Source organism: Nocardia sp. NPDC055029, assembly GCF_053608525.1.
In genome coordinates, this window is the sequence record NZ_JBSGVQ010000039.1 from 1 (window position 1) to 57377 (window position 57377).

The following is a 57377-nucleotide window of genomic DNA, read 5'->3' on the forward strand; positions in this document are numbered from 1 at the left end:
GCTGGGGCTGAGGGGCCCAGCCCGGCGGGTTCTTGCGCTTCGGAGAGCCGAGACGAAGAAGCGCAAGATCTCGAACCCGTTCGAAGCCATTGCCAACCGATGAGTTGGAACCAAATGCGTGGCCGGCGAGTTGAAGATGCCGGCACCGAAACGGTGACCGGCACCCCTCAGATCTCTGCTGGCAAGCAGTTGCGCCGAGTTACCGGCCCGCGCGCTCGAGCCGGGCGGCGGTATCCTCCGGCATACCGAAGATCAGATCACGCTCGCCTCGGAGGGCCTCTTCTCTGCTCGACTGCCGGTAGCGGGCGTACAGGGCCTTGTAAATCACATTCGATCCGGCCGAGTTGTCGAGCATCTCGCGTACGAGCGTGTCGACTTCGTCATCGAGCGCGTCATCGGACACGCATCGGTCGACAAGGCCGATCGATGCCGCAGTTGTGCCATTGATGATTCGGCTGCTGAAGCTGAGTTGCTTTGCGCGGGCCAAGCCGACTCGCTCCGGTAGTCGCACGGACATCCCCCACACCGGAACGAGCCCCCACCGGCTGTGCGTGTCGCCGAGTTGTGCGGATTCCGCTGCGACGAGGAAGTCGCAGCCCAGTGCCAGCTCCAGTCCTCCAGTGAGGCAATGGCCGTGGATCTTCGCGATTGTCGGGTGGGGGAAGTTCTCCAGTGCGTCGACGGTTTCAGCCTCCTGGTAGCGACTGTCGGCGGCGCTGCCGTCAGAGATGACCGAAAGGTCGTGTCCCGCACAAAATGATCTGCCGGCACCAGTGAGGACTAGACATCGAACTGCCGGATCGGCTGCCAGACGGTCCAGGTGGCGGCGTAGTTCAGTAAACACCTCGGCAGTGAGAGCATTGAGTTTGTCGGGTCGGTTCAGAGTAAGGGTCGCCACGCCATTGGAAAACTCTTCCCGTACAAGGGAATCGGTCAATGTATTGCCTTTCTGTTCGCTCGAGCGCCGATAGGCGGTGAGCGGACGGATATTGCGCAGTCAACAGCCGAGCGATCAGCTACTGCCGATGAGTTGCAAGCAGGCGGGCCGAATACGATCGGCGAAACTGGCAGCCGAGCTACAACTCGCCAGCTGCGATATCTGGGAGCTGGGCCGGAGCCTCAGATGCTCGATCGTATGGCCGCTGATAGAGCGAAGTTACCGTCGTCTAGTCAGTAGGGTCAAGAGGTGCGACCAGTGGACTATGAGGTGATGCCACTCTGGTAGCCGATGGGTTGTCGTCGGGTTATGGGGGTCGATTCAGCGCTGCGGGCTCGTTTGCCTGGGCGTACTCCACGGTTGCGCACTTCGAGATGATGCTCGTGCCGACCACTCGGTCGGCAGTTGCACCAGCAGGGTGATGTCGACGAGCCGGTCGAATCTTGCATTACTGTCACTTGGTCAGTACCGTGTGAGCAAGTTCACGGCGCTTCCGAAGGGGATCGTGCGTGAAGCTGGCTCGCAAGGAGGCAAGTTAGGAATGGCAGTTCGTACGGGCAAACAGGGGGCCGACGCGGCTCGCGAGGTTCGGTCCGAGGATGTACTGGACGCACAGGAGACCCGGTGGCCGGACGAGGTTGAAGCCCTCGTTGTCGGTGCAGGTATGTCGGGTATCGCTTTGACTCGCGCGCTCAAACAGCAGGGCTTGCACGAGATCATGGTTCTGGAACGGAGTGATCAGCTGGGAGGAACCTGGCATCACAATCGGTACCCTGGCGTCGCGTGCGATGTTCCTTCGGCTGCCTACAGTTTCTCGTGGGCGCCGAACGACTGGAGTCGCTTGTTCGCGCCGGGCGACGAGATCCGCGAGTACCTACAGCGGGTTGCGGCCGAGCACGACATTGTTCGGCACGTTCGCTTCAAGACCGAATTGCTCGAGGCCGCGTGGGATGCGGCGGCAAACCGCTGGATAATCGAGACCACCCGAGGACGTGTTCGCGCACAGTTCTTCGTGATCGCCACAGGTCAGCTGCATGATGCGATCATTCCCGACATTCGCGGCCAGGAGAAGTTCGCTGGTACGGCGTTCCACTCCATGCAGTGGCCGGAGGGCTTCGACCCGACCGGAAAACGGATCGCGGTGGTGGGTACGGGTGCGTCCGCGATGCAATTCGTTCCACGGATCCAGCCGGACGCCGAGCGGTTGGTCGTGCTGCAGCGGACCCCGCCGTGGATCGTGCAGAAGTACGACATGGTTCACAAGAAGGTCGACACGCAGCGCGCGATGCGCAGGCAGCGAAGGGTCCGTACCCTCGTACTGAGCATCCTCGAGATGTTCCTCGGAGTGACCTCCGATGCTCGACGAGCGTTTCTGATCGAGTGGATGGCGCGCAAGCACTTGCGTGACACAGTGGGCGATCCGGAGTTGCGTGCGGCGCTCACACCCGATTACAAGATCAATTGCAAGCGGATTCTGCAGTCGAACGAGTGGTACCCCGCGATTCAGCAGCCGAACGTAGACTACGTGGCTTCCGGGTTGTCGGAGGTTCGCGAGGGTTCTGTGGTCACTACCGATGGCCGTGAATTCGAAGTGGACACGATCATCTACGGGACTGGGTTCAAACTGCTTCAGGACCACATGCTCAGACGCATCCGGGGTCGTGACGGCCGTGTCATGTCCGACGTGTTCAACGGGAAGCAGCGCGCGCACAAGGCGACCACGATGGTCGGATGTCCGAATCTGTTTGTGATCCTCGGCCCGAACGGGGGAGCGGCCTCCATCCCGGTTGCCATCGAGGCGCAGGCGCGCTACGTCTCGTCGGCGGCCGAAACGATGCGCCGGCAGGGCCTGGAAGCCGTGGAGGTGAAGCAGGAGGCTGAGGACTCGTGGAATCGCAGCAAGGACACCAAACTGGAGAACTCGGTCTGGAACGCAGGGGGATGCGCGAGCTACTACGTCACCGATGGCGTCAACAACGTTGTGTGGCCGGGTTCGATGGGCCACATGAAGAAGACTCTGCAAACGTTCGATGTTGAAAACTACCTGGTCACGAAGAAGTCGGGGGTTCCGACTGGCCAGGCGGAGTCGGCGTAGACACGCCCGACCATAGGAGGAATGTAAAGTGATCCGATCCGACCGCCCGCTGGGAATCGCTCCGGCGACCGTCTCCGATTACCGCGAGCTGGCCCGCCGCACGCTGCCCCGCCAGTTGTTCGACTACATCGACGGTGGCGCAAACGACGAATCGACGATGCACGCCAACATCGACGACCTGAAGCGCGTGCTGCTGCGTCAGATCGTTCTGCGTGATGTCTCTCGGAGGGAGCAGCAGACGAAGGTTCTCGGGCAATCGCTGTCGATGCCCGTCATCCTCGCACCGGTGGGGTTGGGGGGAATGTACGCACGTCGAGCCGAAGTGCAGGCGGCGCGTGCAGCCGAGTCGGCCGGCGTGCCATTCGTGGAATCGACGGTTTCGATCTGCGGGATCGAGGAAGTCGCGAACTCGGTCAGCGCGCCACCGTGGTTCCAGCTGTACATGATGCGCGATCGCAGTTACGCCGAGGATCTGATGAGTCGGGCGGCCGCGGTCAACTCGCCGGTTCTGGTGCTGACGGTCGACACGCCGGTTGTCGGCGCTCGGCACCGTGACACCCGCAACGGGCTGGTGGGCCCGCAGAAGGCATGGGCCACGATGCGCCGCGGCGCAGACTTTGCATCGCATCCGAAGTGGGCGGTCGGCGTCGGGCTCCGGGGTAAGCCGCACACCTTCGGCAACCTGGAGAAGGCGGTCCCTGGCGCCCAGAGCCCCGAGGCATTCGGCGAATGGGTCGCGTCCAACTGGGACCCTTCTGTCACGTGGGACGATATTGCTTGGGTGCGTGAACACTGGTCGGGCCGCCTTGTTCTCAAGGGAATTCTGGATACCGAGGATGCCAGGCGCGCTGCCGACGCCGGCGTCGACGGCATTATCGTGTCGAACCACGGTGGCAGGCAGTTGGATGCGGTGCCGTCGGCGGTCAGAGCGCTTCCGAACGTCGTCGATGCCGTCGGCGATCAACTGGAGGTGCTGGCTGACGGTGGCGTTCGCACCGGGCTCGACGTGGTCAAATTTCTCTCGCTCGGAGCGAGGGCTGTACTCGTCGGTCGCCCTTGGGCGTGGGCTGTCGCAGCCCGCGGCGAAGCCGGCGTCCGACACGTGCTCGATGGTTTCCGAGCCGATATCGACACGGCGTTGGGTTTGACGGGCCGCGCCAGCGTCGATGACCTGGACCGCACAGCACTCGTCCTGCCAGAGGTTCTCTGAACCCCTCGCGGCTCGTTGACTACCCGGCTCGACTGGCCGTTGGGGAACCCTGACTTTGTCGGGTTGCGCTTCCTGCCGACGGGATTGGCGTTGCATCGGACCTCGTTCGCCGATGTTCCTGGGCCCCAAGCCATCCCGACGCCTGTGAGGCGCGACTCAGTGGTGAGTGAATTTTTGCACTGAGTGCGAATATTGAATACGCTGGTGTCATGCTCGACCACGACGAGGTGAGAATGAGCGGACACAAAGCAGAGCGCTCGGGGCCAGGTCGGCCCCGAGCGTCCTCGCGTGAGGACATCGAGCGTGTCGCGATCGAACTGTTTCTCGAACGCGGGTACAGCGCCGTCAAGGTCGATGAAATCGCCCAGGAATGTGGGATCAGCAGGCGCACCTTCTTCGGATACTTTCCGTCGAAGGGTCGACTCGTGTGGAGCGAGTTCGAGGATGCCCTCCGCATCCTGAAGTCCGAGCTGAACCGGGCCAGCGCGGTGTCTGTGCTCGACGCTGTGCTGGAGGCTGTGGCAGTCGTCGCCGAACAGACGCTTGGAGCCCGTGCGGATCGTGCAACGATCGCCCGGCGTTTTCAGCTGTTCGAGTCGAGCGATGTGCTGCGGGGAGAAGCCGCGCGGCAGTCCGCAGAACTGTCCGCTTTGATCGCACGGTTCGTCGCTTCCCGGAGCGGACTGGAAGCGACCTCACCTGCGCCCGAGACGATCGCTGCTGCCGTCATGGGCTGCTATACCTCCACCCTGCGGCAATGGTCGGACCCAGAAAACGAATTGCGCCCAGTCGGTGAGGTGGTGCGGGAGTCGCTCACTGCGGTGTGTGCCGCGCTGACTCCGTATCTGGACGCTCAAGTCGCGCGGACAGCATAGCCCGCATCAATGACGAAGCGAGGAGAGCAATGAGCAAGGTGACGGCACGGATCCAATCCTTCGATGACGCTTTGTATTTCGCGAAGAAGCGCGTTCCGAAGGGCATCATGCAACAGTTCGTCGGTGGAAGTGGTGCGAACCATACGGTGCGTCGCAACAGGGACGCCTTCGATGCGATCGAGTTTCTGCCACGGTCGGCGATCGTTCACCCGACGCGTGACCTATCGACCACCGTTCTGGGTCACAAGATCTCAACACCCATCTACCTGTCCGCGGTGGGTGCGCTACGTGCCGGGCATGTCGAAGGGGAACTCGCGGTTACCAGGGCGGCGGGTGCAGCGGGGACGATCCAGTTCGTGAGTGGTGTCTCCTCTACGTCAATCGAGGAGATCACAGCTCAGGCGACCGGGCCGATCTTCCAGCAGCTCTATTTCTTCGATGGCCCGAGCGACATGACGGCGTCGGTTATCGAGCGAGCCAAAGCCGCCGGAGTCACGGCCCTAGTTCTCATTGGTGACAGCGCTACACACAGCCCTGGCGCGCACTTTCCAGTCGGTGAGCGTGCCTACGCGCCACTGGGACTGAATCTGATGGACGCCATCAAATTTCTTCCACAGGTGCTGGCCAAGCCGGCCTGGGCATGGGACTTCCTCCGCAACGGGATGAAGGAACCGAAGCCGGTTATGGCTCGCCGCGCCGATGGATCTGCGATGAGCATGAAAGAAGGGGCTGCCGCCAGCTTCATTCGAACGCCCAGCTGGGAGGATCTCCCGTGGATCCGGCAATACTGGGACGGGCCGCTCGTGATGAAGGGAATCATCTCGGTCGAGTCTGCCAAGCGTGCCGTGGACGAAGGCATCGATGCGATCGTCGTATCGAACCACGGAGGCAATATGCTCGATGGCACCATTGCCTCGATCGAGGCTTTGCCTGCGATCTCCGATGCCGTGGGTGGCGATCTTGACATCCTCCTCGACAGCGGTGTCACCAAGGGGACAGACGTGGTGAAGGCGCTGTCGCTCGGTGCAAAGGCGGTCGGACTCGGTAGGGGATACCTATACCCGTTGCTCGCCGCCGGCGAGGAGGGCGTTGGCCACATGCTCGGCCTCCTGAACGGACAGGTTGACCAGGCCCTCGCATGGCTTGGCGTCAGTTCCGTTCGAGAGCTCGACCGGACGTTCCTTCGGATGCCGGGGCAGGCCATCTGCTAAGGGAGGGCAGCGCCTGCGCGGATCTGCGACCACGTCCGAACTCGCGTGTTCTCCGCCATGAAAGGTGTGTTGCGGCTTGAACCATGAAGGCCCCCGGGATAACCCGGGGGCCTTCATGGTTCAAAGCCTACTCGGCGTTCAAGAGTCCCTCCGCCGCATCGGCAAGTGCCGTACTGCGGGCAAGCAGCTCGTCAGCAGAGAGGTTCTGCATCGGATGATCCAGGACGATCACCGGGACATCCCGATCGGTTTCGTAGTACGAGGCAACGCGATCCACCTGAGAGGCGAAGGGCTCAGTCAGAATCGCGATTCCGGCTGCACCTCGCTGCTGGAGCAGGATGGAATCCCTGGCGCTGCTGGCCGAGCAGCTTCCGCAGTCCGAGACACCGACCAGGATCAGGCCCCCTTCGGCGGCGATCTCATCCAGTTCCGCCGCGGAGAATGGGGCGCTTGGATTGAGCTTCACACGGATCTCGTCGCGAACTGGAATCCCGCGCTCGCGAAGGATCGCCTGCGCACCGCGCAAGATCGCCATCGAATTGGGCTTGTGGTTGTCCATCAGCACGACCTCGCGTTTGGCTGGCTTCGTGTTGACGGTGATCGCGGGAGGCTTGGGCCGCGGAATGGGGTCGACGAGAAATTCGCAGGTGATGTCGCCGCAGCTGACGATGCGTGCGTCGGGCACTTGGAGATCGGTGGTCATAGCGATGCCTTACTTCGTTTCGTTGACGGTCTTGGAGACGCCGTGAACATCCGCTACCCAGCGCGGAATCATGGCCGAAAACTTCCCGCCCTCCTTTCCGCTCTCCAGGAACAGCAGCTGGTTCTCGGAGGCCATCGGTGACCGCATCGTGCCCGGTACGACATTCCATTCCGGTGCGGGGTCGTGCGGGATTCGGCCGAGGCGAATGAGCTCGTCTGTCGGCCTGACCGCGTGCTCATAGATGAATCGGCGTGCTTCGTCACGAGAGAACGTCGACCCGATGAGATCCATGTGATCAGGGGCAATCACAACGACGTAGCCGCTGGCTCGGTAGTAGAAGTTTGTCGAACCGTAGTGCGCGATCGAGTCGGCGATCGTCAGCAGGATTTGCTCGGCTGTCTCTGCGTAGTGGTTGTTGATGCTGACCGGCCCCTCGGTGGCCATGACCGTCGCGGCGGACGACTCGGCGGCCACCCCCATCTGAGTATGGAAGGACGGCCATGTCGTCGTGGGGTGTTCGGCAATGCAGAAAGACAGGCGCCCCGGGTGGCCAATCGTTCCGTGTGCTTGCAGCACGCCGCCCATCCGGCCGCAGAACAGCCGCACCAGCTGCGCGAACCGACCGATGGTCGCGTTCGCTCGGTTGTTGGCGCCGAGTGCGTTGGCCTCGTGCTCGAAGCCCAGCTTTCCGACCACCGGGCCGCTGGCGATGACGGTGGCCGATACGCCTCCCGTGGTGACCTCGCAGCCTGAGATATTGATGCGAGGATCGACCAAAGCCTCGCCGACCGCCTTCACAAACGGGCCGTACTCGGGTTTGCAGCCAGCCATGACTGCTGCAGCCGCCAAATGCTCGCCGCGGATCTCGATGTGTTGATCTTTGATCGTACCGACGACCTCGGTAGCGGACCACTCACATGCCTCGAGCATCGCGTCGACCAGAGAGCCATAAGGGGGGATGACTGGTAGACCATCCGTCCAGCCACCCTCGAAACAGCGCTCAATGTCCTCATAGACTTCCATGCCAGCCATAGCAGAGACCCTACTGGCGGATAGTCAGTAGGGTCAAGGGTTAATATGCTGTGAAGCCGGAAATATCGGCAGAAGTTTCGGACTGTGGTCTCCAACCACATCCGGCAGCCCTCGGAATCTGCGGCTGTCTTCGAGGGAGCTGGCATCGCCGCGTTCTTTGCGCGTTGAGGCGACTCGATCCAGCGGAAAGTCCTATGTGTGACGTTGAAGTCGACGTGCCTGAGTAATCCGCTCGAGATGAGGTGCCTGACGAGCGCGGCATGCATGCCGCCGGAGCTCAGTCAGCCCTGGCGCCCTGCAGCGCCCGGAGTGTTTCGCGCAGATTCACAGGCGTTGTGAGGGGTACAGGCACTGGCTGCCCCGCCGTTGCCTCACCTTACCGTCGGCACCTTACCGTCGGCCTGGCCCCTGCGGATCGGCGTCCCAGGGATTGCGCATGGGTAGGCGCCTCATGCGGTTTGGGCCAGCTCAGGCGCGACGTGCCCTATCCCATGTGGCACTGTTCCTTGGCCAGCGTCGGGCGATCTCAGCCGCGGTATGGCGCAGGGCAGGATAGCGACTCTCCATAGACCGGGGCATGGCATCTGCACTGCGTGCTCGGGTTGCAACAATCACCGCCATCGGTGCAAGGACGGCCCGCGAGCCGGTGGCGGTTCGCGGGCCGATCCCTCGTCACCCCTGTTCATGTGATTCGCCCCATTTGTGCGAACAGGAGTTCCCGAGTACTTACTGGTTTGGTTGGGACCGCGGTGCGGCGGTCCCAACAATGTTACGGACGCTCAGCCTGACTCTTCGGATCGATGAGGATCTTTGCGTGTACCTTGGGTCGTTCGCTGAGCGCGGTGAAGGCGTTTTCGACTCCGGCCAGACCGACCACTCCGGTAACGAACGGGGTTGCGTCGATCTTCCCATCGGCGAGCATCTGGAGGCAGTCCCAGAACTCGAGCGGGGTGAAGCCCCGCACGAAGCGCAGGTCGATTGTCTTGAACACACCCATTGCGGGGCGGAAGTGGTCTTCGCTCATGCAGAGGCCGGCTACGACTACCCGGGAGAACAGCGGCGCGTTGGCGATGATCTGCTCGATTGCCCCCGGCACCCCTACGCACTCGAAGATCACTGGGCCCTTCGGCTTGGTGTCTCCAGCGGCCTCCGCCGCACGAGCGATCTCGTGCCATGGGGTGGGCATCGATCGGAGCTGCTCCATGGCGCCCACGACGCGGTGAAATGCGGGGGGTGCCGTTTCCAGGAACCCGTACTCCTGGGCACCGGCGTACGGGGAGCCCTGCGCGGGATCCACAACGACGTCGGCTCCGCACTGCTTGGCGAGCAACCTCCGACCGAGGTTGTTGTCGCTGGCGACCACAGTGCGGACACCGTTAGCCTTGAGAAGGGCGATGATGCCCAATCCAACGGGGCCGCAGCCGATCACAATTGCGACGTTGTCTTCCTGCACCTCACCGCAGCGGACGGCATGCCAGGCGATCGCGAGGGGTTCGGTGAGTGCGGCGATGTCCGGTCCGATGCCATTCGGCACCTCGAACATGAGTGCCTCCTCGACCAGCATCCGCTCTGCGTATGCCCCGGGGGCGGCGACAGAACTTCCGATCGGGTGAACCCCGCCGTCGCGGCGAAGATAGGGGAGCGCCACCACAGGTCGGCCTGCAAGGATCGACTTGCGGCAATCGGGTCCGTACTCGAGTACTGTTCCGGTGAACTCGTGCCCGAAGATGACCTGTTGGTCTGAACGCCCCACCCCGTCATAGCCGACTTCTACGGAGACATCGGCGAGTTCGTCGCCGTGATGCACGTGGTGCAGATCGGTTCCGCAGATCCCGGCGCGGGTGACCTCGATGAGGACCTGGCCCTTTCCGGGCTTGGGGTCCGGGATGTCGGTGACTGCAAGTTCGGACTTATGACAGACGACGGCTTTCATCGGGCTGCCCCTTTCCTTTGATTGAAACTGTTTTCCTCAGCCGGCTTCACCTGTGGCGACGTCGAGCTCGAGTGCTGGCGACGGCTCACTTCTGTTCCGACTTGACGAATTCGAAGAAGGCGTAGATTTCCGGAGTGAACTTGGCGAACTCAACACAGGAAGAGTTGCTGGCCGAGGATCCCACATAGGCGTATTCGACCGCTCCTGGTACCACGCCTTGCTGGAGCGCTTCGAGCCCGCGGGCGGTGGCGGACTTGACCGCCTCCTCTACATTATCGACCTCGAAGCATACGTGGTGGATGCCTGGACCCGAGGTGCGGAGGAACTCCTCATACAGGTTGTCGTCGCCTGAAATCGGTGCGACGATCTCGAGCTGCATGTCGCCGATGTAGCTCAGCGAGGCGTCGACCAAGAAGCCGATAGGGTTCCCACGGTAGGTGCACGTGGCCGGATCCACCTCGACCTGGGGCATTCGAACCCACTTCTTTGCGCCGAGCTGTCGCGTCAGCGTGTCTTCCATTGCATCGAGGTCTTTGGTAACCCAGGAGATCTGGCAGGGCGTGCCGATGTCAAGCGTCATGGTGGGCAGAGTAACGTGGACCACACTCTACTGGCAATAGGTCAGTATGAAGACGTAGTCAAGCGCCAGGGCGTGGCGAATCTGCCTGCCATCAGCGCTTGAGCCGGTGCGGTCTACCCGCACCCGCCATCTTGTTGACAGTTAGTCAGTATGTCTGTCAGTATCTACCGCATCTATTGTGCCGCTACCGGTCCGGGCGGCTAGCGGCAGTTCGGAGGTAGTCAGTGGTGCGGGAAAGCGTGCGAGACGTCATCATCGTGGGTTCCGGTCCGGCCGGATACACGGCCGCGACCTACACCGGCCGCGCGGAACTCGAACCACTGGTCTTCGAGGGGTCGCAGTTCGGTGGGGCGTTGATGACCACCACGGAGGTTGAGAACTATCCCGGCTTCCGGGACGGTATCCAGGGGCCGGAACTGATGGATGCCATGCGCGCCCAAGCCGAGCGGTTCGGTGCTGAATTGCGTTCCGAGGATGTCGAAGAGATGGAACTCCTCGGCGACATCAAGTACATCACCGCCAACGGCGTCCGATACGCCGCGCGCGCTGTGGTGCTCGCCATGGGGGCTGCCCCTCGGTACTTGTCGGTTCCAGGTGAGGCGGAGTTGCTCGGCCGGGGTGTGTCATCGTGCGCGACCTGTGATGGCTTCTTCTTCCGCGACCACGATATCGCCGTGGTCGGGGGTGGTGATTCGGCCATGGAGGAAGCGATCTTCCTGACTCGGTTTGCCCGTAGCGTCACAGTTGTCCACCGTAGTGGTGAGTTTCGGGCGTCCAAGATCATGCTCGACCGCGCACAGGCGAATGAGAAGATTCGGTGGCAGCTCAACTCTCGAGTCGCCGAGGTTCTCGGTGACGGTGCGATGGAAGCGTTGAAGCTGACCGATACCGCCACCGGCGCCGTCTCGAGCCTCGAGTTGACAGGCATGTTCGTCGCTATCGGTCACGATCCTCGTTCAGAGTTGGTGCGGGGCCAGGTCGAGCTGGATGATGCTGGCTACGTCCTGACCAGGGGCCGCAGCTCGCACACCAGTTTGGAGGGCGTTTTCGCCTGTGGCGACCTGGTCGATCACGACTACCGGCAAGCAATTACAGCGGCCGGCTCAGGGTGTTCGGCCGCGATCGACGTCGGGCGTTGGCTGGCCGAGCACGGCGGCAAGGAGCACGAGCATGAGCCCGCAGTGCTGGTCGGCGACTAGCACTGTGCAAAAGCCGTCGGTGTGGAAGAAGGCGACCGAGTTCCGGTGGCACGACGACCGTGACAACAAAGGAGAGACGATGTCTGATTCGATCCAAAGCGTGACAGACGCCGACTTCAGCCAGCAGGTTCTCGCTGCAGAGAAGCCGGTTCTGGTGGATTTCTGGGCGACCTGGTGTGCACCCTGCAAGAAGGTTGCGCCTGTGCTGGAAGAGATTGCAGCCGAGAATGCCGACAAACTGATCATTGTCAAGATGGATCTCGACGACAATCCTCGCACTGCCAAGGACTACCGCGTGATGTCCGCGCCCACGCTCATCCTCTTTCAGGGTGGTCAGCCGGTGAAGCAGATCGCTGGAGCGAAGCCCAAGGCCGCACTGCTGGCCGAGCTGTCGGACGTTCTGGCTTGATCATCGCCGCGATGGCGACTCCTCGTCGTCGCGGCGTTTGGAGGGGAGCTGGCCCGTGGTCTGGGGCAAAATACTGACTTGTTGACAGTTGACTGACATGACATCGGATGAGTGCCCTATCATCGGTTAGGTGTCAGAGGCTGTTATTGCGTCCGAGTCCACCGAACCCGCAGGCGATGACGCCATGGGCGGCCAGCCGAAGCGGGTCCGTCGTGACAGGTCGCCGCGTGTCCGGATGGAAGCCGGTGACCGTCGCCGTCAGATCGTCGAGGTGGCGCAACGGCTCTTCGCCAAGTACCCGTACTCGGAGGTTTCCACTGCGGACATCGCCGAAGCCGCGGGGATCCAACGCGCCACCCTGCACTATCACTTCGGCACCAAGCGAGACCTCTACGTCGAGGTCGTCAAGAACTTTGCGCGTTTGCCACCGTTGCCGGAAGTCCGGAGGCAGCGCGAAGGTCTCGAAGACTCCATCGAGCACACGTTGAATCGGTGGCTCAACAGCGTGTGGGAGAACCGCGGGACGTTCATCACGATCTTCGAGGCGGGCCCGATCAACAATGATCGCGAGATCGAGGCAACCCTGGAAGAGGGCCGTGAGGCGTGGGCGGCCCGGATGGCGGAGTTGCTCGAGCTGCCAGGTGGGGCGACCCGGCCGGCGCGGGCGTTGGTCCGGAGTTTCCAATCGATGGCCGAGACCGCGGTCGACGAGTGGCTGCGGCGGGAACGTCTCGACCGTGGCGAGGTGCTGCTTCTGTTGACTCAGGCTTTGTTGACCATTGCCGAGCAGGTCGCACCCCACGTCCTCGACCCCACCGTGCGCTGATTGCTCTGCGCGAACGATAGGTATCTCACGTCGATCCTATGGATGTCACCCGGCTGCGCAGTGAGAGGCCTCGGCCACCTTCGCATGAAGGGTAGCCGAGGCCTCTCACTGTTCTCAAAGTCCGTACGAACTCGCGATGATGTCGCGCTGGACCGCTGCGACACCTCCACCGACCGTGCCTGCCATCGCTTCACGGAACTGGCGCTCCATCCCGTACTCGACGGCATACCCGGCACCACCCATGAGCTGCATCGCCTCCAGCGCCGTGTTCTTGGCGAGCTCGGTGGCCTGCAGCTTGGCCATGGACGCTTCCCGGGGGAAGAGCTTGCCAGGGTTTTCGTCCACCATCCGCGCGATCCCGTACACCATGTGGCGAGTGGCCTCGATGGCTACGGCGAGGTCGGCGATCCGGTGCTTGACCGTCTGAAAGCTGCCGATGGTGCGACCGAATTGCTTGCGCTCCTTGACATAAGCCAAAACATCGTCGAAGGCGCGCTGAGCTCGGCCGATGCCCTGAGCGGCGACCATCAGTCGTTCATGGTTGAGGCCTGCCATCAGCTGCAGCCACCCGCCGCCCGGCGTACCGAGGAGCCTGTCGGCGGGCACACGGACGTCGGTGAAAAACACCTCATTTACCTCGGTCCCGCCCATCGTCTCGATCGGCCGAATAGTGATGCCTGGTGTTGTGACGGGAACGCCGATCATGCTGAGACCCTCGTGCTTGCTGCCCGAGGAGTCCGTACGGCATACGACGAGAATGTGATCGGCTACGTGAGCTGCCGTGGTCCACATCTTCTGTCCGTTGATCACGTAGTGGTCGCCGTCCAACGTGGCGCGTGTGATCAGGCTTGCCACATCGGAGCCGGCACCCGGTTCGGACATGGCGATGGCGGACACTCGACCTTCGCAGATTCCGCCGAGAATTTCCTGCTTCTGCTCCTCGCTGCCGAATCGTTCGTACGGGCCGGTGACAATCATGCTGACGCCCAGACCGGCAACCGGCAACAGGCCACGATTGACTTCCTCGGTCATGACGCACAGCTCGGCTACACCGCCTCCGCCGCCTCCGTAGGCTTCAGGAACGCTGACTCCGACGTAGCCGAGTTCGGCCAGCTTGGAGTACAGGACAGGGTTGTGACCGCGGTGACGCTCGTCATTGAGCTTTGACAACTGTTCGCGAGTACCAGCTTCGCGCTGGCAGAACTCCCGCAATGCTGCAGCAAGGGTGCGCTGGTCTTCGGTCAGATGGACAGGCAAATGAACCTCCAAACGTTCAGGTGGTTGATACTACTGACCATGTGCCAGTAAAGGCAATGGTGCTGGCGGTTCTCAGCTCGTCCTGTTGCCAGGCTCGAGTTGGTTGGCTGGCTGATTCAGGGCTGACTGATGGCGTCGGATACGGCGCCGAACAGTGGAAGCAGAACCCCGCGCGGGGCGAAGCGGCCGAAGATGGTGCCGACCTCATTGATTACGCCGGGTACCACGACGCGCTTGCCGGAGTTCAGCGCGTTGATGGCGTCCTCGGCCACCTCGTCTGACTTCATCCAGAACAATCCTGGTATACGGTCGGTCATCGTGGTGGCAGTATCGCCGGCGGTGCTGGCCAGTTCGGTGTTCATCGGCCCGGGGCACAGCGCTGTCGCTGTCACGCCGGTTCCTGTCAGGTCGCTGTGCAGAGCCTCGGTGAAGGAGAGTAGGAATGCGTTAGCTGCCGCGTACGTCGCGTTGCGTGCCAGGGGCTGGAACGCGGTCGTTGAGGAAATGTTGAGCACCGCCCCTCGGCCGCGGCGCACCATCGCGGGGAGCAATCGGCCTGAGAGGGCGATAGCCGCGTCGATCTTGATGCGCACGATGTCCAGTTGAACCTGGACGTCGGCATCTTGGAAGCGGCCGGTCCAGTAGATTCCGGCGTTGTTCACCAGGATGTCGATCTCGAGCTCGCATCGGTCGACAGCCTCGAGTAGGGATTCGGGTGCGGAGCGGTCCGTGAGGTCGCAAGGGATGGCCTCTGCTCGCACGGCGTACTTGGTTGATAGTTCCTCCGCGAGGGCGCGGAGTCGATCCTCGCGACGCGCGGTGAGAATGAGGTTGTAGCCGCGGCTGGCGAGTGCTCGGGCGAGTGACAGGCCCAATCCGGAGGAAGCGCCGGTGACAAGGGCTGCGCTAGCGTTTTTAGGTGGTGGTAGCACAGGCGCAGGCTACTGTCCAAGAGTCAGTAGTGCAATTCGAGGCTTCGTTGCCTGGGTGTATGCGGTGGCGGAGTTGCGTTGTCTTGCAGCTGGTTTCGGTGGTTCGCCGCCTCATTGGCGAAGCCGCAGAGCGGTTCATGAAGTGTCGGGACACCGCGGCTCGGCACCGCTTGGGGAGCCGAGCCGCAGTGGGGATGCGGGTGCAGGTGTCAGCGGACGGTGACCGGGTCTGTATCCGACCCGACCGGTTGCAGTGTGGTTTCGGTCCGCCGGTGAGTGAGTTTGGCGCCCTCGACGTCGATGTCGGGGACGATGCGGTCGAGCCACTTGGGGAACCACCACGCCGCCCGGCCCATCAGAACCAGGAGTGCCGGGACGATGACCATGCGCACTACGAACGCGTCGAAGAAGACGCCGGCAGCTAAGGCGAAGCCCATGCACTGAGCGACGACGTTGTCGTTGAGCATGAACGCGCTGAAGACCGAGATCATGATGATCGCCGCGGAAGTCACGACGCGGGCGCCGTGATGGTACCCAGTGATCATTGCTTCCTTCGGGGACTTTCCGTGGATGAACTCCTCGCGCATGCGAGTCACCAAAAAGACTTGGTAGTCCATGGCCAAGCCGAAAACGAGGCCGATCAAGATGATCGGCAAGAAGCTCACCAGTGGATGGGGTTCAACGAGATCGAAGGTGCCCTTCTGGAAGATGAGCACGGTCGCGCCGAAGGTGGCCCCCATGGAGAGCAAGAAGCCGAGCGCGGCGGTCAGAGGTACCAGGATAGACCGGAACACCAGCACCAACAGGATGAACGCGGCACCGGCCACCAGCGCCATATAAGGCACGATCTTGCTGAGCAGTGCGTCCGATACGTCGATATATACAGCGGTCGTACCTGTGACGCCGTACTTCATTCCATACATGTTTTCGAGCTCCGGTTCGGCGTCTCGCGCAGTCTCGACCAGGTCCCTGGTGGCGTCATCATTGGGGCCGGCTTTCGGTACGCCCATGAACAATGTGGCTTGCCCGTCCGCGCTAGGGACAGAGGGAGTCAAGTAGTTCATACCGGGGTTGCTTGCCAAGCGGTTTCGAAGGTCGTCCACAGCTGATTGCCGCTGGTTCTGCGGCACGTCGGTGAGGTCGACAACGACCATGAGCGTTCCGTTGGCGCCTTCGCCGAAGCCCTTGGTCTGCAGCTCGTAAGCCTCGCGCAGCTGGGTACCCTCCGGGAATGAATCGCCGCCTGGCAGACCCAGCTGCATGTCGGCCGCCGGCACCGTGAGCATTCCCAACAGGACGACACCTGCGGCCAGCGCCAGTGCCGGAGACTTTCCGATGGTCCGGGCGAACCGCATGCCCGCGGTAACTGCCGTGTCGTCTTCGGGGTCGTACTTGGCGACAAGCGGCAGCTTCGGTGTGAACAGACGCCGTCCGAGGGCGCCCAGCATCGCGGGGAGCAGCGTAACGGCTACCAGCACCGCAAAAGCGGCTGAGACCGCCGCGAAAACGCCCATGTACGTCAGGAAGTCGATACGAACCACGCTCAGGGCGGCGAGGGCGATAATGACGGTCAAACCGGCGAAGATCACTGACGAGCCAGCCGTTCCCATGGCAGTTCCGGCGGCTTCCTCAGGTGATTCCGCCACGCTCAGTTCGTGTTTGTACCGAGACACGATGAACAGTGCGTAGTCGATGGACAGGGCCAAGCCGATCATTGAGGCAAGGACCGGAGTGAAGGTGGGTAGCGTGAGCCAGGCACTGCCGAAGAGGATGACCGCGAAGGCTCCGCCCAATCCGAGCAGCGCGGTGACCACAGGAACGAAGGCAGCGACGATTGCACCGAACGCCACCGCCATCACCACTAGGGCGACAGCGATGCCGATGAGCTCCGCGGCTCCACCTTCCTCGGGCTCGGTTGCGATTATCCCGGTGAGATACACCTCCAATCCGGCGGCACGGGCGTCATCGGCGACGTCGTAGGCCTTGTGCCGGTCTTCTTCTGTGACGTCGGACATTTCGGCGATGTCGTACTTCACCTTGATCGTCGCCACCGAATCCGGCGAGGCCCGGTTGAGGACATTCAGCGGTGCACTGTTGCAGACGGCGACGAATTGTGCGTCGTTACGGTCGCCAGTGAGGCAGTCGATGCCTGCTGGTTGTCCGATCAGTGTGGTGGCTGTGATCGGGTCGACGAGCGGTCGGCTGCGGTCCACGATGTCGAGGACCCCGAGCTTGGCGACAAAGGCCTGCACCGCTGCGGCATTGTGCGGATCCGTCAGTTTCTCGCCCTCTGGCGCGCCGATGACATAGGTGCCGGCAACGGCGGTGGGGTCGATTTCCTTGGACATGCCGGGGAAGTGCTCATCGAGAATCTCGGTGGCCCGGTCCGAAGGCAGTCCAGGCAGCGAGAACTCGTCTTGGAACGGTTTAGACACCGAGGCGCCAAGGCCGACGGCCAGAGCCAGTAGAGCTAGCCAGACAGGTATGACGATCCACTTTCGGCGGAAGGCGAATTTTCCCCACCGATAGAGGTATACGGACACGATGGTCTCCTGATGATTGTCGGGTCGGGTGATGCTGTCGTACGAGTCGACGAGGCAGAGGCAGGTGGTTGCATTCCACCTACTGCACGTAAAGGCCTACCTTCCGTCGGACAGGTAGTTCCTGTCGACGTGTCAGTAGTAGCTATGGTCCGGCGCTAAACGCATTCGGCAGCGCGGGGTCAAACGGTTGGTGCCGTTCGTATTTCACCCGCTGTGGGTGCCCTGAGGATCGTGTGGAGGTCGGTTGGCTTGACATGGTTCTTCGCCGCTCGGCGACCTTGCACCGTGTGAGTAAGGGTGCGGGTGATACTCGGAGAGCGCGGCAAAGTACTGGGTTGCGACACAGACCGTGTTCGGCGTCGACTTTGAGGTTCCAATGTGCCCGTCGCGCCGCCTGGCTGAGCAGGAACCTGGGGGTGGTTTTGAGAGGCGGTGGTGTTGGATGCACTCACGAGTGCACCTCTCCAATGGCTGCCGGAACGCCGCCCGATAAGCGCTGAGCATGTATCACTTCTCCGGTGATGCCGTCTACATTCAGATCTCGTATGCAGCCCAGAAAGCGGCGTTCTGTGTGTACGCCCAGTGCCGGGTTCAGGACGATGGTCCATGCGCCATCGTGTTCGGCTGGGCCGCTGCGGATTTGAACATGGTTGACGGTGCTGCGACAGTTCTTCCACACAATGAGTGCAGGATCCTCTGTGGATCCTCCGGTCCTGGATTCGGCGTCGAATGTCACGATCGTACGGGTATCGGGTTCTCCGCGGTCGGTGCGAAACTGCATTTCATCGGCCATGGCTGTCACGCCAGCCGCTGCAACGATCGCGAGCGTGGGAATCCACAAGAGCGCGAGATGCTTCATCGTCGATACCCCACCGAAGGGCCGCGGAGAAGTTGGGTATCGCCGTAGGGAGCCAAGAATCCGTTTGGGGGCAGGGACAGTCGATCGAGCCGACGAGTGATCTGCTGAACAGCAATTGGTTTTGTCGTCAACTGGGCGACACGTTCGACCACCCACGCAACACCGGTGAGCGCCACGCCTCCAGCGAGCAGCACCGGGACGAACACGTTGAGGCGATCAGGGCGAACGAGCCAAGCAAAGCCGACGCGTTGTGCGGGTTCGGCATCGGTGACGATTCGTGCGGGTAGCTGCCGTGTGGGCTCTGGCGTGTGGTTGAGACGGAGTTGGATCTCCCGTAGGCGGCTGGTCACGAGCAAGCCGATCAATGCTGTCTCGGCTGCTACGAATAGCGTCGCCGACATGATGGCGCGGCTCCACTCCCAGCGGTACAGATAGATGAAAACATATGCAGCGGAGGCGATTCCGGCAGCTACTGCGATGAGCACGGTGAGTTTTCGAATCATCGCGCTACCACTGTCTGGTTGGCGATCTGAACGGCACCGGTCTGACCATCGAGTTCGATCTCCGCGCCGTCGGGCAACCGGCGGGTGGCATCTGGAAGATTGACGACCACCGGCACGCCGTGTTCACGCGCCAGAATCGCAATATGGCTGAGCGGGCTGCCGGTTTCGGCGATCAGCCCTGCGAGGCGTGGCACCGTTGCGGCCAGCCGAGGATCGAGATGCCGAACTACCAGAATTGCTCCTGGTGGCGGCTGATCGCCGATGTGCACGATCCCTCGACCAACACCGCCGCCCGCGCCGATCCCTCGCGTGGAGGTGCTTTCGTGACGCGTCACCGCCACGGGAACCGTGCCGGCGAGCCGGAACTCGGCAGGCAAGACCGCCGCGTGAGAACGTTGGCGGGCGGCGAGGTCTATGGATCTCACTCGGCCGCAGGCCAAATCCTCCAGTTCATGGAGATGCAGCAGCGCGACCGATTCGGTCGATGGCAGAAGCTCGTCGGCGTACAGCCTGCGACCCAGTTCGGCGGCGACGCGGGCGCTGAGCTCCTGAATCCATCGAGATCGCAGTCGCAGGGCTTCGCGTGCAACCGGCGTGCCGGCGAGGTCCCCATGGAGAGAAAGTGATTCACCGCTCACGAGCGGTAGCTGCGGATGGAGCCCGATCTTCGGGGGGCTCAGCGCGAGCACTGTCGGAAAGAGTTCGGTGATGCCCTCATCGTCAATTCCTCCGGCTCGTGCCTCACACAGCGTGGCGAGCGCAACGGCGGTGGCTGTCGGGCCCGAGGAGATGCCTCGGTGGAGCATGCTGGCCAGTGCCTCGTAGCCGTGTACGGCGGTCAGGGCGGTCCGGCTGTGGTGCAGGATGTCGATCAAGTTCCGGTTGCCCAGCTGATCGAGCGCGGGTACCTCTGCGAGATCGGTGTCCACCTGCTCGCACACGTGGTCGGCGAGCAGTGGGAGCGCGGCGGTCAATCGGCCCACACGCACCGAAGCACCTAGACGTCGTGTGAGAGGACGAGGATCCAGCTTACGAAGCCACGGTCGGTCGCGGCGCTGCACGCCAAGCAATTCAAGATCGGCGACAGCGATACCCTCCACCGAAGTCGCAATCGGAGAATCGCGCAGCGCGCGCGACGTCGCAACCCCCGCCGTCTCCAGGGCTACTCTCAGCCCATCGGCCAGCGGTGTGAGCCATAGGTCTTGTTCCAAAGGAAGCAGCGGATCGGGGAAGGTCTCGGCCAGCGGTCCAGGTCCGAGGATCGGACCCTTGCCCGGGGCATGCATTGCTGTGATCGGTCGCGCCTGTAGCAGGAAGGCCTGTCCTTCGTTGTCGAGGGCCCATTCGATATCCAGAGGTGTGCCGAAGATTCGCTCGGCCGCAGAGGCGAGTCTGATGATCTTGCGCCGCAGCATGATCGGCATCGCCGATCCTTCCTCGGTCAGAACGCGACGTATTCGGCCGCCTCGTGTGAGGGTGGCGGTCCATCCGGCGTCACTTCCGTCCACCACGCTACTCGGTCCGCTGCGGACTGCGGTCAGGACCATCCGATCGCGGCGTCCGCTGATCGGGTCAGCGGTGAACAACACGCCGCCCCACACCGCACGGAGAAATGGTTGGACGAGGATTGCCATCCCATCTCCTGGCGCGTGCGGCGAATCCTCCGCCCCGAAAGCCGCTGATGCCCGTACCTGGTCGACAGCGACTGTGAAGGCTTGCCAGTCCTTGACGTCCAGTACCGACGTGAAGCACCCGGCCATCGATTGCTCCGCACCGTCTTCGACGGTCGACGACGACCGAACCACGAGTGCTCGCGCACCGTCCCCCGATAGTCGTCGCCACTCCTCGGTCGGTAGATCAGTGGGCGGCTTCCAGGCAGTGGTCAGTATGAAGCCGTCAAGCACTGGCAGCCCGCTGTACGAGGCTCGGGCTAGTGCGGCGGCTTTAGCGCCAGTGAGTCCAGGATCCTGCGCCCGCGAATCGCGTAACGTCAGCACGGTAGGTGGCAGTGCGGTGGGGGCCGTCATATGTCTTTTCGCCTTCAGGTCACAAACAACGTTGTTTTTCGGTTCGGCGGTCATCGGATGGCGCGAAGGGATCGTCAAATACTGTGAAACCCAGAAGCTTTCGGTGTCGTAAGACCGACGATGAAGATGTCGAGGAATCCCTCGACGTTGCTCTGAGGCTCTGTAGCAGGCTGGCGTGCGAGAACCTGGTACAGCATCGTGCCGATGAGAATGTCGGCGGCGGCCTCGAGATCGGCGTCGGCACGGACCTGTCCTGCCGCAACGGCGCCGTCGAGACGGCGTACCAGTTGCTCTCGGTTCGGGCCGGAAAGCTGATCGTAGAGCCGCCGCGCATCGGTATCGCTGTCCGCGGCGGCCGCGGCCCAACCGCGGAACAGTGCGGTATCGGCCGGGCTGTCGAGCCGGTGAACCATCTCCGCGACCCAGTTACGGAGATCTGACGTGATGTCGCCGGTGTCAGGCGGGGGGCCGGCGAGGCTGGCGAGATATCCCGACAGGGCCGCTTCGGCGACGATGGCCGCCTTCGATCGCCACCACCGGTAGACGGTCGGCTTTCCCACACCGGCTCGTGCCGCGATTGCCTCGATGGACATCTGCTCGTAGCCAACTGATGTCAGGAGATCGCGTGTGGCCTCCATGATCGCCTGATGCGCGCGGGCGCTGCGGGGTCGACCTCGCTGCTTGTCGTCCATGGCCACGATCGTAGGAGCCATCGCCGATTTATTGAACGGTGCGTAACGAAAGTCACTCGAGCGCGGGCTCGGGTCCGCTCTGTCCTGGAAGTCTCGGCCCGCGGGGCAATTCGACGCTGTCTTACCGCTACGGCTACCAACGACGGTCGGTTTCGCTTCAGCGCCGCCCCTCGCGCTTCGGCCCAGGCCGTGTCGGCCAGCCGGCGGCTTGCGGATGATTCATCTGAGCGGTCGGGCGAAGTTTGCCGGACACGCCGAACGGGTGACTGAGTGCCACGGCGTAGACGCCCGGGATGGGCGTTCGGCACCCGTTCGCGGGTGAGGAAGGCGGGCGTGAATGTGGGTCAACCTCAGATGTGTCGGTCTGGTCGACCGGCGGGCCCAAGCGTTCGAGGATTCTTTCGTTGGCAGGAGTGACGCGGGTGAGGGCCATCAGCGGCTATCAGCCGGCGACTTTGAACGAGTGGAAGCGACCTTCGGCTGCAAGCCCCCGCGTTCGCCTTCTCGTCACTCATGGTCGGCGCGGCCGGTGCGCTGTCGACGCGGGGGCAGAGATGGCCTTCATCAGTCGATTTCCGGCGAGCGCTCCGGCGGCTTGTCGCTGAATGTGCCGTGGAGAGTGGAGAGCCTCCCGACCCGTGTCGAATCTAATCGGAATGTTGCCGACTGTTCAAAGGCACACCCGTAGTTCGCGGGCCCTCGGTTATGGTGTGCCGCCGTCGACTCTCAAGATTGCGCCGGTGCAGAATGATGACGCGGCGGTAGCGAAGTAGAGCACCGCCCCTACCACTTCGCTCGATTCCCCGGCCCGGCCCAACGCCACACTGTTCTCGATCCGTTCTCGCAGCTCTGGTGTCCATGCGGCGGAGATATCGGTGAGGAAGGGGCCACACTGGATGGCATTGATTCGCACAGTGGGGGCGAACGCCTGGGCAAGTCCTTCGGTTAGGGTGTTCAGCCCAGCCTTGGCTACGGCGTAAGGCAGGGTCTTCGCATCGGGCCGAACAGCCGCGACGGAGCTGATGTTGATGATCGCCCCACCGCCGTCGGCGACCATGCGGGTGCCGATGGCCGCCGAGAGGCGAAAGGGGCCTTTGAGATTGACGCCGATCACTTTGTCGAACAGCGCCTCGCTCACCTGGTCCAGGCTGGAGTAGTGCGGAGATAGCCCGGCATTGTTGACCAGTACGTCGACATGACCGAACTCGTTGTAGACGGTCTCGACGAGCCGATCGCAGTCGGCCCAATCGCTGACGTTGCAGGCAACGGGAAGAGCGCGTACTCCGAACCTGGCGGTGATCTCGGCTGCGAAGGCCTCGCAGTTCTTCAGCTTGCGGCTGGCGATCACAACGTCGCCGCCCTGTTCGGCGAATGCGGACACCATGTCCCTGCCCATGCCGCGGCTGCCGCCTGTTACGACGACGACCTGACCTTCCATGCTCACATCGGCTCCATTAATAGAGTGGACACTCAATACAATAAGTGGTTAGTATAGGAGCCGTGCGAGAGAAGTCAACGCTTGATCACCTGTCCGACCTGGAGATCATCGAGTCGTGGATGGACGATCAAGGGCTTGGCGCCGGTCCGATCCGTGACATCGAGCCGATCGGAGGCGGGACGCAGAACGTCATGCTGGAGTTCGTCCGCGGCAAGCGGAGATTCGTGTTCCGGCGAGGTCCTCGGCACGTTCGCGCAGCGACGAACCCAGCTTTACGTAGGGAGATGCGGGTGCTGTCCGGGCTGGCGGTAACGCCGGTGCCGCATCCGCGCCTGATCGCGAGTTGCTCGGATGAGAGTGTTCTGGGGGACTCCGTGTTCTATTTGATGGAACCGGTCGAAGGATTCAATGCGGCGACCACGTTGCCACCCCCGTATGCGGCGGACTCTTCGCTACGTCACGGTATGGGGTTGGCTGCCGTCGATGCCCTCGCGGTGTTGGGCTCTGTAGATTTCGAGGCGGTCGGCCTTTCTGATTTCGGGCGACCTGAGGGGTTTCTGGAGCGGCAGGTGGCTCGCTGGATGGGGGAGCTGGAGAGTTATTCCGAGCTGGACGGTTATGGCGGACCCGATGTTCCGGGTGTCAGCCAGGTCGCGGACTGGCTCGAACGGAACCGGCCCACTGTATGGCAGCCGGGAATCATGCACGGCGACTATCACATCGCCAATGTGATGTTCCGTCACGATCGCGCCGAGGTTTCCGCGATCGTGGACTGGGAGATGTGCACGATTGGTGATCCACTGCTCGATCTCGGGTGGTTGCTGTCGATGTGGCCGCTTCGGGGTGACGAGACCGCATTGATCGGCGGTCCTGCAGCCCAGATGGGTGGTCTGGCGACATCGGTTGAGCTGGTCGAACGCTATGCCGGCCAGTCGCCGCGAGACCTGTCGTCATTGCCCTGGTACGTAGTGCTCGCCTGCTTCAAGCTCGGCATCGTGCTGGAAGGCACCTATGCGCGGGCGTGTGCGGGCCAGGCCTCCCGGAGCGTTGGAGAGCAACTCCACGCAACCACTCTCCACCTTTTCGATCGCGCGCGTGGGCTAGCCGCGGGCAGCGTTGGTCTGTAGTGAAAGGAATCCCATGGTTTCAGACTTGTTCGCTGATAACGAGATTCGGTCCAAGCTGGACTGGATGGACGAGTTTGTCCGCTCTGAGCTCTACCCGCTGGAAACGCTGGACCTCGACTGGAATCAGTGTCGCAAGGTGATCGCTCCGCTGCAGGAGGAGGTCAAGGCCCACGGACTTTGGGCGGCGCACTTGGATCCGGCGCTGGGTGGGCAGGGGTATGGGCAGGTCAAGCTCGGCCTCATGCATGAGATTCTGGGTAGGTCATCGCTTTTCGGGCCGCTCGTCTTCGGAAACCAGGCGCCCGACTCGGGTAACAGCGAGATCCTTGCCATCGCGGGTACTCCTGAGCAAAAGGAGCGCTGGCTGACGCCTCTGCTCGCCGGGGAGATATTCTCGTCGTTCGCTCTGACGGAGCTGGACAACTCCGGCGCGGACCCGACCCAATTGTCTACCACTGCTGTGCGGAACGGAAACGATTGGGTTATCAACGGTCGCAAGTGGTTTGCCTCGAACGCGTCGATCGCCGATTTCATTATCGTGGTGGCAGTGACGGACGCTAGTGCTGAGCGACACCGGCGCGCCTCGCAGTTCATCGTGCCGACCGGTACCCCGGGTCTGCGCATCGTGCGGGACATCCCCACCCTCGAGCACGAATACGTGCGGCCCAACCAGTTCGGCGGACACGCCGAGTTGGTGTTCGACAATGTGCGAGTCCCGGCGGATTCCCTCCTGGGAGAGGTCGGCGGCGGCTTCGCGATCGCGCAAAAGCGACTGGGACCTGGTCGGATCCACCACTGCATGCGGTGGATCGGACAAGCCAACCGGGCCTTTGACATGATGTGTGAGCGTGCCACCTACCGTTACGCGCACGGCAGCGTGCTCGGTGACAAGCAAACGGTGCGCAACTGGATCGCGGATTCAGCGGCCGAGATTCGGGCGGCGAAACTGATGACTCTGCAGGCCGCTTGGATGATCGACCACCACGGAGCGAAGGCCGCCCGCAAGGAGATCGCGATGATCAAGTACTTCGGTGCGAAGGTGCTACACGACGTCATCGATCGCGCGATACAGGTTCATGGATCGCTCGGCTTCTCCGGCGATCTTCCGTTGGCCGCTATGTACAACTTCGCGCGTGGCGCGCGTCTCTATGATGGGCCGGATGAGGTTCATCGTGACAGTGTTGCGCGAATTATCCTGCGCGACTACGCGGCTCCGCCAGGAGACGTTCCCACCGAGCACATTCCCACCCGCCGTGAATCAGCTCAGGCTCGGTTCGCTGAGCTGCTCGAAAACGCGACAGTCTGATGCTTCTGTCACCTCAGACACGGCTCACTCGTGGAGCCGTATGGGTGAGTGTCTACTAGCAGCCAGGGATCCGACAAGCTATAGGGCTACGGTCGGCGGTCTTCAGTGGTGGATAGGAGCCGATTGTACCGAAGTTGATCGGCTAGGGGGTCCGAATAACTTGCACACCAACGGGACTCGTATCACAAGCGCAGGATACGGAGGCCGGGAGGTGCTACCAACTTGGTATCCCGAAATGGGGTGCTGGGCGGATTCGCGACTAACCACTGCATCGGCCGCCCTTCAGCATCTACCCGGAAGTCATTCTTCCGATCTCGGGATCGCGTACTGGAACAATTAGATATCTCCTACTCCAGCTTGCGTATCAAGGCTGTCCATCCTCAACGCATATATTAGAGTCGCGTGAAAGCGACGTTGCCGTGGTTCAGAGAGGAGCTACGTATGAATGTGAAGAAACTGACCGGGAAGGTCGCAGTTGTAACAGGTGCCGCAAGCGGGATAGGCCGTGAAACCGCGCTCCTGTGTGCGCGTCGAGGTGCGTTCCTCGCGTTGTGCGACATCGACCAGAGCGGCCTGCAGGAGACTGCCGAACTGGCACGCGCGTTCGGGGTCGAGGTGATGACCGAGCACGTCGACATCGCCGACGACGCACGAATGAAAAAGTTCGCGGAAGTCGTCCACAAGCGTTGGGGTGCTGCCGATCTCCTCGTCAACAACGCTGGCATCGGCTTGGTCGCTGGGTTCTCGGATACAACTTTGGATGATTGGAACCGCCTGATTTCGATCAACCTGATGGGAGTCGTGAATGGCTGTCGCTATTTCGTGCCCCGTATGATCGATCAGGGGCGACGAGGGCACGTTGTCAACGTGTCCTCGCTGGCTGGTCTGTGGGCGAACCCGACAACATGCGCCTACTCGACAACAAAGTTTGCGGTCGTCGGATTTTCTGAGGCGTTGCGGATGGAGTTGCGACCACATCGAATTGGGGTGAGCGTCGTCTGCCCTGGAGTTGTGAATACCCCGATTACTTCCACAAGCGTCATCCGCGGCGACAACGCGGATGCGGTCCGCACCCGACTGACGGGAATCTACGCCCGCCGAAACTACGGCCCTGAGCAGGCGGCGGATCGAATTCTGCGGGGAGTGAACCGCGATCAAGCGGTTGTGCTTGTCACCAGCGAGGCTCACATCATGCATGCCGTTACACGCTTCTGCCCTCCTCTCGCGCGATTCGCAGCGGCGCGGGTTGCGGCACTCGCTCAGCGTCAGTAGTGATCGACTGATGGGCGAATCGATCCGGGAAGGGATGCGCCCTTGACGAACATCTCCATCAGCGCCTCTACCCGGACCTCACCCTGAAAGGCCGACGTCGGCGAGAGCAAGACCTCAGCCAAAGACCTGTAAGCAGCGGCCAGCCACTCGGGGGTCACGTCACTGCGCAGTACTCCCTTCGACTGAAGGGTTTGCATGAACGCGGCCATCCCAACGGGGTCGGGCCCGGCTGCTGCCAACTCGGGCGTACCGATCAGGAACGAGTACCTGTCCCCGAACCGGACCGAATCGCCTGCGAGGGTGCGGATTGCGGCTACGCCGGCGGGAAGCTTCGCGGCGTGCGTAATAATCTGTCGTCCCTCGGTCAGTGCGCGAGCCACGAGGCCTTCCATGAGCCGTTCTCGTGAGCTGAAATATGCCTGGAATGTTGACCAGTCAACGTCGGCGACCTCCGCCACACGCTTCATCGACACATCAGCGTTGTCCGACAATGCGGTCACTGCCGCCTCGACGATTCGTTCCCTCGCCCAACGAACATCCTCCCAGAGAGGGGTTGTCTGCACGCGTCTTCCCTTCCTCGACTACTGCATCGGAGGACAACCAAACTGACAACAGGATGCCATATCAGCGAACGCCTGATACCTCAAATCGACTGTCCTAGTAGAAGACTGGCGGGCGGACACGCCGAAACATTTGGCTGCGAACGTGCACTGAGGTCGCTGACCACCCAGGATGGCTCGATGACTCGAAGGGGCCCGCCTTGAGCGCAGGGCCGCGGACCGGCACTGGTCTCCGGCAGCGGGTCCGGCCGTCTCCGGCGCTTCCGTCTGGCGTTACTGACTTCGAGCCGGTATCTTCGTTTCATGAAGTCCGAGCAGGAGTTCATTTGATGAGTCTTAACTACGAACCTCCGAAGAGGCCATCCGCGTACCCCCCGCTGTCTCAGCTGTTGCAACCGTTGGAAGGTTCGGCGAGACACGTCTGGGGGTCGGACGGTACTCGATTGCATACCGTAGAGGCAGGCTCCGGTGAGGATGTCCTTCTGGTCCACGGTTTCGGCATCTCGGCCAACAGTTGGTCCCTGGTGCAGCCGCGGCTGGTAGCCGAGGGCCGCCGGGTCATTGCCTATGACCAGCGAGGCCACGGCCAGTCGACATGCGGCAGAGAAGGATTAGGTTCACGACAGCTGCGTGCCGACCTCGAAGCAGTTGTATCCGCCTACGACATTGCCGATGCCACGCTGGTATGTCACTCCATGGGAAACTTCGTCGCCCTTGCCCTGCTGGCTGACAAGACCTTCCGGAACAGGTTCCGCCGCGCAGTTCTGGTGAGCCCGATCACCGGAATGTCCCGCAAAGCCTCACGTGCGGCGCGACTTGGAACGCCACTGATTCGTCTGGGTTTCACTCAGTACCTGGCGGCCCAACACCTCACCGGAAGGTACATGGCTGCTAAGAGTGTGGGGCCCTTCGCTTCGGCTGCACTCGTCGAAGCCACCCGCCGGTCGGTGGCAGCCATACCGCCCGGGGTCGGTCCCTGCATCACAATGCTCCGCCATGAGTCCATCGCTGAGCGCCTCGGAGAAGTCGACCTGCCCCTGCACATTCTCACCGGCACGCGTGATCGCACGACCCCGTCGTGGCATGCCGAACTCATCTATATGCGCGCGCCTAGAACGCACATCCAGTTCGTCGTTGGGGCTGGTCACATGCTGAATTGGGAGGCCCCGGATGAAATCATCCAGGCCGCCGCCATCAGTTGAACAACCTGCAGGCAGTCTCCGCTGCGAAGTCGGGAGACTCCTAGCGCGAACACTTTACTGACTAGTCGCCGGTGTGCAGAGCCTGTCCGGCGCGCCAAGGACGGCCCTCTCAATCTTGGAAAGGCACCGACATGAAGGCGTTCCAGTTTGCCTCACCCACGACCGGGCTTGTTCCGGTCGAACTGCCGGAACCTGTCGCCGGTCCCGGGCAGGTTCTCCTCAACGTAAGAGCGGCCGGCCTGTGTCATTCGGACGTACATATCCTCAACGGGCACGGTAACAACTGGCTGGGCAAGCGCCCTATCATTCTCGGGCACGAGGTCGCAGGGACAGTCGATGCCTTGGGGCCTGATGTCGACGGTGTCCAGGTCGGGGACAGAGTCGCCGTCGCGCTCGTCGCGCATCCGATCGAACAGTCGGACTTCCAGGGAATCGGACTGGCCTACGACGGCGGTTATGCGGCAAGGACCGTAGTTCCGGTACAGAACCTGGTGACTATCCCAGGGGAGGTCTCGTTCGAATTCGCCGCTGTTGCAACGGACTCCATTGTCACTGCCTACCATGCCGTGGTGGCTGAGGGGGAAGTCGTTCCCGGATCCACCGTCGCCATCATCGGACTGGGCGGGCTCGGGCTCAATGCGGTCCGGATTGCTACCCTGCGTGGCGCCACCGTCTTCGGTGTCGACAAGGATTCGACTACCTTCGACATCGCTGAAGCCTATGGCGCAACCAAGTGTTTCCCCAGCGTCGCCGACGTACCCACTCGGGTCGACGTGGTCATAGACTTCGTGGGTGTCGGTACGACAACTGCGCAGGCCATCTCGGCAGTCGAACTCGGCGGCCGAGTCGTCCTAGTCGGGCTCGGGGTTCGCGAGGCCGCGATTCCGACACAGCTGCTGGTTACGAAGAATGTCCAGCTCAGAGGGTCGTTGGGTGCAAGCTTCGAAGAACTTCGTGCCGTTCTCGACCTCCTGGCAACAGGATCGATCACGCCGATCGTGGAAACAGTACCTTTCGACGACCTCGAATCAGCACTCCGCCGGCTGGAAAGAGGCGATGTTCGCGGGCGCCTGGTCACCCGCCCCGACGGCGAGCCCAAGGCAGTGAGCGGCTCCTGATACGCAAAGTACCTGGTCAGCTGTTCGGATTCTTCGGATACCAAGGGCGCCCGCATAGTATTTGGCCCATGGGTTCCCCTCAGCACTCGGAGAAAGGCCCGGCGCGCCGTGCTCCCGGTAGGCCGCGCGGCAGCATCGCCAGTCAGACCGAGGCGACACGCGAGCGGATCATAGAGGTCGCGACCGAACTGTTCGCGGCTGACGGCTTTCATGCCACTAGCGTCTCCACGATCGGCACGCGGACCCAGCTGCAACCCGGCGCACTGTACTACCACATCAAGTCGAAAGAGGACCTGCTCTGGGAGATCCTACGAAGCTATACCGAGAAGGCGCTGGCCGGCGCCCGTGCCGTCGTAGCCATCGACGCCGATCCGGTCGAGAAACTCGGCAGACTGATCGACGCTCATCTCGACACCATCACCCGACATCGCCTAGAAGTCATCATCCAGAGCCGGGATGCCGATGCCCTCACCCCGGAACACGCGGCTCAACTCCAGGAGTTGCGCCGTGACGTCCAGCATTGCTGGGAGACGGTGCTCGGTGAAGGGGAAACCACAGGAAAGCTGATGCAGGGGAATCGCATCGTCGCCAACGGTCTCCTCGGCATGGTCAATGCAGCCGCGGTTTGGTACCGGCCTGATCACGGAGATACACCGCAGAAGATAGCCCGCGAGTTACGCAAAATGATCATCAACGGCCTCGCGCCCAGGACGTAGCGGTGGATTCTCGGTCGGCCGGCAGGCGAGGCAACCTAGTTTCGATCGTGTCAGATACTGCGGGCGATCCTGCCAACTTCACTCCACCGACAGATGCTCCAAACCGGCGGATTCCCTTGGTACTTCCTCGGTGTGATCGTCGGGTACGGCGCGGACTGAGGTCGCTTACCCGGTCTGGGATACTCCGTGCATGAGGAGTGACACGCGATGACGGGGACTTCGGTGAATGACGGCCGGGCAGGTATAGGCACCTTTCACGGGCACGGGGGCCTAGATGATATCGACCGGGCGGTCGTCGAGCGTCTTCGTAAGGACGGCCGAGAGACCAACCGCGCGCTTTCACAGGCGCTGGCAATCAACGAAGTCACCGTCGCGACGCGGATCCGGCGTCTGGAGCTCAGCTCGATCATGCGGGTCGTAGCAGTAACGGACATGCGCTAGTCGCCGGATGGCAGGCTGGTTGCTGCTCGGGCTTGGATGGTGCTCGAGTCGTTCTGGGAGCGGCATCCGCTGGCCATAGTTTGCTAGCGATTTATGCCGCGGGGCTATGAATACTTGACCGAGGCGTGATCGGCTCGGCTACTATGCGCTGATCGGCTGCGTGTTGATCGCTGGTAGCTGCCATGCGATCTGCGGATTGCGCCGCGGCGTCCGTTTCGCCGAGCGGCGAAAAGGGTGTGAATTGTATGTCACGTGACGATTTGGCGTCCGATTCACGCCGAAGGGATCGCCGAGGAAACGCGGTGCCCCAGGAGTGGACGAGATTGGCCAGTGGATCCTGCGAGGGAGGCGATTGATGTGAGAGTGATTGCGTCCAAACGGATTCCGCTGCGCACGCCTGCGGGGTGGGGGGAGTCTTGCCAACCATGAGGGAATCTCCTCCCGGCTGTTCGATGTCAGGGCCGATCTGCGGCAGTCAGATGGGACCTACCGGGACGTAGTCGAGGTGGTGGATGCTGGGCCGGATCTCGTGTCTGTCGCCGAGGGGCTGCCGTGGCACGGTCTTCGCGGGAACCGTCGAGGCTTTCCGGGGGACACCTGATCTCCTAGACCGGAGCGACGGGTTGGGAGCGGTAGGAACCTCGGTGGAACCCTCATGACCAACGTGATCGAACATGTCGACGTCCTCATAATCGGCGCTGGGCTATCTGGTGTAGGTGCGGTGTGTCGCTTGCAGCGGGAGGCGCCACAACGCAACTACGTGGTTCTCGAGATGCGAGATGCGGTTGGGGGTACCTGGGATCTGTTTCGCTATCCCGGTATCCGGTCGGACTCTGACATGTTCACGCTCGGCTACCGATTCCGGCCTTGGTCTCGCCACCGCGCGATTGCGGAAGGACAGTCGATTCGCCAGTACCTGCGTGACACAGTCTCCGAGTCCGGGATCGACCAGCACATCCGATTCGGTCACCGGGTAGTCGATGCTGCGTGGTCATCGGCGCAGGGCTGCTGGACTGTGACTGCGCAACGTACTCACACCGATACATCGGCCGTGTTCACTGCGTCTTTTCTGCTCTGCTGCGCGGGGTACTACCGCTACGACCGCGGGCACACGCCCGACTTTCGTGGCCGGGAACGCTTTACCAGTCCAGTCGTGCATCCGCAGGATTGGCCACCCGGTCTGGATGTGGCAGGCAAACAGGTGCTGATCATCGGTTCGGGCGCGACGGCGGTCACGTTGGCTCCGACGCTGGCGCGCCAGGGCGCGAAGGTATGTGTTCTCCAGCGCTCGCCCGGATATGTTGTCGCTGTGCCCGCGAAGGACAGGTGGGCGCGCCTGTTCCGGGCAGTGTTGCCGATGCGAGTTGCTCATGGCTTGGTTCGGACGAAGAACATTGCCATTCAGGCAGTGACGTATGAGCTGTTCCAGCGCTACCCCCGCCGAGCTCGTGTCTGGATCCGCAGACATCAGCAACGCCGTCTGCCTGCAGGTTTCGACATCGATACACACTTCACACCCCGGTATGACCCCTGGGAGCAGCGATTGTGTCTTGCTCCCGACGGCGACTTCTTCCAGGCGATCCGCAACGGGAGCGTGGAGATGGTTACCGGCCGTGTCGACACCTTCACCGAGGACGGCATCAGGGTGTCGACCGGTCAGGATCTGCGGGCCGACCTCATCGTCACGGCAACCGGTTTGGAACTTGAGGTCTTCGGAGGCATCGGGATCAGCGTGGACGGTGAGCCGGTCGAGGTACCGAAGCGGATGGCCTACAAGACGGTGATGCTGTCGGAAGTGCCGAACTTTGTCTTCGTCCTCGGGTATGTGAACGCGTCCTGGACTTTGAAGTCGGATCTGGTGTGTGAGTACGTGGTTGGTTTGCTCCGCCACCTGGACAAACACGGGTATGTCACCGCTACGCCGACACACGATCACTCGATCGCCCGGACCCCTTCATTGCGAGGTTCACCCCGGGCTACTTCTTGCGCGCCGGCGCTCGGTTTCCTAGCCAGGGTGATCGCAGCCCGTGGCGGCTGAAGCCAGGCTATCTGTACGACCTGGTTGTCTTCCGCTACGGGCGGAAAGCGGACCGAACCCTGCGTTTCGCGGAGGGTGGAGATCGAACGAACCGCGCGAAGAGCCAGGGTGGAGCGTCCGTCGTAACTGACTGAATGTCGGTTCTGAAGGCGTCAGCCGGACCATCGCGTGTGTGGCTGCCCTTGACATACATGCATGTGAAGGGGTGTTTTGTGATGAAGCCGGTGCTCCGCGGCGTACTCCTCCGAGGCTGAAAAGTGTTGCCTAACTGTCAAACAGTCAGTAGTATCAACACGCCTCAGTACCGATGAGGTCACGAGATCACGTCAAACGGAGTACGAGGAGACAGGTAGGTTGGGCCTCGCGTCATTTGGAGCCCAGTTCGCGCCGCAGGCTGTCGTCTCGGCGGAACGGGCCCTAGCCAATGAATGAAGAGCTTTCAGTTGTTCCCGACGGGAATGGGCGTTGGGAAAGTTTTGTCCGCAGCCTGGCCTCCATTCGCACTCGAATTCTTGCGTTGGTACTCATTCCCAGCATCGCCCTCGTAGCGACTGGCGGAACTTTCGCAACCCTGCTGCTTCGGGAAGGCCTCAATTCGCGAGACTGGTCTAATGCTCTCAGTGTGCAGATTTCCCCTGTGCTCGAGTATGTTACAGCGGTGCAGTCCGAGCGGACGCAGAGTTTGCGCGCGCTGGCAGGCGATCAGCGGGCCAGCATCGACGTGGGGGTGCAGCGGGGTAGGACTGACGCGCAACTACGCAACATCGTGGAGAAGATGGCTCCCGGATTGAGGACACTCAATCCCGAGGCAAGTGCGAAAGCCAATCGGGCTCTTCAGGAGTTGCTCGGGCAGATGTCGGCAGTGCGGCAGTCGGTGGACGGCCACCAGGCGTCGCCGACCGAGGTCGACGAGTACTACGCCAAGCTCGCGGGGCTTGTGGTCATCGCGATCGACGATTCAGCGCGTACCTCGAAAGATCCTGAAACCGCTGTCGAGGAGATGCTTTCGGCCGACGTCATGCAAGCCGCTGATCTGCATTCGCGGTCTGTTGGCATTGCAAGTGGAGCGACTGTGGGCGATGGATTGAGCGTGCGGGAGCGCTCGGCCTATGCGCAGTACGCCAGTGGTTCTCAGAGTCAGCTCGACGAGCTCGCACCACAGCTGGTCGGGGTCGGCCGTGCTCGCTACGAAAAGCTCATCGCGAGCCCACAGTGGGAATTGGTATCCGGCTCGAATGAACATTTGGTGGAAACCGGTGCGCTGTCGGTCCCTGTGAGCGATTGGGTTGCCGCACAGAATCACATCGAAGGTCAGCTGCGGGCAATCTGGAGCGATCAGTACCGTCATGCGGAGGCGGTGTCCACCGCGGCGTCGGATCGTCAGATCAAACGCGCCTACGCGGCTGGCAGCGCAGTCCTCCTCATCGCGCTCGCGACCTTGATCGCGTCGATGCGGATCGCCAGTGCGCTCGTGCGGCGCTTGCGTACCCTCAGGGACCGGACATGGGAGCTGGCAGACAGAACCCTGCCGTCGATGATCCAGCGGCTGCAGGATGGGCAGGAAGTCGATATCGAAAAAGAGTTGGTGCGTACAGATTATGGCAAGGATGAGCTCGGGCAGGTGGCCGAGGCATTCGTGACTGCGCAGCGCACCGCTCTTGGTGCGGCGTCGAGCGAGGCACAAGCCCGCGCCGGTTTCAAACGAGTATTTCTCGACATCGCGCGTCGAAGTCAAGTCATTGTGCATCAACAGCTGACTGTATTGGATACCGCGGAATCCAAACAGGATAATCCTGAGCATATGGAATTGCTCTTCCAGCTCGATCACCTGGCGACCCGTGCTCGCCGGAATGCGGAGAACCTGTTGATTCTGGGCGGTGGACAGCCTGGGCGCAAGTGGCGTCAGCCCGTAGCGCTGGAAGAAGTCGCTCGAAGCGCGATCTCCGAGACTCGCGACTTTGCGAGAGTCAAGGCTGTACGACTGCCGGCGGTTCGTGTACTCGGGAATGTGGTCGCCGACCTCATGCATCTACTGGCAGAGCTGGTCGACAATGCGTCGGCATTCTCACCGCCTGGCTCGCCGGTATCGGTCCGGGGCAATCTTGTCGGTAAAGGCGTGGCGATCGAGGTCGAGGACCAGGGACTCGGAATCCGCGCCGAGGAGCGCGAGCGCCTGAATGAACTGCTCTCCAATCCTCCCGAGTTCCAGCAGATGGCTAGTGACGGACATCGACATCTCGGTTTGTTCGTGGTGGGGCAATTGGCGCGACGCCATGGTATTGCCGTGAACTTGACGGAATCGGCATATGGCGGTGTGAAGGCCATTGCTCTGATACCAGCCGCACTGCTGGAAGGCGTCGGTGAGCTGGAATCGATCACGGACACGGATACCACTCTGAGTGCGTATTCGATCACGTCGCTCGGCGCGGCCGATGGTGTACCCGCCGTGGACGTTCAGATACCGAAATTACTGGAGAATCCTCAGTCGCACAGCGCGATTGGCCTGCGCCCGATGCGTCTTGCCCCTCCGGCTCCACTCGAAGGACCGGACAATCGTGGCGGTCGAGGTAACAGGACGCCACTTCCGAAGCGCTCACGCCAGACACACTTGGCGCCTCAGTTGCAGATTGACGAGTCGGCTTCGGAGCCCGATTCGAATCGCAATCCGATTCAGGGGCGAACGGTACGGAGCCCTCAGGATGCGCGGAGCAAGATGGCCTCCTTGCAGAGCGGTACGAGACAAGGACGCGGACTCGGAATGAGAGCACGAATGGATATGGACAGGACGACAGATGAGTGATTTCGCCGCAGCCGGTTCCGCCATCAGCGGTTTGGACTGGCTTCTGGATGAACTGCTCGCCCGATTGGCGGGTGCGGAGAAGGCTGTAGTCCTGTCCGATGACGGACTGGTCATCGCGCGTTCGCAGAATCTTCTCAGAGAGGACTCGGAGCACCTCGCAGCTATGGCCTCTGCATTCGGCAGTCTCGCCCGCGGAGTGGGGACCCAGTTCGGCAAGGGTGCGGTGCAGCAGACCGTGGTCGAACTGGAGTACGGCTATTTGGTGGTTACGCAGGCTGGCTTCGGCGCCTGCCTCGCGTTGCTCGCTTCGGAAGAATCTGATCTTGGGATGGTGGCCTACGAGATGAATGTCATCGTCCAGCAGGTAGGGGACAAACTATCGGCTGCGCCGCGTGTCCGGCCAGATATGCCACCTGCTCGTTGGTGACGACCACAATGCATGACGATGAGGTCCTCTGGACGGACGACGATCCTGGTCCGCTCGTGCGCGCCTTTGCTATCACTCGAGGGCGAGCTGGGCGGAATCTGCATGATCTGGACATGATCACGCTGGTCGTAGCGATCCAGCCGATTGGCGAGCTAGCCAACCTGGATCGAGAGTACGCAGAGATCCTCCACATGTGCCAGGGGCGGCCGATTTCCATCGCAGAGATCTCTGCGAACCTCAATCTCCTACTGGCCGCGGTCAAAGTGTTGGTCAGTGACCTGATCAGCTCGGGTCATGTGACGTACCGATCTCCGAATCAATCTCTCGGCAATCCGGATGTTCAACTACTGCAGGCGGTGCTAGATGGTATTCGCAGTATCTGACGCGTTCGGTGGTCCCGAACTAGGTGTTCAGGCAGTCAAGCTACTGATAGCCGGCGGCTTCGGCGCCGGGAAGACGACATTTGTCGGTGCGGTCAGTGAAATTCCGCCGCTCCGAACCGAAGAACGCCTGTCAGACCTTGGTGCTGCCGTCGACGATCTGACCGGCGTGGAGTCCAAGGTTACAACTACTGTGGCCCTGGACTTCGGCAGGATTACTGTCAATCCCCAGGTCGTGTTGTATTTGTTCGGTACACCAGGGCAGGACAGGTTCTGGTTCATGTGGCGGGAACTGTCGGTCGGCGCACTGGGAGCAGTGGTGCTTGCCGATACTCGGCGGTTGGATGGCTCGTTCGCAGCGGTCGACTTCTTCGAGTCCCGCCGGATCCCATTCGTGGTCGCAGTGAACTGCTTTGATGGCGCAGATCGGTATGACGAGGACGAGATCCGGGGCGCTCTGGATATCGATCCGCACGTGCCGGTCATGTTGTGTGACGCACGAAGCCGTGAGTCCGCGAAGCTGGTGCTGGTCCGCCTGCTCGAGCTCCTCATCGCCATCGCAGTTCGCTGATCTTAATTCGCAGTTCGTGTATGACCGCTCAGCTGAGGGGCAGGACGGTCATACACGATCCGCACCCTATTGCTGCAATTCCAGCAGTGCTGCTTCGAGATGATGAGTGAGGTCCCACACGTCGGGGACGAGATCCGGGCAAGCCAGAATGCCGACATTCAGCTGGCCGTCAGACGATACGACCGTGATGTTGAGGCTTCCGAACGGATCAGAGAGAGCCGACACCGGATAGGTCGCGATTGCGCGAATTCCGCTGAGGTACTGCGGGTATTGGGGTCCGGCCACATTTGAAACGAGTAGGTTCACCAGTGGTAGGGCTGGCGCAGTTGCGCGCAGAAGAGCACGAGTCGGGAGACCGTGAAGCAGCGGCGTCAGCAACGACGTCGCATGATGCAACAGTGTGGGTGGCCTGGTTTGGAACCGGCCTTTGACATCCACAAGGTCGTTGTGGAGCATCTTCAACCGAGAACGAGGGTCGGACTCCGCAACGGGCAGAGGACTGAACATAAAAGAGAACTGGTTGCCCGCAGCCCCGAACTGGTCGGGAGTGCGCACAGTCACCGGGACGGCTGCCATGAGGGAGCGATGGGGTGAATGCCCATGATCGAGCATCCAACGGCGCAATGCCGAGGTGCAGAGTGCCATCACTACGTCGTTGACCGTGCAGCCGATGCTGCTTTTGATGTGCTTTACGGCATCGAGAGGAAGCGAAGTGAATGCCACGCTGCGGGCAGCGGTGATCGGCCCGTTGAACGGTGAGGACGGCACCTTGGCTCGTGATTCGAGAAAAGCTTCCACCAAGGCGGGCCCGGCCTCGACGAGAGCTTGGGCACGGGTCCATTGACGTCGGAGTCCGTTGACGGCACTCCGAGCCAGCATTTCGACCGTGTCCGGCGTTCGGTCGAAGCGCACTCCGTTGGTGGGTGGTTGAGTAGGAACATGTTCGGGAGTTTCATCGAACAGTTCCGCCATGATCAGACCGCCGGCGACTCCGTCGATGACGGCGTGATGTGTCTTCCAATAGATGGCCTGTCGTCCGCCGGACAGGCCGGACACCAAGTAGCACTCCCACAATGGTTTCGACCGATCGAGCGGTTCGATGTGCCGCCGCGCCATGTAGTCGGCTAGGTCCTGGTCGGTCGAGCCTGGTGGCATACGAACACTGCGAATGTGATAGCCGAGATCGACTGTCGTGCAATCTTCCCAGTACGGTCGGTCGAGTCCGAGCGGGACGGTGCGGATACGACGGCGCAGCGGCGCGATCGAGTGTAGCCGGTCAGCATACAGTCGCCGTAGTGCGGAGACGTCCAGTGGTCCACGGGGGGCGTTGCCGGAGTCGAGGAACGTGACGCCACCGATATGCATAGGTGTGGTCGAGGTTTCGCTGTCGAGCATATGCAAATCCAGCGAGCTGAGCTGATGTGGGTCACCGGTCGAGGGCGCAGCCGGAAAGGTGACCGATATCTCCGGTATCGGGCGGTTGGTGGTGAGCACTTCGCCCGGTGTCATGATCTTGATTTTCGTGCCAGTGGAATTGAGAAGGGTCGTATTTGACGAGACCATGGATGTCCTCTGGTGGTGGGAGATCCGGGACGGGTGCCGTCGACAGTGAAGCCCGCTGCGACGCGAATCCACAACACCAATCCCGGTGATTGCTCATAGATTCCGCGCGTCGCGGCACGGGCGCATAGGTTCGTTCGGCGAGGATCGCTCGAACGGTGGCGGTCTCCGTCATGGAGGCACAGTTGAGAGTTTAGCGTCGGCCGAGTGCCTGTGTAGTGTGATCGCGGATGTTTCTGGAAGAGATCTTGCGAATGGGCCGCCCGGCAACATGGTGAAACATTTCGTACCAGAATAGAAGTCAACAAGTCCTTGCTGAAGTCCCATCTAGGCGGCGCGCACCGACCGGAGTGACTGCTGGTCTACAACGGGATTCCGGGCAGTTGGAGGCCGGCCGGCGCACGGCACCATTCGCTGCTAAGCGCCAGCCACGGCCGGATTTTTCGTGCACTGTCGCTGTTCGACAGGGCAGCGGCCGGGTGAGCGGGGATGCGACTGCGCTGCAGTCGATCCGCGGCGGATGGATGCGCGAACAACCGTTCGGACTGTCGATTCGAACGGGTTTCCCGTCCGGGACTCCCGAGCCGATCTGCGGGAGTAGCCATTCTGCCCAGTCGGACTTGATCATCCGTAAAAGGTTCGTTGTGGCGAGCCAGGACGACGATCTAATCTGGCGATCGCAGGCTGCCCTGCCTTCCGATTCGAGGGATCGCGACTGGCCGGAATGAGTGATGTCACATCGTTCTTGTGCAGTGCTTAGTTGGCGGAGTCGGTTGCAGAAGCCGCTACCCACCGTTCGACGTGCAGGTGCGACCTCGCTGTGCCGGTTGCCTTCGGGATTCCTGGCAATCCAGCCATCGACCAATCGCGCGCCTTCGGGGAAGACTCGGCTGCCGGGCTACCCGCCGATCAGGACCTGTCGACCGGCGAAGCGACGCACACCGGATCGAGGCCGACTCGAGAACTCATGGCAAGAAGCCCCCGTCGGCGTGGACGACGCTCCCGTTGATGACGCCGCCGTCCTTCGAACACAGCCAAGCCACAACCGCGGCGATCTCGTCAGGGTCCAGAATGCGATCGAGCAGTTGGTGTCCGGCGAACGCATCGACATTGTCGAGCCCATAGATGCGAGCCTGCTCGGTGAGTAGGTCTGTGCGCGTCGAGCCAGTCGACACAGCGGCAGCGGTTATGCCAGTGCCGCGAAGGTCGCGTGCCAGGCCTTTGACGAGTCCGACGATAGCGTGGTTGGCTGCGTTGTATCCAGCCAGCTGCCACATTCCGTGGTGAGCTGCTGAGGAAGCTACGGCGACGAACCGGCCACTGCGTGGGTCGGTGTTGCGGAGGAGCGCAGGGACGGCGGCGCGAGCTAGATTGGCGACCCCGTGTACCCCTACGTCGAACATCGGCTCCCAGCCCACGGGATCGGTCTCCCAGACCACACCTTCGCCGGTGAGCACGGCGGCGGCTGCCACCGCAGCATCGAGCCGCCCGAACTCGGACTCGGCCGCGTGGACTGCGTCGACGAGCGCGGAGAGGTCACGCGCGTCTGCGACGACGTCGAGGACCGTTCCTGGGTGTGACTCGGCGACTGAGGTCAGCTGCTGACGTGTAGCGGGAGCATAACTCATCCGGGGATCCCTCACGCACGCGTCTACGGCTACGACGCACCAGCCGGCGCCGGCGAGACGGTGTACGATCGCCGCACCGATACCGCGGGCGGCACCGGTGACGAGGGCGACCGGTGCATCCGTCATCACAGACCTCGGGTGAATCCGTCCGGAATCAGCACGTCATCCGGGCTGAGATCGTGTATCGACTCATGACCCAGGCCGTAGAGAGTCGAATCGATACCTTGACGGAGGACCTCGATGACGTTGTGCACACCGCGCTCGCCGCCCGCGGCCATGCCCCACAGGTAGGGTCGACCGATCATGACTGCGCGTGCGCCGAGTGCTACCGCCTTGACTACGTCACTGCCGCGTCGAATGCCTCCGTCGAGCAGGATTTCAACTTGTCCACCAACGGTTTTCGTGATACTCGGTAGCAGCCGAATCGCGGCTGGAGTGGAGTCGAGATTGTTGCCGCCGTGATTGGACACCGAAATCGCGGTGGCGCCGATGTCGACGGCACGCTTGGCGTCGTCGGGCCTGGAGATTCCCTTGATCAGGAACGGCCCGTCCCATTGCTGTCGCAGCCACGCGATATCGTCCCAGGACGGTGGGGGAGTGCCCATCCACTCGCCGTAGGCACCGAAGAAGGTCGGACCCTGCTCGCCGCGGGGAACGAGGTTCGGGGTGGTGAGGTCTGGCAGCTTTCCGGAACGTGCGAAGCGGGCCAGCCAGCCGGGCCGAGCCAACACCTGAGGGGCGAACGACACAGCTGTCTTCAGATCGACTCGTTCAGGTAGCGCCGGGCTACCCCAGTCGCGTGCTGTCGCGAAAATCCAGTCCAGGGTGACGATCAGGCCCTTCGCGCCGGCTTGGCGGGCCCGGTCCATACGGGTGACCATCGTCTCTTTGGATCCGAGCCAGTAAACCTGGAAGAACGTCTTGTCATTCGCAGCCACCACCTCTTCGATCGGCTTCGATGCGAACGAGGACAGGCCGAGCGCCGTGCCGGACTGTGCGGTCGCGCGAGCCACGCCGACCTCTCCCGCGGGGTCGACCGCTTGAACACCTGTTGGTGAACAGATGACTGGCAGCGAGATCGGTTGCCCCAGAACGGTGGTGGAGAGATCGCGGGCTGCCGGGAGGTCGGCGACATGTGGGCGCAGGCCGAGTTCTGCGAAGGCTGCGGCATTGTCGTCAAGTGTGACGCCGGCTTCGGAACCTGCCAATAGCGCTAGATAGACCGACCTGGGTACGCGCTTCTTCGCCCGACGCTGTGCTTCAGCGACGCTCTCGAACCAGTCGCGAGTGCTTGCCATGGAAATCCTTGTCGTGAGGGAGGGCTGGGTGCCCGACTACCGGAGACCGGCGATCGGGTCGGCGTTGCATGCCCGATCGGGTACGGGCACGGGGAGAACTTGAGCTGTCGGAATCCCCAGGGAGACAGGTCGTTTAGGTGCACTGCCTCGTGAGTGGTCCTTGTCCGGCCGCGGTTTGTCAGTCCGGCCTCCGGCTGCGGCAAGCGTAAGTTCGGCGTTGCCGCGCACGCATTCGGGATCCGGGCCGTCCAGGGGCAAACCGGTGAAGAACTTGGCGGCCATACAGCCGCCTTGGCATGAGTCGTACGCGGAGCACGACTGGCACGCACCGCCGGCTTGTGGCTTCCGCAGTTCGGTGAACAAGTCAGCAGTGCGCCAAACAGTTTCGAATCCGCCGGGATTGCGGACGTTGCCGGCAAGGAACTGGTCGTGGATGGCGAACGGGCACGCGTACACATCGCCGACTGGATCGATCAAGCACACTACTCGGCCTGCGCCACACAGATTCAGCCCGGGTAGTGGGGACGAGCCCAGGGCATTCAGATGAAAGAACGAGTCTCCTGTCAATACGCCCTCGCCGTTCGCAAGCAACCAGTTATAGATTTGCAGCTGCTGGTCAGCACTGGGATGTAGGTCGTTCCACACATCGGCCCCGCGCCCGGACGGACGCAGTCGCGTGATGCGGAGCTGTGCGCCGAAATGGTCAGCGATGGCTTTGAACTCGTCGAGTTGGTCCACGTTCTGTCGGGTCATGACAACCGAGATCTTGAACTCACCGAAGTCGGCCGCTGCCAGATTCTCCATGGCTCGATAGGCTGTCTGGAACGAACCACGTCCGCGAACAGCATCGTTGACTGCAGGGGTCGCACCGTCGAGCGAGATCTGGACATCGACGTAGTCAGTCGCAGCGAGCTGCCGAGCTCGCTGCTGTGTCAGTCGGACACCGTTGGTGGAAAACTTGACTCCGACCTCGTGATCAAGGGCGTAGTCGAGCAGCTCCCAGAAGTCGGGTCGCACAGTCGGTTCGCCGCCTCCGATGTTGACGTAGAACACCTGCATGCGCTGCAGTTCGTCGATGACGGACTTGCACTCGGCGGTAGTCAATTCGCCAGGATCGCGCCGCCCTGACGATGACAGGCAGTGCGTGCATGCCAGATTGCAGGCATAGGTGAGCTCCCAGGTCAGGCAGATCGGCGCGTCCAGGCCGTGTTTGAAGTGTTCGACCAGTTTCATGGAGATTCCTGTTCGCGTCAGGGTTCCGTCCGGCGCTGAATCGTTCCGGCTCGGCTGAGCCCGGCAAGGGCTCGGAGATAGCTGTCGTGCTGTTCGGGCGGTACCTCCGCTGCCACCAGTGCAGCGACAGAATCGACCTGGTTCGCCAATTCACGGACAACGATGACCAGCTTCGGTGTCTTCAGAAAAGAGAGACGGCGCGTCGCGAAGTCGTACACCAGCGCGCCGAATTGTTCCGGCCGGAGCGAAACCGTCGGCGCGAGGGTGTACGGCTGCGTTGGATCGAAGGAGTCAGTAGACACCACACATGCCATCGATCGATACGTCCTCGATGAGGATGTCTTCCTCGATGAGGAGGTCTGCCTCGAGGGCGCCGTTGTCAGTGTCCTGGCTCGTCGGTTCGTTCATGATTGCTGCTCCTACTGGATGGACGAAACGGGTGGAGTCGATGCGCGCGATGCCTCGCATGAATCAGACGATCTTGTCGGCACGGAGCTGCTCGAATTCGTGATCCTTCAGGCCAAGGAGGTCTCGGTAGACGTAGTCGTTGTCAGCGCCGAGTTCTCGTCCGGTGTGTTCGATGACAGCCGGCGTTTTGCTGAGACGTGGAACCGGGGCCTGCAACCGGATGGGCCCGAGATCAGGGTCGTCGACGGGAGCGTAGGTATCGCGCGCCCTGAGATGCGGATCGGCGAGCAGCCGGGGCGCGTCGTATACCGGTGCCGCGGCGACCTCCTCGCGTTCGAACACCGCCATAGCGTCGTCGAGAGTTCGTTCCGCGATCCATTCGGCGACGGCTGCATCTACTGCGTCGGCGTTCTTGAGGCGCTGTTGCGGGTCGCCGAAATCTGGATGATCCGCCAGGTCGGGGCGGCCGATTGCTTTGAAGATGCGCTTCGCGACAGTCGGCGCGCTGCCGGATACGGCGATCCACTGGTTGTCCTTGGTCGCGTATGCGTTGCGAGGGGCGCTGATGTCCCACTTGTTGCCGAACCGGGTCTGGACAATCCCAAGCTGGTCGTAGGTGAGCACTGATTGCTCGATCAGACGGGCGAGCGGCTCGATCAGATTGAGATCGATCAGCTGGCCTGTGCCGTTGTGGACATCGCGGTGGTAGAGCGCCGCAAGAACCGCGTAGGTCCCTGTCAGTGCCGCCACTCCGTCGGCGAGCATGAACGACGGCAACGTCGGCGGTCCGTCCTTCGCGCCCGTGGTGTGGGCGAAGCCGCTCATGGCCTCACCGAGGGTGCCGAAACCGGGTCGGTCGCTGTATGGTCCGCCGGTCCCGAAACCGGTGACGTGCAGCATGACCAGGCCAGGGTTGGTCCGTGAGAGCGACTCGTAACCCAACCCCCATTTCTCCAGCGTGGACGGCCGAGTGTTGACGATGATGACGTCTGCGGTCGCGGCGAGTTTGCGCAGCAGTTCCTGGCCAGCTGCGCGGCGCAGATCGAGTGTGGCGGTCCGCTTGTTGCGTCCCACGCTTTTCCACATCAACCCGTGCCCGTCCTTCTGCGCACCCCACTTGCGGATAGCGTCTCCGGTGCCAGGCTGTTCGATCTTGATGACTTCGGCGCCGAGCTCTCCGAGATAAGTTGCGACGAGGGGACCGGCTGCCAGCGAGGCGGCGTCGATGACGCGGACCCCTTCGAGTGAACGGATCACGTTTTTGCCGTCGTGCTGTCGCGAGTTCATCGCTTGGCCGCTTCCAGGATCCGACGGGCACGGTCGACGATCGGGTAGTCCACCAGTCGGCCATCGACCACGATCGCCGCCGCGCCTTCGGCTTCGGCCAGGGCGAACTGTTCGACGATAGTCTGTGCGATCGTCACTTCCTCGTCGGTCGGTGCAAATCCGATGTGGCTCAGCGCCACCTGATTGGGGTGGATGAGCATCTTGCCGCGGAAGCCCATTCGCCGTGCCTGGCGGCACATCTCGACGAACTCGGCGTCTTTGCGGAAAGCGATGAACGGCCCGTCCAGCGGCGATGACACCCGTGCCGCGCGGGCGGCGATGATCAGAGCGGAGCGGGCATACAGCAGCTCTTCGGCACTGTCGGAATGGTCCAAACCATCGATGCCGAGGTCGAGCATGAAGTCATGGGCCCCGAAGACAGCGGTCTCGATACGCGGACTGGCCTGCAGGATCTCGCGGGCGTCGGCGATTCCCTTGGCGCTCTCGATAAGCACCAGCAGTTGAGTAGACCCGGGTTCGACGCCGTGCAACTTCTCCGCCGCGGTGATCCATTCGTCCGCAGCGCGGATGGTTTCGACGTCCTCGACCTTCGGCACCACGATGCCGTTCAGATCGGGCTGGACGACCGCTTCGATGTCACCCTGGGTGCGTCCTGTGGATGGGTGGTTCACGCGAACATAGCTGCGGATCGCGGCAATCTCCGCGATCCCCGCGCGAGCCTGCTCTCGCGCGGCGGTCTTGTTGTCGTCGGTAACGGCATCTTCGAGGTCGAGAGCGGCCGCATCAGGTGCGATCTCGAGCATCTTGCGAACGCGCCGCGGTGAGGTTGCCGGGCAGAACAACAAAGAGCGCAGTGGCGCGGTAGTCGTTGATGCGGTCGTTGCGTGAGTCATGCTGTTCCTTGTCAGAGGTTGCTGGTCGGTCGCTGCGGCGACTGTCCGAGACGCGGGGCGAGGACTTCACACCCGTGGGTGCTGGTGGGTGTGATCAGTGGCCGATGCAGTTCGGAGTTGATGAGCCGGCCGACGCTTACAGATGGCGTGTGCCTGGCAGGACTCCTCGGCGTTGCCCCAGATCAGTTTTTGGATACAATCGACAGTATGCGACGCGCCGGAAGGCGTCAAGGTTGCCCACGAGCGTCGACACCGACTCCCCTAACTACTGTCCGAGAGAAAGCGAAGACTTCATGGCACCCACGGTCCGTCCGCGCAGGTCAGCACTCTATTTGCCCGGAAACAACGCTCGAGTGTTGGAGAAGGCGCAGACCTTGCCCGCGGATGTGCTGATCTTCGACCTCGAAGACGCGGTCGGTGCTGATGCCAAGTCCGAGTCCCGGGCGCGGGTGTGTGAGGCGGTCGCCTCGGGCGTTTACAGTCCCCGCGAGGTCGTGGTCCGGGTCAACGGGCTCGGGACCAAGTGGCATGAGGATGATCTCGCCGCTGTGGCTCGCTCGGGCGCTGACGGGGTGCTCGTGCCCAAAGTGGAGACCGGTCAGCAAGTTGAGTCGCTGATCGCCGGACTGGACAAGTTCCAAGCGCCGGACGACCTGATGCTGTGGGTGATGGTCGAAACACCTGCCGCCTTCCTGCGAGTGGAACAGATCGCGTCAGCCAGCGATCGACTGGCGGCACTGGTCATCGGCACCAACGACCTGGTGAACGACATGCACGGTCGGCATGTGCCCGGACGTGCGCCGATTCTGTCCGCGCTGACACTTGCCGTTCTGGGAGCACGGTCGGCCGGAAAGGCAATCCTGGACGGCGTATTCAATGCCATCACCGATGAAGACGGCTTCGCTGACGAAGCCAAGCAGGGCCGCGATATGGGATTCGATGGCAAGACCGTGATCCATCCCTCGCAGATCGGGCCGGCGAACGTTCACTTCGGCCCCTCGTCGGAGGACGTTGCCTATGCCCGGACAGTAGTGTCGGCATACGAGCAGGCATCGGCTGTCGGCGAGAGCGTCATCGTTGTCGACGGACGCATGATCGAAAGCTTGCACGTGCGCGATGCGCAGCGAATTCTCGCGTTGGATTCTCTTATCACCGAACTGAGCCTCGCCAGCGCATCGGCTCAGTGAGCACGCACCTGGTCCGAGTTGTGCACCCAGACAGCTCGGGCTTTGTGGTCAGCCCAGTTCGAAACTTCTGAAAGTGAGTCATTCGTGTCCGGTACCACCTCAGCCGCCGTCTCGAACAGTCATCTGCGCCCCGGCGGCCCCTTCTTCGACGATCTTGTCGTGGGGCAGCGTGTCGCTTCTCCGGGGATGACCCTGACCAGTGGCCTCGCCGCTGCCCACCAAGCGATCCTCGGTGACCGCGCCGCCCTCGCGCTCGACGCCGAACTCGCGGCGAAGGTGACCCGGGTAAAGGGTCCACTGGCCCACCCCGGTCTCGTATGGGATGTGGCGATCGGTCAATCCACCCACTTCAGCCAGCGCGCCAAAGCCAACTTGTTCTATCGGGGGCTGGTGCTGCACCGCCTCCCCGCGATCGGCGATTCGCTGTACACCGAGACAGAGGTCATCGGCCTGCGTGAGAATCGGCGGCGTGAGGGGCGTTACCCGACCGGCATGATGGCGCTCCGAATCAAGACCGTCGACCAGTATGAACGGACGATTCTGGACTTCAAGCGTTGTGCGATGATTCCCATGAGTAGTCAGGAGGTGGGTACCGATCACCAGGATGATCTGTCGTCGATCTCCGGCGAGCTCGACACCGCGGTGCTCCGCGCGCTGACGGCCGACTGGGACCTGTCGGCTCATCCTTCCGGTACGGCGGTGCGGCCGGGGGACAGCTTCACTGCGGCATTCGGCGATGTAGTCACCTCCGCTCCCGAGCTGGCTCGATTGACTCTGAACCTTGCGGCGGTCCACCACGATCAGCGTGCTGCGGCTGGTCGGCGCTTGGTGTATGGCGGGCATACTATCGGGCTGGCCTCGGCGCAGTTGTCGAAGACACTGCCGAACCTGGTGTGCTTGGTCGGTTGGAACAGCTGTGATCACCTCGCTCCGGTCCACGAGAACGACACTGTCTTCAGCACCATCGAGGTCGAGCACACCGAACCCCTCGATAATGGCGGTCAGCTGGCTCAATTGCGGTCGCGTGTGTTCAAACTTGGCTCAGCTGACCAGGATTCGATCGAGGTCCTGGACTGGCGCGTCGTGGGAGTCCTGGCGTGAGTTCCGACCACGGTGTTCTCGCCGGAATGCAGATCGTCGAAGGCTCGGCCTTCGTCGCTGCCCCGTTGGGTGGGATGACCTTGGCGCAGATGGGTGCCGACGTCATTCGCTTCGATCAGATCGGCGGCGGCCTCGACTATCGGCGTTGGCCGGTCACCGACTCGGGGCACAGTCTCTTCTGGGCTGGCCTCAACAAAGGGAAACGCTCGATACAGGTCGATCTACGTTCGCCGGCGGGGCGGGAACTGGTCCAGGCGCTGATCACGGCGCCCGGCGCGGACGGTGGCATGTTCCTGACCAACTTCCCCGCCACGGGCTGGCTGGACTACGAAAGATTGAGGGAACGCAGGGCCGACCTGATCATGGTTGCGTTGACCGGAAACTACGATGGAAGCAGCGAAGTCGACTACACCGTTCATCCTGCCACTGGCTTCCCTTTCATCACCGGACCGAAGGACAGCGCCGAACCGGTGAACAGTGTGCTCCCCGCTTGGGATATCGCGCTCGGCAGCTTGGCGGCCACAGGGCTGCTGGCGGCTGAACGTCAGCGTTCACGTTCCGGGACTGGACAGCTTGTCCAGGCCTCACTGTCGGATGTGGCCTTCGCGATGGTGGCGAATCTGGGACGACTCGCCCAAGCTTCGCTCGGAAGGAGTCAAGCGGGGCCTGCGATCAAGGACGGGAATTATCTCTACGGCGCTTTCGGAGCGCCATTTCGTACTCAGGACGATCGTCTGATCATGGTCGTTGCGCTGACCCAGCGGCAGTGGACAGCTTTGAAGAACACGACCGAGCTGGCTCCGCACTGCGCGCGAATCGGTGCGGCCACCGGCGCAGATCTCGACACCGAATCTGGTCGCTTTGTGGCGCGCGAATACATCGCAGAGTACCTGCGGTCGTGGTTTGCCGAACGCACCTATTCCGAATCTTCGGCAGCGTTGACTGGCGGTGGCGTGGCGTGGGGGCCCTACCAGAGTTTCGAAGAACTTCTCGATGACCAGCGCTTGTCCTCGGCAAACCCCTTATTCTCGCAGGTCGAGCACCCCGGGGTGGGTACCTATCCGATGCCTGCGTCGCCACTGGGTTTCAGCGAAACGGTGCGACCTACGGTTCGGCGAGCACCGGTGCTGGGCGAACACACCGTTGAAGTGTTGTCCGATGTACTCGGCCTAGCCGAGCGCGAGATCGGGCGGCTGCACGACGACGGCATCGTCGCTGGGCCTGCGTCTTGAATCCAGAGCTAGCGTTGTGTTTTGCCGGTTGAATACGGAGAGTGGGAATTGGCTGCTTCCTTGAATCTCGACTCACGAACGCTGGTAACCCGCATCGCGGACAGCCTCCGTGAACGGATCATCTCAGGTCAGTTGGAACCGGGCGCCCATATTCGCCAGGACGAATACGCGGACGCGTTCGGAGTCAGCCGTACACCCCTGCGGGAAGCGTTTCGGCTGCTTGCAGCGGAAGGGTGGGTAACCATCCGGCCCAGGTCCGGTGTCGAGGTAGTCCGAATCTCGGCTGCCGAGGTTCAAGACATCGTCGCTATGCGCTTGTTGCTCGAACCGCTGGCGATACGGGTCGCTGCTCTCACTCATACGGAGGAGGAAGCGGCAACGCTTCAGAAGGGCCACTGTCGACTGCAAGCGGAGCGTCCCCGCGAGCAGGGCCTGGCCAACGAGTACGACGCGGCGAATCAGGAGTTCCATTTCGCTCTGTATGGATTGAAGCTCGGCGAGACTTCCGATCCGCTGCATGTAAGTCTTCGCGGTTACTGGGAGCGCTATTCGCGCTATCGACGGGTGTATTACTCGCGCGCTATCGACTCGCTCAGCAATTCGAGCGACGAACACGCGGCGCTTATCGATGCTTGGCTTGCGCGCGATGCAGACCGGGCTGAAGCTATTCTGGCCCAGCACATTCTGTATGCGGGATGCTCGTTGGTTCGGTCCCTGAGCAGTGCGGAGCCGCCGTGCTATGCGGCACAGTTGGTCGAGTTGGCTAAGCGGTACGGTTGCGACCTGGGCCGCCTGTAGCGGAGTGGCTACGAACTCGACCACGACAGCCGGTCAGCCTGCCATCTCGAGTTCGTAGCCGAATCTACGTCGTCACACGTATCCGCCGTCGACGACGAATGTGGACCCGCTGACAAACGACGATTCATCGGAAGCCAGGAATAGAATCATCCCGCTGACGTCCTCTGGCTGACCGATCCGGCCGAGCGACGTTGCCGCGGCCGCCGCTGCGACGACTGCTTCGGATCCCGGGGTTCTGATCATCGCAGTGTCGATAACCCCTGGATGGACTGAGTTGACGCGGATGCCTTTGGGGCCCAACTCCTTCGCAGCGACCTTCGTCATTCCGGTCACGGCGAACTTCGACGCGGTGTAGGCGATGCTGTACGGCTCACCGACGAGACCCGCGATAGAAGACACGTTGATGATCGATCCGCCGCCGGCTCGGGTCATGGACTCGAGCACTGCCTTCATGCCCAGAAATTGGCCGACCTGATTCACGTCGACGACCCGGCGGAAGTCGGCCTCGGTAGTGGCCTCGAGCGGCGCGGCGAACCCCAGGCCCGCGTTGTTTACGAGGATGTCGACATTGCCGAACTCCTGCTCCGCTGTGGTCACGACGCGTTGCCAGTGCGTCGGACGGGCTACGTCATGGGTGACGAAAAGAGCCCGATCACCGAGTTCCTCGGCCACCCGGTGACCCTCGTCCTCCAGTACGTCGGTCAGCAGGACCCGCGCTCCTTCCCGTACGAGTGCTCGTGCGTGCGCTGCTCCCATGCCCCTGGCTGCGCCAGTCACGATCGCAACACGTTCGTTGACTCTTCCCATGACATCTCCTGGATACGTCGGTGACAACGGAGAGGACGGTACTGGCGTACTGTCAGTAGCATCAAGGTTTCGCCGAAATCGTGCTCGCGCCGCGGGGTGGTCACTGGACGGCCTGGTGATCAGTTGGTCGGGCGACTGTCGGCTGGTCGGCCCCGAGTGGTCATTGGTATATCAATCTAGATCTGATATGTTAGATTCAGCTGAGCGGAAGGTGGTCAGGATGGAAGAGGCGTGGCCGGTCGCGGGTGTGCCGGCACCAGTTTCGGGCGCCGGGACGATCCGTGAGCGCATCGCATGGATACTTCGCGAGCGCGTACTGACTGGTGTTCTTGCACCTGGCTCACGCATCGATCTGGACGCTGTCGCCTCCGAATTCGAGACGAGTCGGACGCCGGTTCGGGAGGCCTGCCTGGAGCTGACCCACGACGGTCTCATACGCATCGCCCCCCGCAGCGGCATTGTTGTCCTCGGCGTACCACCGGAGACCATTCTCGAGAACTTCGCGGTGATGGCGGCGCTCGCGGGTGTGGCCGCTGACTGGGCGGCGCAGCGAATAAGCGGCGGCGAATTGGCGAGGGTGCGTGAACTCAAGGTTGAAGTCTCCGTCGCTGTGCGGTCGGGTGACGATGCCACCACGCCAAACTGGATGTTTCACCGTGAGGTGAACAAGGCGTGCAAGTCGCCGCGGCTGCTGAGCATGCTAGGGATGGCCGGCCGGATGATTCCGGCGGGATTTCTCAGAGCATTCCCGGAGCACACCCCGTGCAGTCTCGAGGAACATGACGCGCTGGTCCACGCCCTCGCCGAAGGTGATGGTGCCGCGGCGCGCGAGATCACCGAAAAACATCTCCAGGGAGCGGCTCGGGTGCTCAGCGCCAGGGTCGCGTCCATGGACGCCACAATGAGAGGAAACGAGTAGATGCCACTCGACTTCGAGATCATTGGTAAACAACATGGCCCGGTCGCAGTGTCCTGGACGGCCGCGGACTCACAGATCTATGCACTGGGCGTCGGGGCCGGGTTGCCGGATCCGCTAGCCGATCTGGAATTCACTACCGAAACGGCTGGCGATGGGAAGCAGGTGGTCCTCCCGACATTTGCCATCGGCTTGATGCAGTACCACGGTCCCGAGGTCGAGCTCGGTGAGATCAGTCCATCGCAGCGGCTACATGCCGAGCAATCGTTGACAGTGCTGGAACCCTTTCCGGCGAGCGGCACTGTCCATGTGACGCGTCGCGTCACCGATATCTGGGACAAACGCAGCGGTGCACTGGTGAGCATCGAATCGATCGCGACCGACCCGGAGACGGGCAAGGCTGTGGCGGTAGCGGTTTCGCGTTCATTCATCCGTGGGGAGGGCGGATTCGGTGGAGACGGCGGGCCCAGCGCGTCCGCGTCGATTCCCGAGCAGCGGCCCGACTTTGAGATCGAGGTGCCGACCATGCCGAACCAGGCTCTGCTGTTCCGACAGGCTGGGGACCGCAATTCGCTGCATGTAGATCCCCAGGTTGCCCAGCGCGGAGGTTTCACGAAGCCGATTCTGCACGGCTTGTGTACGTATGGCTTCGCGGCCCGCACGCTGTTGAAGCACCTGTGCGACAACGATCCGACCAGGTTTCGCCACATCAGCGGGCGTTTTTCGAAGCCCGTGACGCCCGGTGAGGTTCTCACCGTAGCGATCTGGCGAACAGCCGCAGGCGCGGCTTTTCAGGTTCGCGACGCAGACAATGCCGTTGTAATCGACCGCGGTGAATGGATGTGTCCTGACCGCAGTATCGTCTGAAGGAGTAAATGGAGATGGACAGCTCGCTGACGGCAGCATTGGCGGCGCTCGCCCGGGGCGAGATGATCGTCGTTGCTGATGACCACGATCGTGAGAACGAGGGCGACCTCGTGATGGCGGCTGCTCGGATGACCGACGAGCAGATGGCGTTCTACCTTCGTCACGGCAGCGGGATCGTCTGTGTTCCCATGACAGACGAGCGAGCAGACCATTTGCAACTGCCGTTGATGACCGGCCACAACACGGACTCGCACGGTACTGCATTCACGGTCAGCGCTGATCATATTGCCACCGGGACTGGAATCTCGGCGCTCGACCGTACAGCCACGGTCAGAGCTCTCGCCGCGAGGGACACCTCACCGCGCGAGTTGCGCAGACCCGGCCATGTGTTTCCGCTGCGCGCCAAAAAGGGCGGGGTGCTTGCACGCGCCGGCCACACAGAGGCGACCATCGACCTGCTCGAGCTCGCGGGTGAGACAGCTGTCGGCGTCATCACCGAGTTGGTTGGAGACGATGGAGTTCCCCTGCAGGGCCCACAGGTAGTGGACTTTGCGCGTTCGCACGGGCTCGTCGTGATATCGGTTGAGGACGTCAGGCACGCTATACGGCACGACATCGACCGCATCGTCACCTGTACCGCACGCGCTGCGCTACCGATGGCCGGTGGGCGGTTTACAGCTTCCTGCTACAGCTCGGTCCGCGATGGCATCGATCACCTCGTGCTCACTCTGGGAGATATCGCGGCCGCGGACGCAGCGGATGACGGCGTACTCGTACGGGTGCATAGCGAGTGCCTGACCGGCGATGTTTTCGGTTCACTTCGCTGCGACTGCGGTGCTCAATTGCAGCAGTCGATCGATCTAGTTGCGGCGGAAGGTGCGGGCATCATCGTCTACCTGCGAGGGCAGGAGGGGCGTGGGATCGGCCTGGGCCGCAAACTGCAGGCCTATGCGCTCCAGGAGAAGGGTTTTGATACGGTCGACGCGAACACTGCACTAGGGCTTCCGGTGGACTCCAGGGAGTATAGTGTCGCAGCTGCCGTTCTTGCTGATCTCGGCGCACGCAACCTGCGCTTGATCACGAACAATCCGCACAAACATGCCGACTTGTGTTCTTTCGATCTTCGAGTCCACGAACGGGTCAAAACCGAGGTCGCCGTGACACCCGACAATCTGAAGTACTTGCGTGCCAAGCGGGATCGGCTGGGACACGATGTCGAACTCACGGAATGGGAAGCTCAAGTCTAGGTGGTTGAGTAGCACCGGCGATATCGCCGGTTTCACGCGGCGCCTCGGTGTTCGGTCTCTGTTCGGTGCGCTTCACAATTTTCAACGCGGCCCTAACGCTGTGCAACGGGCCACGGAGGTTGGCCGGGTGGCAAGAGGCCCCCGGACGTTCAACGAGTACAGAAAGCTGTGTGACCCTTCGGTGCTGAACTGCGCCGCGTTGACCCGTCGCGTTCTGATCGGGAACTCGGGAATAACGAGACCTGAAAGTGGAACAGTCGAAGATTGCGTTGCGCGCGGCGAACCAGGTCGAGAAGTTTCCGACGTTGGAGATCGGGATGGTGAAGTTTACGCGGAAACCTTGGGCGTTCGTTCGATCTGTTAGATTGTAGCAACCAAAAGCGGTGTGGCGGCGAAGTTTTCGCGCGCGCACACCGCAATAGTGGGGAGTTGCAGCCAGGCTACCGTGCCGTTGGCGTCACATGAAGCGACCGCCGTGCACCTCGAGGACGGCGCCTGTCACGTAGGTAGCGAGGTCGCTGGCCAGGAAGAGTACGACCTTGCCGATCTCTTCGGGTTCACCCGCGCGGCCGAGTGGGACCTCAGCGAGCTTCTGGTTCCAGATGTCCTCCGGCAGTGCCTCTGTCATTGCAGTACGAATGAGTCCGGGTTGGATCGTGTTGACACGGATGCCGTATCGAGCGACCTCGCGCGCGGCTGCTTTCGTGAGTCCGACCATGCCTGCTTTGGCGGCGCTGTAGTTGGTCTGGCCGAAGACGCCGGTTTTGCCTGAAGTGGAGGAGATGTTGATGATACTTCCACCGCCGGATTTCCGCATGGCCGATGCGGCAGCTCGAGTGCCGAGCCAGGCGCCCTGAAGATGGATGTCGATTACGGTGCGGAACTGTTCGAGGGTCATCTTGGCCATCGACGCATCACGGGTCACGCCGGCGTTGTTGACGTAGACATCGAGGCGGCCATGCGTCTGAACAGCATGGTCGACGACCTGCTGAACCTGCTGTTCATTGGCCACGTCAGTGACCACGGCGGACGCGACCCCGCCGGACGTAACGATGGAAGCAGCAGCCTTCTCCGCGGCTTCGCCATCGATATCGGCGATGACGACCGCTGCGCCATGCCTTGCAAGTGTTTGCGCGATCGCGTACCCGATACCTTGGGCGGCACCGGTAACGATGGCCGTGCGGTCACGGAGCAGGTTGGTTGGTACCTCGGTGACGGAAGTAGTCATCGTCGGCCTTTCTGTGTCAGAGGTAATCAGCGCAGCGAGTCCCAAATGCGTTGGGCGGTCGGATTCTGCTGCTCGTCGATCAGCTGGCCGACCAGGCCCGCCGCCCGGGCGATGATCGCGAGCCCGCGGCCGAAAACCGGGGGCCGCCCCATGTCGGAGAGGATCGCGCCCGTAATCCCCGCAGCGTTCACGGGCAGCAGGATTCCCGCGGAATCCTGCAAGGCTGCGGGAATCTCGAGAAGAATGTCGGTGTGCCGACCGCGCAGGCCGCCGCGTTCGGCGATAGCGAGTAGCGCCGGGGTGCGCGGGTCACCGTTTTTGTGCTCCGGGTGGCCGAGTCCTGGGATGGGCTGCTTTGCGCTGCGGGCCGCAGCCACGATCGCACGTGCGATCTCGACCGGCTCCTGGTCGGGCGCTGCGGCGTTTTCGCGCTGCAGCAAAGTCGCTGTCTTCTCCATGGTGCCGAGGTAGTGGGTCCCCGCTCCGCAGAGTCCCGCCGCGACGGCGGCCTGGAACGACTCGGGTGCGCCGAGCAAAGTGAGCCGGGCAGCTACCGAGCTGGGCGTTACGCCGTGATCGGCGAAGGTCACGAGGATCGCGTCGATCATCGCTGCTTCGCCTTCGGTGGGCGTTGCGCCGGCCGTCATCAACAGGTGTACGACGTCGGTGAACCCTCGTTTACCGATCAGGTCTTCGACCAAGTCGTGGCCTGCGACTCGAATCGTATCGGGAGCACCGGTAGTCGATGTCATCTGAACTCCTTCTGGCTGAGCTTGACCAATGCGGTTGCAGAGGTCAATATATCAGTAGCAATCTAATATGTCAGCCGCGGGTTGACACCTCGAAAGGAGCGCCATGGCGGCGAAACGTGACGACCAGATGACTCTGGTGGGCTTCATGCAGGCGGGTAACGTGACCGTGTACTCGGGTTCGTGGCGGTACCCGAGCGCGGCCCCCGATTTTCTGGACCTTCGGTACTACCAGCGGGTCGCGCGGGTGCTCGAAGAAGGCACGTTCGACCTGATGTTCTTCGACGACCGGCTGGCGATGCCGTCTATCTACGGTGGCTCACCCGCGGATGCGGTGCGATACGGTGCTCGCCCTGTAAAGCTGGATCTCATGTCGGTGCTCGGCGCGGCTGCGGCGGCGACAACGCACCTCGGGCTCGGTGCGACGTATTCGACCACCTACTATCCGCCGTTCCACGTTGCCCGGTCGTTCGCGACGCTCGACCACCTCAGCGGCGGGCGCGCAGCATGGAATGTGGTTACCTCTGTCAACGACGCGGAGGCCCGCAACTTCGGTGTCGATCAGCATTTGGCGCACGATGAGCGTTACGACCGGGCCGAGGAGTTCATCGAGGTTGTCGCGAGACTGTGGGATTCGTGGGATGACGATGCGATCGTCTTCGACCGCGAAACAGGGATCTTCGCGGATCCCTCCCGGGTTCATGAACTCGATCACCATGGTAAGTACTTCGATGTTCAGGGTCCGCTCACTGTGCCCCGTCCGCCGCAGGGCAGGTTGCCGATCATCCAGGCCGGACAGTCCGGCCGCGGCCGCGAATTCGCCGGGAAATGGGCTGACCTGATCTTTACCGGTAACCCGACTCGCGAGATCGCCCTCGAGCACTACAACGATCAGAAGCGGTTGATCGCCGAGGCAGGCCGTGATGTGAACGCCGTCCGGATCCTGCCCATGGTGTACACGGTCGTGGGCGAGACCGAAGCGATCGCCAAGGAGAAAGAGGAGATTTTCCTCAACCAGCTCGTGCATCCTCAGGCTTCGCTCGCTCTGCTGTCCGAGGTCACCAACTACGACTTCTCCGGTCACTCCCTCGACGACGAGGTGACCGATGAACTGATCGACTCGGTATCGGGGATCCGTGGTCTGGTTCAGGGTGTGAAGAAGCGCGTCGAGGGCACGTTGACCCTGCGGAAGCTGGCGGAACATCGTGCGACCCTGTTGCAGGGTCCGCGTTTCGTCGGCACGGGTGCACAGGTCGCCGATCAGATGCAGGACTGGTTCGAGTCCCGTTCGTGCGACGGATTCGTCATCGCTGCTACCCATCTGCCGGGCGCGTTCGAGGACTTCGTGCGGCTCGTTGTGCCGGAGCTGCGCAAGCGCGGCGTCTTCCGGTCCGAGTACACCGGTTCGACCCTGCGCGAGAACCTCGGACTCAGCCGACCCGCACAGTTGAGCTGACGACGAACGCGTAGCCACCCCAGAATGTGAGCCGCACCCTGCGCCGTGCTTTCAGCGCGCGGGGCGGCCGAGGTCGGACACCGATTACGGTGTCCGACCTCGCTGTGGTTGCATCGAATCAAATTCGCAGGTTCCGCGAGCTGTTCGCAAATCTGTGTGCATAGACCGTTTGTCGCGCAGCATGCTTGTGAAGTCGTTGTGGTCATGGCTGCGCGGTCGGCAGTCATCAGCCAAAGCCGCGCACTACGGCGAGTTCGGTGCAG

51 protein-coding genes and 1 pseudogene are annotated in these 57377 nt (G+C 62.2%); 27 read left to right on the forward strand and 25 right to left on the reverse strand.

All coding sequences use genetic code 11. From position 1 onward, the window contains the following. Positions 1-199: 199 nt before the first annotated feature. Positions 200-937 carry an enoyl-CoA hydratase/isomerase family protein gene (locus ACWF9G_RS27375; RefSeq protein WP_452518798.1) on the reverse strand — a complete coding sequence of 246 codons (738 nt, stop codon included), beginning with the start codon at positions 935-937 and terminating at the stop codon, positions 200-202. A 541-nt stretch (positions 938-1478) separates the two neighbouring features. Between ACWF9G_RS27375 and ACWF9G_RS27380 the strand changes: the two genes are divergently transcribed. The 4 genes from ACWF9G_RS27380 to ACWF9G_RS27395 all read left to right on the forward strand — a co-directional run bounded on the left by ACWF9G_RS27380 (position 1479) and on the right by ACWF9G_RS27395 (position 6328). Then, positions 1479-3032 carry a flavin-containing monooxygenase gene (locus ACWF9G_RS27380; RefSeq protein ID WP_452518800.1) on the forward strand — a complete coding sequence of 518 codons (1554 nt, stop codon included), beginning with the start codon at positions 1479-1481 and terminating at the stop codon, positions 3030-3032. A 28-nt stretch (positions 3033-3060) separates the two neighbouring features. Further along, positions 3061-4242: an L-lactate dehydrogenase gene (locus tag ACWF9G_RS27385; protein ID WP_452518802.1), complete on the forward strand. Its 1182-nt coding sequence runs from the start codon at positions 3061-3063 to the stop codon at positions 4240-4242. Between the two features lie 209 nt (positions 4243-4451). Further along, positions 4452-5117, forward strand: a complete 666-nt coding sequence (locus ACWF9G_RS27390) for an acyl-CoA-like ligand-binding transcription factor (protein ID WP_452518803.1) — start codon at positions 4452-4454, stop codon at positions 5115-5117. A 29-nt stretch (positions 5118-5146) separates the two neighbouring features. Beyond that, positions 5147-6328: an alpha-hydroxy acid oxidase gene (locus ACWF9G_RS27395; RefSeq protein WP_452518805.1), complete on the forward strand. Its 1182-nt coding sequence runs from the start codon at positions 5147-5149 to the stop codon at positions 6326-6328. 127 nt (positions 6329-6455) lie between these two features. On the opposite strand, the gene ACWF9G_RS27400 is transcribed toward ACWF9G_RS27395, so the two are convergent. The 4 genes from ACWF9G_RS27400 to ACWF9G_RS27415 form a co-directional block, all read right to left on the reverse strand. Then, entirely contained in the window at positions 6456-7031 is a 576-nt protein-coding gene (locus ACWF9G_RS27400) for a UGSC family (seleno)protein (RefSeq protein WP_452518806.1), read from the reverse strand. A 9-nt stretch (positions 7032-7040) separates the two neighbouring features. Then, the gene (locus tag ACWF9G_RS27405) at positions 7041-8063 is read right to left on the reverse strand and encodes a hypothetical protein (protein ID WP_452518807.1); all 1023 of its coding nucleotides are present in this window, start codon (positions 8061-8063) and stop codon (positions 7041-7043) included. Between the two features lie 769 nt (positions 8064-8832). Further along, positions 8833-9996, reverse strand: coding sequence for a zinc-binding dehydrogenase (locus ACWF9G_RS27410; RefSeq protein WP_452518808.1), 1164 nt, complete (start codon positions 9994-9996; stop codon positions 8833-8835). Positions 9997-10081: 85 nt separating this feature from the next. Then, positions 10082-10576: a VOC family protein gene (locus ACWF9G_RS27415; RefSeq protein ID WP_452518810.1), complete on the reverse strand. Its 495-nt coding sequence runs from the start codon at positions 10574-10576 to the stop codon at positions 10082-10084. A 224-nt stretch (positions 10577-10800) separates the two neighbouring features. On the opposite strand from ACWF9G_RS27415, the gene trxB reads away from it, so the two are divergent. The 3 genes from trxB (at position 10801) to ACWF9G_RS27430 (ending at position 13010) form a co-directional block, all read left to right on the forward strand. Next, positions 10801-11775, forward strand: a complete 975-nt coding sequence (trxB, locus tag ACWF9G_RS27420) for a thioredoxin-disulfide reductase (RefSeq protein ID WP_452518812.1) — start codon at positions 10801-10803, stop codon at positions 11773-11775. Between the two features lie 79 nt (positions 11776-11854). Then, positions 11855-12184 (forward strand): thioredoxin, encoded by a 330-nt coding sequence (gene trxA, locus ACWF9G_RS27425; protein ID WP_452518813.1) that lies wholly within the window; start codon positions 11855-11857, stop codon positions 12182-12184. A 130-nt stretch (positions 12185-12314) separates the two neighbouring features. Beyond that, positions 12315-13010, forward strand: coding sequence for a TetR/AcrR family transcriptional regulator (locus ACWF9G_RS27430; RefSeq protein WP_452518815.1), 696 nt, complete (start codon positions 12315-12317; stop codon positions 13008-13010). A 114-nt stretch (positions 13011-13124) separates the two neighbouring features. Here the strand turns inward: ACWF9G_RS27430 and ACWF9G_RS27435 are convergent, their stop codons facing one another. The 8 genes from ACWF9G_RS27435 to ACWF9G_RS27470 form a co-directional block, all read right to left on the reverse strand. Continuing rightward, positions 13125-14267 (reverse strand): acyl-CoA dehydrogenase family protein, encoded by a 1143-nt coding sequence (locus tag ACWF9G_RS27435; RefSeq protein ID WP_452518817.1) that lies wholly within the window; start codon positions 14265-14267, stop codon positions 13125-13127. A gap of 116 nt (positions 14268-14383) precedes the next feature. After that, the gene (locus ACWF9G_RS27440; protein ID WP_452518818.1) at positions 14384-15199 is read right to left on the reverse strand and encodes an SDR family NAD(P)-dependent oxidoreductase; all 816 of its coding nucleotides are present in this window, start codon (positions 15197-15199) and stop codon (positions 14384-14386) included. Positions 15200-15408: 209 nt separating this feature from the next. Then, entirely contained in the window at positions 15409-17742 is a 2334-nt protein-coding gene (locus ACWF9G_RS27445) for an MMPL family transporter (RefSeq protein WP_452518820.1), read from the reverse strand. Between the two features lie 448 nt (positions 17743-18190). Then, on the reverse strand, positions 18191-18601 hold the full coding sequence (locus ACWF9G_RS27450; RefSeq protein ID WP_452518821.1) for a hypothetical protein: 411 nt from the start codon (positions 18599-18601) through the stop codon (positions 18191-18193). Then, entirely contained in the window at positions 18598-19104 is a 507-nt protein-coding gene (locus ACWF9G_RS27455; RefSeq protein ID WP_452518822.1) for a hypothetical protein, read from the reverse strand. Before ACWF9G_RS27455 ends, ACWF9G_RS27450 begins: the two co-directional genes overlap by 4 nt. Further along, the gene (locus tag ACWF9G_RS27460) at positions 19101-21185 is read right to left on the reverse strand and encodes a PEP/pyruvate-binding domain-containing protein (protein WP_452518823.1); all 2085 of its coding nucleotides are present in this window, start codon (positions 21183-21185) and stop codon (positions 19101-19103) included. The genes ACWF9G_RS27455 and ACWF9G_RS27460 overlap by 4 nt, the downstream gene beginning before the upstream one ends. 20 nt (positions 21186-21205) lie before the next feature. Beyond that, positions 21206-21823, reverse strand: a complete 618-nt coding sequence (locus tag ACWF9G_RS27465) for a TetR/AcrR family transcriptional regulator (protein WP_452518825.1) — start codon at positions 21821-21823, stop codon at positions 21206-21208. Between the two features lie 703 nt (positions 21824-22526). After that, on the reverse strand, positions 22527-23261 hold the full coding sequence (locus tag ACWF9G_RS27470) for an SDR family NAD(P)-dependent oxidoreductase (RefSeq protein ID WP_452518893.1): 735 nt from the start codon (positions 23259-23261) through the stop codon (positions 22527-22529). Between the two features lie 119 nt (positions 23262-23380). On the opposite strand from ACWF9G_RS27470, the gene ACWF9G_RS27475 reads away from it, so the two are divergent. From ACWF9G_RS27475 to ACWF9G_RS27485, 3 genes are all read left to right on the forward strand, one after another. After that, positions 23381-24388 (forward strand): phosphotransferase family protein, encoded by a 1008-nt coding sequence (locus tag ACWF9G_RS27475; protein WP_452518894.1) that lies wholly within the window; start codon positions 23381-23383, stop codon positions 24386-24388. A 13-nt stretch (positions 24389-24401) separates the two neighbouring features. Then, positions 24402-25694 carry an acyl-CoA dehydrogenase family protein gene (locus tag ACWF9G_RS27480; protein WP_452518826.1) on the forward strand — a complete coding sequence of 431 codons (1293 nt, stop codon included), beginning with the start codon at positions 24402-24404 and terminating at the stop codon, positions 25692-25694. 441 nt (positions 25695-26135) lie between these two features. Continuing rightward, positions 26136-26966: an SDR family NAD(P)-dependent oxidoreductase gene (locus tag ACWF9G_RS27485; RefSeq protein ID WP_452518828.1), complete on the forward strand. Its 831-nt coding sequence runs from the start codon at positions 26136-26138 to the stop codon at positions 26964-26966. On the opposite strand, the gene ACWF9G_RS27490 is transcribed toward ACWF9G_RS27485, so the two are convergent. After that, a complete protein-coding gene (locus ACWF9G_RS27490) occupies positions 26960-27529 on the reverse strand; it encodes a TetR/AcrR family transcriptional regulator (RefSeq protein ID WP_452518830.1) in 570 nt (189 codons plus the stop codon). The genes ACWF9G_RS27485 and ACWF9G_RS27490 overlap by 7 nt on opposite strands. A 440-nt stretch (positions 27530-27969) precedes the next feature. Between ACWF9G_RS27490 and ACWF9G_RS27495 the strand changes: the two genes are divergently transcribed. From ACWF9G_RS27495 to ACWF9G_RS27535, 9 genes and pseudogenes are all read left to right on the forward strand, one after another. Beyond that, positions 27970-28728: an alpha/beta fold hydrolase gene (locus ACWF9G_RS27495; RefSeq protein ID WP_452518831.1), complete on the forward strand. Its 759-nt coding sequence runs from the start codon at positions 27970-27972 to the stop codon at positions 28726-28728. A 131-nt stretch (positions 28729-28859) separates the two neighbouring features. Then, entirely contained in the window at positions 28860-29846 is a 987-nt protein-coding gene (locus ACWF9G_RS27500) for a zinc-binding dehydrogenase (protein WP_452518833.1), read from the forward strand. A 68-nt stretch (positions 29847-29914) separates the two neighbouring features. After that, positions 29915-30562 carry a TetR family transcriptional regulator gene (locus ACWF9G_RS27505; protein WP_452518835.1) on the forward strand — a complete coding sequence of 216 codons (648 nt, stop codon included), beginning with the start codon at positions 29915-29917 and terminating at the stop codon, positions 30560-30562. A 207-nt stretch (positions 30563-30769) separates the two neighbouring features. Beyond that, positions 30770-31003 (forward strand): AsnC family protein, encoded by a 234-nt coding sequence (locus ACWF9G_RS27510; protein ID WP_452518836.1) that lies wholly within the window; start codon positions 30770-30772, stop codon positions 31001-31003. Between the two features lie 655 nt (positions 31004-31658). Then, positions 31659-33175 (forward strand): annotated as a pseudogene (locus ACWF9G_RS27515) (flavin-containing monooxygenase). Between the two features lie 290 nt (positions 33176-33465). Continuing rightward, on the forward strand, positions 33466-35841 hold the full coding sequence (locus ACWF9G_RS27520) for a sensor histidine kinase (RefSeq protein WP_452518837.1): 2376 nt from the start codon (positions 33466-33468) through the stop codon (positions 35839-35841). Next, positions 35834-36268: a roadblock/LC7 domain-containing protein gene (locus ACWF9G_RS27525; RefSeq protein ID WP_452518839.1), complete on the forward strand. Its 435-nt coding sequence runs from the start codon at positions 35834-35836 to the stop codon at positions 36266-36268. Before ACWF9G_RS27520 ends, ACWF9G_RS27525 begins: the two co-directional genes overlap by 8 nt. Before the next feature lie 8 nt (positions 36269-36276). Then, positions 36277-36651 carry a DUF742 domain-containing protein gene (locus ACWF9G_RS27530; RefSeq protein ID WP_452518841.1) on the forward strand — a complete coding sequence of 125 codons (375 nt, stop codon included), beginning with the start codon at positions 36277-36279 and terminating at the stop codon, positions 36649-36651. Then, entirely contained in the window at positions 36632-37219 is a 588-nt protein-coding gene (locus ACWF9G_RS27535) for a GTP-binding protein (RefSeq protein WP_452518842.1), read from the forward strand. Before ACWF9G_RS27530 ends, ACWF9G_RS27535 begins: the two co-directional genes overlap by 20 nt. A gap of 66 nt (positions 37220-37285) precedes the next feature. Here ACWF9G_RS27535 and ACWF9G_RS27540 read toward each other — a convergent pair whose 3' ends face one another. The 8 genes from ACWF9G_RS27540 to ACWF9G_RS27575 all read right to left on the reverse strand — a co-directional run bounded on the left by ACWF9G_RS27540 (position 37286) and on the right by ACWF9G_RS27575 (position 45526). Beyond that, entirely contained in the window at positions 37286-38782 is a 1497-nt protein-coding gene (locus tag ACWF9G_RS27540; protein ID WP_452518844.1) for a WS/DGAT/MGAT family O-acyltransferase, read from the reverse strand. A gap of 962 nt (positions 38783-39744) precedes the next feature. Then, entirely contained in the window at positions 39745-40533 is a 789-nt protein-coding gene (locus ACWF9G_RS27545; protein ID WP_452518846.1) for a mycofactocin-coupled SDR family oxidoreductase, read from the reverse strand. Continuing rightward, positions 40533-41705: a pre-mycofactocin synthase MftD gene (mftD, locus tag ACWF9G_RS27550; RefSeq protein ID WP_452518847.1), complete on the reverse strand. Its 1173-nt coding sequence runs from the start codon at positions 41703-41705 to the stop codon at positions 40533-40535. The genes ACWF9G_RS27545 and mftD overlap by 1 nt, the downstream gene beginning before the upstream one ends. Before the next feature lie 36 nt (positions 41706-41741). Further along, entirely contained in the window at positions 41742-42938 is a 1197-nt protein-coding gene (mftC, locus tag ACWF9G_RS27555) for a mycofactocin radical SAM maturase (protein WP_452518848.1), read from the reverse strand. Positions 42939-42955: 17 nt separating this feature from the next. Further along, positions 42956-43252, reverse strand: coding sequence for a mycofactocin biosynthesis chaperone MftB (gene mftB, locus ACWF9G_RS27560; RefSeq protein ID WP_452518849.1), 297 nt, complete (start codon positions 43250-43252; stop codon positions 42956-42958). Continuing rightward, entirely contained in the window at positions 43230-43346 is a 117-nt protein-coding gene (gene mftA, locus ACWF9G_RS27565; RefSeq protein ID WP_452518851.1) for a mycofactocin precursor MftA, read from the reverse strand. The genes mftB and mftA overlap by 23 nt, the downstream gene beginning before the upstream one ends. A gap of 63 nt (positions 43347-43409) precedes the next feature. Further along, a complete protein-coding gene (locus ACWF9G_RS27570) occupies positions 43410-44633 on the reverse strand; it encodes a CaiB/BaiF CoA transferase family protein (RefSeq protein WP_452518853.1) in 1224 nt (407 codons plus the stop codon). Continuing rightward, on the reverse strand, positions 44630-45526 hold the full coding sequence (locus ACWF9G_RS27575; RefSeq protein ID WP_452518855.1) for an HpcH/HpaI aldolase/citrate lyase family protein: 897 nt from the start codon (positions 45524-45526) through the stop codon (positions 44630-44632). The genes ACWF9G_RS27570 and ACWF9G_RS27575 overlap by 4 nt, the downstream gene beginning before the upstream one ends. Before the next feature lie 293 nt (positions 45527-45819). Between ACWF9G_RS27575 and ACWF9G_RS27580 the strand changes: the two genes are divergently transcribed. From ACWF9G_RS27580 to ACWF9G_RS27595, 4 genes are read left to right on the forward strand one after another with little or no spacing between them, the layout of a single operon-like run. After that, complete coding sequence (locus ACWF9G_RS27580) at positions 45820-46713, forward strand: HpcH/HpaI aldolase/citrate lyase family protein (protein ID WP_452518857.1); 894 nt, start codon at positions 45820-45822, stop codon at positions 46711-46713. A gap of 42 nt (positions 46714-46755) precedes the next feature. Next, entirely contained in the window at positions 46756-47814 is a 1059-nt protein-coding gene (locus ACWF9G_RS27585; RefSeq protein ID WP_452518858.1) for an acyl dehydratase, read from the forward strand. Next, positions 47811-49046: a CoA transferase gene (locus tag ACWF9G_RS27590; protein ID WP_452518860.1), complete on the forward strand. Its 1236-nt coding sequence runs from the start codon at positions 47811-47813 to the stop codon at positions 49044-49046. The genes ACWF9G_RS27585 and ACWF9G_RS27590 overlap by 4 nt, the downstream gene beginning before the upstream one ends. A gap of 21 nt (positions 49047-49067) precedes the next feature. Further along, positions 49068-49844: a GntR family transcriptional regulator gene (locus ACWF9G_RS27595; protein WP_452518862.1), complete on the forward strand. Its 777-nt coding sequence runs from the start codon at positions 49068-49070 to the stop codon at positions 49842-49844. Positions 49845-49916: 72 nt separating this feature from the next. Here ACWF9G_RS27595 and ACWF9G_RS27600 read toward each other — a convergent pair whose 3' ends face one another. Further along, complete coding sequence (locus ACWF9G_RS27600) at positions 49917-50651, reverse strand: glucose 1-dehydrogenase (protein WP_452518863.1); 735 nt, start codon at positions 50649-50651, stop codon at positions 49917-49919. A 220-nt stretch (positions 50652-50871) separates the two neighbouring features. Here ACWF9G_RS27600 and ACWF9G_RS27605 point away from each other — a divergent pair, with 220 nt between their 5' ends. From ACWF9G_RS27605 to ribB, 3 genes are read left to right on the forward strand one after another with little or no spacing between them, the layout of a single operon-like run. Continuing rightward, complete coding sequence (locus tag ACWF9G_RS27605; protein ID WP_452518865.1) at positions 50872-51570, forward strand: GntR family transcriptional regulator; 699 nt, start codon at positions 50872-50874, stop codon at positions 51568-51570. After that, the gene (locus ACWF9G_RS27610) at positions 51571-52434 is read left to right on the forward strand and encodes a MaoC/PaaZ C-terminal domain-containing protein (protein WP_452518866.1); all 864 of its coding nucleotides are present in this window, start codon (positions 51571-51573) and stop codon (positions 52432-52434) included. It abuts the gene before it with no gap. 14 nt (positions 52435-52448) lie between these two features. After that, positions 52449-53681, forward strand: a complete 1233-nt coding sequence (gene ribB, locus ACWF9G_RS27615; RefSeq protein ID WP_452518867.1) for a 3,4-dihydroxy-2-butanone-4-phosphate synthase — start codon at positions 52449-52451, stop codon at positions 53679-53681. Between the two features lie 457 nt (positions 53682-54138). On the opposite strand, the gene fabG is transcribed toward ribB, so the two are convergent. Both fabG and ACWF9G_RS27625 read right to left on the reverse strand, forming a co-directional pair. Beyond that, a complete protein-coding gene (gene fabG / locus ACWF9G_RS27620) occupies positions 54139-54909 on the reverse strand; it encodes a 3-oxoacyl-ACP reductase FabG (protein ID WP_452518868.1) in 771 nt (256 codons plus the stop codon). Between the two features lie 26 nt (positions 54910-54935). After that, entirely contained in the window at positions 54936-55661 is a 726-nt protein-coding gene (locus tag ACWF9G_RS27625) for a citryl-CoA lyase (protein ID WP_452518870.1), read from the reverse strand. A 103-nt stretch (positions 55662-55764) separates the two neighbouring features. Between ACWF9G_RS27625 and ACWF9G_RS27630 the strand changes: the two genes are divergently transcribed. After that, complete coding sequence (locus tag ACWF9G_RS27630) at positions 55765-57114, forward strand: LLM class flavin-dependent oxidoreductase (RefSeq protein WP_452518871.1); 1350 nt, start codon at positions 55765-55767, stop codon at positions 57112-57114. Positions 57115-57377: the final 263 nt, after the last annotated feature.

What these genes read in the sequence shown, in the direction of transcription:
- ACWF9G_RS27380 (WP_452518800.1), top strand. Translation starts at nt 1,479, where the DNA reads ATGGCAGTTCGTACGGGCAAACAGGGGGCCGACGCGGCTCGCGAGGTT.
- ACWF9G_RS27390 (WP_452518803.1), top strand. Translation starts at nt 4,452, where the DNA reads ATGCTCGACCACGACGAGGTGAGAATGAGCGGACACAAAGCAGAGCGC.
- ACWF9G_RS27395 (WP_452518805.1), top strand. Translation starts at nt 5,147, where the DNA reads ATGAGCAAGGTGACGGCACGGATCCAATCCTTCGATGACGCTTTGTAT.
- ACWF9G_RS27400 (WP_452518806.1), bottom strand. Translation starts at nt 7,031, where the DNA reads ATGACCACCGATCTCCAAGTGCCCGACGCACGCATCGTCAGCTGCGGC.
- ACWF9G_RS27405 (WP_452518807.1), bottom strand. Translation starts at nt 8,063, where the DNA reads ATGGCTGGCATGGAAGTCTATGAGGACATTGAGCGCTGTTTCGAGGGT.
- ACWF9G_RS27410 (WP_452518808.1), bottom strand. Translation starts at nt 9,996, where the DNA reads ATGAAAGCCGTCGTCTGTCATAAGTCCGAACTTGCAGTCACCGACATC.
- ACWF9G_RS27415 (WP_452518810.1), bottom strand. Translation starts at nt 10,576, where the DNA reads ATGACGCTTGACATCGGCACGCCCTGCCAGATCTCCTGGGTTACCAAA.
- trxA (WP_452518813.1), top strand. Translation starts at nt 11,855, where the DNA reads ATGTCTGATTCGATCCAAAGCGTGACAGACGCCGACTTCAGCCAGCAG.
- ACWF9G_RS27450 (WP_452518821.1), bottom strand. Translation starts at nt 18,601, where the DNA reads ATGAAGCATCTCGCGCTCTTGTGGATTCCCACGCTCGCGATCGTTGCA.
- ACWF9G_RS27455 (WP_452518822.1), bottom strand. Translation starts at nt 19,104, where the DNA reads ATGATTCGAAAACTCACCGTGCTCATCGCAGTAGCTGCCGGAATCGCC.
- ACWF9G_RS27460 (WP_452518823.1), bottom strand. Translation starts at nt 21,185, where the DNA reads ATGACCGCCGAACCGAAAAACAACGTTGTTTGTGACCTGAAGGCGAAA.
- ACWF9G_RS27465 (WP_452518825.1), bottom strand. Translation starts at nt 21,823, where the DNA reads ATGGACGACAAGCAGCGAGGTCGACCCCGCAGCGCCCGCGCGCATCAG.
- ACWF9G_RS27470 (WP_452518893.1), bottom strand. Translation starts at nt 23,261, where the DNA reads ATGGAAGGTCAGGTCGTCGTCGTAACAGGCGGCAGCCGCGGCATGGGC.
- ACWF9G_RS27475 (WP_452518894.1), top strand. Translation starts at nt 23,381, where the DNA reads ATGGACGATCAAGGGCTTGGCGCCGGTCCGATCCGTGACATCGAGCCG.
- ACWF9G_RS27480 (WP_452518826.1), top strand. Translation starts at nt 24,402, where the DNA reads ATGGTTTCAGACTTGTTCGCTGATAACGAGATTCGGTCCAAGCTGGAC.
- ACWF9G_RS27485 (WP_452518828.1), top strand. Translation starts at nt 26,136, where the DNA reads ATGAATGTGAAGAAACTGACCGGGAAGGTCGCAGTTGTAACAGGTGCC.
- ACWF9G_RS27500 (WP_452518833.1), top strand. Translation starts at nt 28,860, where the DNA reads ATGAAGGCGTTCCAGTTTGCCTCACCCACGACCGGGCTTGTTCCGGTC.
- ACWF9G_RS27505 (WP_452518835.1), top strand. Translation starts at nt 29,915, where the DNA reads ATGGGTTCCCCTCAGCACTCGGAGAAAGGCCCGGCGCGCCGTGCTCCC.
- ACWF9G_RS27510 (WP_452518836.1), top strand. Translation starts at nt 30,770, where the DNA reads ATGACGGGGACTTCGGTGAATGACGGCCGGGCAGGTATAGGCACCTTT.
- ACWF9G_RS27520 (WP_452518837.1), top strand. Translation starts at nt 33,466, where the DNA reads ATGAATGAAGAGCTTTCAGTTGTTCCCGACGGGAATGGGCGTTGGGAA.
- ACWF9G_RS27525 (WP_452518839.1), top strand. Translation starts at nt 35,834, where the DNA reads ATGAGTGATTTCGCCGCAGCCGGTTCCGCCATCAGCGGTTTGGACTGG.
- ACWF9G_RS27530 (WP_452518841.1), top strand. Translation starts at nt 36,277, where the DNA reads ATGCATGACGATGAGGTCCTCTGGACGGACGACGATCCTGGTCCGCTC.
- ACWF9G_RS27535 (WP_452518842.1), top strand. Translation starts at nt 36,632, where the DNA reads ATGGTATTCGCAGTATCTGACGCGTTCGGTGGTCCCGAACTAGGTGTT.
- ACWF9G_RS27540 (WP_452518844.1), bottom strand. Translation starts at nt 38,782, where the DNA reads ATGGTCTCGTCAAATACGACCCTTCTCAATTCCACTGGCACGAAAATC.
- ACWF9G_RS27545 (WP_452518846.1), bottom strand. Translation starts at nt 40,533, where the DNA reads ATGACGGATGCACCGGTCGCCCTCGTCACCGGTGCCGCCCGCGGTATC.
- mftD (WP_452518847.1), bottom strand. Translation starts at nt 41,705, where the DNA reads ATGGCAAGCACTCGCGACTGGTTCGAGAGCGTCGCTGAAGCACAGCGT.
- mftC (WP_452518848.1), bottom strand. Translation starts at nt 42,938, where the DNA reads ATGAAACTGGTCGAACACTTCAAACACGGCCTGGACGCGCCGATCTGC.
- mftB (WP_452518849.1), bottom strand. Translation starts at nt 43,252, where the DNA reads ATGGCATGTGTGGTGTCTACTGACTCCTTCGATCCAACGCAGCCGTAC.
- mftA (WP_452518851.1), bottom strand. Translation starts at nt 43,346, where the DNA reads ATGAACGAACCGACGAGCCAGGACACTGACAACGGCGCCCTCGAGGCA.
- ACWF9G_RS27570 (WP_452518853.1), bottom strand. Translation starts at nt 44,633, where the DNA reads ATGAACTCGCGACAGCACGACGGCAAAAACGTGATCCGTTCACTCGAA.
- ACWF9G_RS27575 (WP_452518855.1), bottom strand. Translation starts at nt 45,526, where the DNA reads ATGACTCACGCAACGACCGCATCAACGACTACCGCGCCACTGCGCTCT.
- ACWF9G_RS27580 (WP_452518857.1), top strand. Translation starts at nt 45,820, where the DNA reads ATGGCACCCACGGTCCGTCCGCGCAGGTCAGCACTCTATTTGCCCGGA.
- ACWF9G_RS27600 (WP_452518863.1), bottom strand. Translation starts at nt 50,651, where the DNA reads ATGGGAAGAGTCAACGAACGTGTTGCGATCGTGACTGGCGCAGCCAGG.
- ACWF9G_RS27605 (WP_452518865.1), top strand. Translation starts at nt 50,872, where the DNA reads ATGGAAGAGGCGTGGCCGGTCGCGGGTGTGCCGGCACCAGTTTCGGGC.
- ACWF9G_RS27610 (WP_452518866.1), top strand. Translation starts at nt 51,571, where the DNA reads ATGCCACTCGACTTCGAGATCATTGGTAAACAACATGGCCCGGTCGCA.
- ribB (WP_452518867.1), top strand. Translation starts at nt 52,449, where the DNA reads ATGGACAGCTCGCTGACGGCAGCATTGGCGGCGCTCGCCCGGGGCGAG.
- fabG (WP_452518868.1), bottom strand. Translation starts at nt 54,909, where the DNA reads ATGACTACTTCCGTCACCGAGGTACCAACCAACCTGCTCCGTGACCGC.
- ACWF9G_RS27625 (WP_452518870.1), bottom strand. Translation starts at nt 55,661, where the DNA reads ATGACATCGACTACCGGTGCTCCCGATACGATTCGAGTCGCAGGCCAC.
- ACWF9G_RS27630 (WP_452518871.1), top strand. Translation starts at nt 55,765, where the DNA reads ATGGCGGCGAAACGTGACGACCAGATGACTCTGGTGGGCTTCATGCAG.